The organism is Pseudaminobacter soli (ex Li et al. 2025) (assembly GCF_003012705.1).
GTDB classification, from domain to species: Bacteria; Pseudomonadota; Alphaproteobacteria; order Rhizobiales; family Rhizobiaceae; genus Pseudaminobacter; species Pseudaminobacter soli.
Window position 1 is genome coordinate 1 of the sequence record NZ_PXYL01000009.1, and the last position, 56,517, is coordinate 56,517.

53 protein-coding genes and 2 pseudogenes (1 of these 55 only partly in view) are annotated in these 56,517 nt (G+C 60.7%); 30 read left to right on the plus strand and 25 right to left on the minus strand.

Annotation, left to right across the window (positions count from 1 at the left end; all coding sequences use genetic code 11):
• Positions 1 to 151: 151 nt before the first annotated feature.
• Complete coding sequence (locus tag C7I85_RS17835; protein WP_106725369.1) at positions 152 to 1,276, minus strand: polysaccharide pyruvyl transferase family protein; 1,125 nt, start codon at positions 1,274 to 1,276, stop codon at positions 152 to 154.
• A gap of 263 nt (positions 1,277 to 1,539) precedes the next feature.
• Between C7I85_RS17835 and C7I85_RS17840 the strand changes: the two genes are divergently transcribed.
• Positions 1,540 to 2,667 (plus strand): GSCFA domain-containing protein, encoded by a 1,128-nt coding sequence (locus C7I85_RS17840; protein ID WP_106725370.1) that lies wholly within the window; start codon positions 1,540 to 1,542, stop codon positions 2,665 to 2,667.
• Here C7I85_RS17840 and C7I85_RS17845 read toward each other — a convergent pair.
• Together C7I85_RS17845 and C7I85_RS30585 are read right to left on the minus strand one after the other, a co-directional pair.
• Positions 2,664 to 3,050, minus strand: coding sequence for a hypothetical protein (locus C7I85_RS17845; RefSeq protein ID WP_106725371.1), 387 nt, complete (start codon positions 3,048 to 3,050; stop codon positions 2,664 to 2,666). The genes C7I85_RS17840 and C7I85_RS17845 overlap by 4 nt on opposite strands.
• Complete coding sequence (locus C7I85_RS30585) at positions 3,047 to 3,262, minus strand: hypothetical protein (RefSeq protein ID WP_146148896.1); 216 nt, start codon at positions 3,260 to 3,262, stop codon at positions 3,047 to 3,049. Before C7I85_RS30585 ends, C7I85_RS17845 begins: the two co-directional genes overlap by 4 nt.
• A 164-nt stretch (positions 3,263 to 3,426) precedes the next feature.
• Here C7I85_RS30585 and C7I85_RS17855 point away from each other — a divergent pair.
• The 3 genes and pseudogenes from C7I85_RS17855 to C7I85_RS17865 all read left to right on the plus strand — a co-directional run.
• Positions 3,427 to 3,645 (plus strand): annotated as a pseudogene (locus C7I85_RS17855) (DUF6088 family protein); the annotation flags it as partial.
• Between the two features lie 194 nt (positions 3,646 to 3,839).
• On the plus strand, positions 3,840 to 4,214 hold the full coding sequence (locus C7I85_RS17860; RefSeq protein ID WP_280954386.1) for a nucleotidyl transferase AbiEii/AbiGii toxin family protein: 375 nt from the start codon (positions 3,840 to 3,842) through the stop codon (positions 4,212 to 4,214).
• A gap of 28 nt (positions 4,215 to 4,242) precedes the next feature.
• Positions 4,243 to 4,482: a GSU2403 family nucleotidyltransferase fold protein gene (locus C7I85_RS17865; protein ID WP_245444986.1), complete on the plus strand. Its 240-nt coding sequence runs from the start codon at positions 4,243 to 4,245 to the stop codon at positions 4,480 to 4,482.
• A gap of 480 nt (positions 4,483 to 4,962) precedes the next feature.
• Here the strand turns inward: C7I85_RS17865 and C7I85_RS17870 are convergent, their stop codons facing one another.
• The 3 genes from C7I85_RS17870 to C7I85_RS17880 form a co-directional block, all read right to left on the minus strand.
• Positions 4,963 to 5,223 carry a DUF982 domain-containing protein gene (locus tag C7I85_RS17870; RefSeq protein WP_106725373.1) on the minus strand — a complete coding sequence of 87 codons (261 nt, stop codon included), beginning with the start codon at positions 5,221 to 5,223 and terminating at the stop codon, positions 4,963 to 4,965.
• A 233-nt stretch (positions 5,224 to 5,456) separates the two neighbouring features.
• A complete protein-coding gene (locus tag C7I85_RS17875) occupies positions 5,457 to 5,756 on the minus strand; it encodes a GYD domain-containing protein (protein ID WP_245444987.1) in 300 nt (99 codons plus the stop codon).
• Positions 5,757 to 5,782: 26 nt separating this feature from the next.
• Entirely contained in the window at positions 5,783 to 6,442 is a 660-nt protein-coding gene (locus C7I85_RS17880; protein ID WP_106725375.1) for a cysteine hydrolase family protein, read from the minus strand.
• Between the two features lie 108 nt (positions 6,443 to 6,550).
• Here C7I85_RS17880 and C7I85_RS17885 point away from each other — a divergent pair, with 108 nt between their 5' ends.
• Positions 6,551 to 7,450 (plus strand): LysR family transcriptional regulator, encoded by a 900-nt coding sequence (locus tag C7I85_RS17885; RefSeq protein WP_106725376.1) that lies wholly within the window; start codon positions 6,551 to 6,553, stop codon positions 7,448 to 7,450.
• A 54-nt stretch (positions 7,451 to 7,504) separates the two neighbouring features.
• Here C7I85_RS17885 and C7I85_RS17890 read toward each other — a convergent pair whose 3' ends face one another.
• The gene (locus C7I85_RS17890) at positions 7,505 to 8,425 is read right to left on the minus strand and encodes a LysR substrate-binding domain-containing protein (RefSeq protein ID WP_106725377.1); all 921 of its coding nucleotides are present in this window, start codon (positions 8,423 to 8,425) and stop codon (positions 7,505 to 7,507) included.
• A gap of 177 nt (positions 8,426 to 8,602) precedes the next feature.
• Between C7I85_RS17890 and C7I85_RS17895 the strand changes: the two genes are divergently transcribed.
• The 4 genes from C7I85_RS17895 (at position 8,603) to C7I85_RS17910 (ending at position 11,657) form a co-directional block, all read left to right on the plus strand.
• Positions 8,603 to 9,412, plus strand: a complete 810-nt coding sequence (locus tag C7I85_RS17895) for a transporter substrate-binding domain-containing protein (protein WP_245444988.1) — start codon at positions 8,603 to 8,605, stop codon at positions 9,410 to 9,412.
• A 14-nt stretch (positions 9,413 to 9,426) separates the two neighbouring features.
• Positions 9,427 to 10,104, plus strand: a complete 678-nt coding sequence (locus C7I85_RS17900; RefSeq protein WP_106725379.1) for an amino acid ABC transporter permease — start codon at positions 9,427 to 9,429, stop codon at positions 10,102 to 10,104.
• A gap of 78 nt (positions 10,105 to 10,182) precedes the next feature.
• Positions 10,183 to 10,923: an amino acid ABC transporter ATP-binding protein gene (locus tag C7I85_RS17905; protein WP_106725542.1), complete on the plus strand. Its 741-nt coding sequence runs from the start codon at positions 10,183 to 10,185 to the stop codon at positions 10,921 to 10,923.
• 11 nt (positions 10,924 to 10,934) lie between these two features.
• Complete coding sequence (locus C7I85_RS17910) at positions 10,935 to 11,657, plus strand: MBL fold metallo-hydrolase (RefSeq protein ID WP_106725380.1); 723 nt, start codon at positions 10,935 to 10,937, stop codon at positions 11,655 to 11,657.
• A 532-nt stretch (positions 11,658 to 12,189) separates the two neighbouring features.
• On the opposite strand, the gene C7I85_RS17915 is transcribed toward C7I85_RS17910, so the two are convergent.
• Positions 12,190 to 12,867, minus strand: a complete 678-nt coding sequence (locus C7I85_RS17915) for an ArsR/SmtB family transcription factor (protein ID WP_106725381.1) — start codon at positions 12,865 to 12,867, stop codon at positions 12,190 to 12,192.
• A gap of 74 nt (positions 12,868 to 12,941) precedes the next feature.
• On the opposite strand from C7I85_RS17915, the gene C7I85_RS31010 reads away from it, so the two are divergent.
• From C7I85_RS31010 to C7I85_RS17925, 3 genes are all read left to right on the plus strand, one after another.
• Positions 12,942 to 13,085, plus strand: a complete 144-nt coding sequence (locus C7I85_RS31010; RefSeq protein ID WP_181257216.1) for a hypothetical protein — start codon at positions 12,942 to 12,944, stop codon at positions 13,083 to 13,085.
• 3 nt (positions 13,086 to 13,088) lie between these two features.
• Entirely contained in the window at positions 13,089 to 14,324 is a 1,236-nt protein-coding gene (locus C7I85_RS17920; RefSeq protein ID WP_106725382.1) for an MFS transporter, read from the plus strand.
• A 337-nt stretch (positions 14,325 to 14,661) separates the two neighbouring features.
• Positions 14,662 to 15,876: a M24 family metallopeptidase gene (locus tag C7I85_RS17925; protein WP_106725543.1), complete on the plus strand. Its 1,215-nt coding sequence runs from the start codon at positions 14,662 to 14,664 to the stop codon at positions 15,874 to 15,876.
• Between the two features lie 315 nt (positions 15,877 to 16,191).
• Here C7I85_RS17925 and C7I85_RS17930 read toward each other — a convergent pair whose 3' ends face one another.
• On the minus strand, positions 16,192 to 16,971 hold the full coding sequence (locus C7I85_RS17930) for a creatininase (RefSeq protein WP_106725544.1): 780 nt from the start codon (positions 16,969 to 16,971) through the stop codon (positions 16,192 to 16,194).
• A 96-nt stretch (positions 16,972 to 17,067) separates the two neighbouring features.
• Here C7I85_RS17930 and C7I85_RS17935 point away from each other — a divergent pair, with 96 nt between their 5' ends.
• The 5 genes from C7I85_RS17935 (at position 17,068) to C7I85_RS17955 (ending at position 22,120) form a co-directional block, all read left to right on the plus strand.
• A complete protein-coding gene (locus C7I85_RS17935) occupies positions 17,068 to 17,982 on the plus strand; it encodes a LysR substrate-binding domain-containing protein (protein WP_106725383.1) in 915 nt (304 codons plus the stop codon).
• A 104-nt stretch (positions 17,983 to 18,086) separates the two neighbouring features.
• Positions 18,087 to 19,223, plus strand: coding sequence for a polyamine ABC transporter substrate-binding protein (locus C7I85_RS17940; protein ID WP_106725384.1), 1,137 nt, complete (start codon positions 18,087 to 18,089; stop codon positions 19,221 to 19,223).
• Between the two features lie 127 nt (positions 19,224 to 19,350).
• A complete protein-coding gene (locus tag C7I85_RS17945; protein ID WP_106725545.1) occupies positions 19,351 to 20,196 on the plus strand; it encodes an ABC transporter permease in 846 nt (281 codons plus the stop codon).
• On the plus strand, positions 20,193 to 21,029 hold the full coding sequence (locus C7I85_RS17950; RefSeq protein ID WP_106725385.1) for an ABC transporter permease: 837 nt from the start codon (positions 20,193 to 20,195) through the stop codon (positions 21,027 to 21,029). The genes C7I85_RS17945 and C7I85_RS17950 overlap by 4 nt, the downstream gene beginning before the upstream one ends.
• Positions 21,026 to 22,120, plus strand: a complete 1,095-nt coding sequence (locus C7I85_RS17955) for an ABC transporter ATP-binding protein (RefSeq protein ID WP_106725386.1) — start codon at positions 21,026 to 21,028, stop codon at positions 22,118 to 22,120. Before C7I85_RS17950 ends, C7I85_RS17955 begins: the two co-directional genes overlap by 4 nt.
• Before the next feature lie 29 nt (positions 22,121 to 22,149).
• On the opposite strand, the gene C7I85_RS17960 is transcribed toward C7I85_RS17955, so the two are convergent.
• A complete protein-coding gene (locus C7I85_RS17960; protein ID WP_106725387.1) occupies positions 22,150 to 23,154 on the minus strand; it encodes a GlxA family transcriptional regulator in 1,005 nt (334 codons plus the stop codon).
• 110 nt (positions 23,155 to 23,264) lie between these two features.
• Here C7I85_RS17960 and C7I85_RS17965 point away from each other — a divergent pair, with 110 nt between their 5' ends.
• Genes C7I85_RS17965 through glyA form a run of 5 tightly spaced genes read left to right on the plus strand, consistent with a single transcriptional unit; the run spans position 23,265 to position 29,690 of the window.
• The gene (locus C7I85_RS17965) at positions 23,265 to 24,518 is read left to right on the plus strand and encodes a sarcosine oxidase subunit beta family protein (protein WP_106725388.1); all 1,254 of its coding nucleotides are present in this window, start codon (positions 23,265 to 23,267) and stop codon (positions 24,516 to 24,518) included.
• 13 nt (positions 24,519 to 24,531) lie between these two features.
• On the plus strand, positions 24,532 to 24,834 hold the full coding sequence (locus C7I85_RS17970; protein ID WP_106725389.1) for a sarcosine oxidase subunit delta: 303 nt from the start codon (positions 24,532 to 24,534) through the stop codon (positions 24,832 to 24,834).
• Positions 24,831 to 27,830: a sarcosine oxidase subunit alpha gene (locus C7I85_RS17975; RefSeq protein WP_106725390.1), complete on the plus strand. Its 3,000-nt coding sequence runs from the start codon at positions 24,831 to 24,833 to the stop codon at positions 27,828 to 27,830. The genes C7I85_RS17970 and C7I85_RS17975 overlap by 4 nt, the downstream gene beginning before the upstream one ends.
• 9 nt (positions 27,831 to 27,839) lie before the next feature.
• Entirely contained in the window at positions 27,840 to 28,400 is a 561-nt protein-coding gene (locus C7I85_RS17980) for a sarcosine oxidase subunit gamma (protein ID WP_106725391.1), read from the plus strand.
• Between the two features lie 21 nt (positions 28,401 to 28,421).
• The gene (gene glyA, locus C7I85_RS17985; protein WP_106725392.1) at positions 28,422 to 29,690 is read left to right on the plus strand and encodes a serine hydroxymethyltransferase; all 1,269 of its coding nucleotides are present in this window, start codon (positions 28,422 to 28,424) and stop codon (positions 29,688 to 29,690) included.
• 141 nt (positions 29,691 to 29,831) lie between these two features.
• Here the strand turns inward: glyA and C7I85_RS17990 are convergent, their stop codons facing one another.
• The 8 genes from C7I85_RS17990 to C7I85_RS18030 all read right to left on the minus strand — a co-directional run bounded on the left by C7I85_RS17990 (position 29,832) and on the right by C7I85_RS18030 (position 40,883).
• Positions 29,832 to 30,497, minus strand: coding sequence for a trimeric intracellular cation channel family protein (locus C7I85_RS17990; protein WP_106725393.1), 666 nt, complete (start codon positions 30,495 to 30,497; stop codon positions 29,832 to 29,834).
• Between the two features lie 64 nt (positions 30,498 to 30,561).
• On the minus strand, positions 30,562 to 31,830 hold the full coding sequence (locus C7I85_RS17995; RefSeq protein ID WP_106725394.1) for a M20 family metallopeptidase: 1,269 nt from the start codon (positions 31,828 to 31,830) through the stop codon (positions 30,562 to 30,564).
• Between the two features lie 254 nt (positions 31,831 to 32,084).
• Positions 32,085 to 33,125, minus strand: a complete 1,041-nt coding sequence (locus tag C7I85_RS18005) for a heme-dependent oxidative N-demethylase family protein (protein ID WP_106725396.1) — start codon at positions 33,123 to 33,125, stop codon at positions 32,085 to 32,087.
• Positions 33,126 to 33,237: 112 nt separating this feature from the next.
• The gene (locus C7I85_RS18010) at positions 33,238 to 34,203 is read right to left on the minus strand and encodes a PDR/VanB family oxidoreductase (RefSeq protein ID WP_106725397.1); all 966 of its coding nucleotides are present in this window, start codon (positions 34,201 to 34,203) and stop codon (positions 33,238 to 33,240) included.
• Entirely contained in the window at positions 34,200 to 34,799 is a 600-nt protein-coding gene (locus C7I85_RS18015) for a dimethylamine monooxygenase subunit DmmA family protein (protein ID WP_106725398.1), read from the minus strand. Before C7I85_RS18015 ends, C7I85_RS18010 begins: the two co-directional genes overlap by 4 nt.
• A gap of 7 nt (positions 34,800 to 34,806) precedes the next feature.
• A complete protein-coding gene (locus C7I85_RS18020; RefSeq protein ID WP_106725399.1) occupies positions 34,807 to 35,940 on the minus strand; it encodes an aminomethyltransferase family protein in 1,134 nt (377 codons plus the stop codon).
• A 285-nt stretch (positions 35,941 to 36,225) separates the two neighbouring features.
• Complete coding sequence (locus C7I85_RS18025) at positions 36,226 to 37,941, minus strand: APC family permease (protein ID WP_106725400.1); 1,716 nt, start codon at positions 37,939 to 37,941, stop codon at positions 36,226 to 36,228.
• Positions 37,942 to 38,513: 572 nt separating this feature from the next.
• Positions 38,514 to 40,883: a DUF1989 domain-containing protein gene (locus C7I85_RS18030; protein WP_106725401.1), complete on the minus strand. Its 2,370-nt coding sequence runs from the start codon at positions 40,881 to 40,883 to the stop codon at positions 38,514 to 38,516.
• Between the two features lie 238 nt (positions 40,884 to 41,121).
• On the opposite strand from C7I85_RS18030, the gene C7I85_RS18035 reads away from it, so the two are divergent.
• The 7 genes and pseudogenes from C7I85_RS18035 to C7I85_RS18065 all read left to right on the plus strand — a co-directional run bounded on the left by C7I85_RS18035 (position 41,122) and on the right by C7I85_RS18065 (position 48,034).
• On the plus strand, positions 41,122 to 42,465 hold the full coding sequence (locus tag C7I85_RS18035; protein ID WP_106725402.1) for an NAD(P)-binding domain-containing protein: 1,344 nt from the start codon (positions 41,122 to 41,124) through the stop codon (positions 42,463 to 42,465).
• A gap of 80 nt (positions 42,466 to 42,545) precedes the next feature.
• Entirely contained in the window at positions 42,546 to 43,322 is a 777-nt protein-coding gene (locus C7I85_RS18040) for an ABC transporter ATP-binding protein (RefSeq protein WP_106725403.1), read from the plus strand.
• Positions 43,315 to 43,972, plus strand: a pseudogene (locus C7I85_RS18045) (ABC transporter ATP-binding protein). Before C7I85_RS18040 ends, C7I85_RS18045 begins: the two are co-directional and overlap by 8 nt.
• Positions 43,962 to 44,609 carry a hypothetical protein gene (locus C7I85_RS18050; protein ID WP_106725404.1) on the plus strand — a complete coding sequence of 216 codons (648 nt, stop codon included), beginning with the start codon at positions 43,962 to 43,964 and terminating at the stop codon, positions 44,607 to 44,609. The pseudogene C7I85_RS18045 and the gene C7I85_RS18050 overlap by 11 nt, the downstream one beginning before the upstream one ends.
• A gap of 169 nt (positions 44,610 to 44,778) precedes the next feature.
• Complete coding sequence (locus C7I85_RS18055) at positions 44,779 to 46,077, plus strand: ABC transporter substrate-binding protein (RefSeq protein WP_106725405.1); 1,299 nt, start codon at positions 44,779 to 44,781, stop codon at positions 46,075 to 46,077.
• A 78-nt stretch (positions 46,078 to 46,155) separates the two neighbouring features.
• Positions 46,156 to 47,022 (plus strand): branched-chain amino acid ABC transporter permease, encoded by an 867-nt coding sequence (locus tag C7I85_RS18060; protein WP_106725406.1) that lies wholly within the window; start codon positions 46,156 to 46,158, stop codon positions 47,020 to 47,022.
• Positions 47,015 to 48,034 (plus strand): branched-chain amino acid ABC transporter permease, encoded by a 1,020-nt coding sequence (locus C7I85_RS18065; RefSeq protein WP_210203054.1) that lies wholly within the window; start codon positions 47,015 to 47,017, stop codon positions 48,032 to 48,034. Before C7I85_RS18060 ends, C7I85_RS18065 begins: the two co-directional genes overlap by 8 nt.
• A 93-nt stretch (positions 48,035 to 48,127) precedes the next feature.
• On the opposite strand, the gene C7I85_RS18070 is transcribed toward C7I85_RS18065, so the two are convergent.
• From C7I85_RS18070 to C7I85_RS18095, 6 genes are all read right to left on the minus strand, one after another.
• Positions 48,128 to 48,832, minus strand: coding sequence for a TetR/AcrR family transcriptional regulator (locus C7I85_RS18070; protein ID WP_245444989.1), 705 nt, complete (start codon positions 48,830 to 48,832; stop codon positions 48,128 to 48,130).
• Positions 48,833 to 48,929: 97 nt separating this feature from the next.
• The gene (locus C7I85_RS18075) at positions 48,930 to 50,357 is read right to left on the minus strand and encodes an amidase (protein ID WP_106725407.1); all 1,428 of its coding nucleotides are present in this window, start codon (positions 50,355 to 50,357) and stop codon (positions 48,930 to 48,932) included.
• 106 nt (positions 50,358 to 50,463) lie between these two features.
• The gene (locus C7I85_RS18080) at positions 50,464 to 51,498 is read right to left on the minus strand and encodes an extracellular solute-binding protein (RefSeq protein ID WP_106725408.1); all 1,035 of its coding nucleotides are present in this window, start codon (positions 51,496 to 51,498) and stop codon (positions 50,464 to 50,466) included.
• Positions 51,499 to 51,524: 26 nt separating this feature from the next.
• Positions 51,525 to 52,325 carry an ABC transporter permease gene (locus C7I85_RS18085; protein ID WP_106725548.1) on the minus strand — a complete coding sequence of 267 codons (801 nt, stop codon included), beginning with the start codon at positions 52,323 to 52,325 and terminating at the stop codon, positions 51,525 to 51,527.
• Positions 52,318 to 53,244, minus strand: a complete 927-nt coding sequence (locus C7I85_RS18090; RefSeq protein WP_106725409.1) for an ABC transporter permease — start codon at positions 53,242 to 53,244, stop codon at positions 52,318 to 52,320. Before C7I85_RS18090 ends, C7I85_RS18085 begins: the two co-directional genes overlap by 8 nt.
• Before the next feature lie 2 nt (positions 53,245 to 53,246).
• Positions 53,247 to 54,332, minus strand: a complete 1,086-nt coding sequence (locus C7I85_RS18095; RefSeq protein ID WP_106725410.1) for an ABC transporter ATP-binding protein — start codon at positions 54,330 to 54,332, stop codon at positions 53,247 to 53,249.
• 516 nt (positions 54,333 to 54,848) lie between these two features.
• On the opposite strand from C7I85_RS18095, the gene C7I85_RS18105 reads away from it, so the two are divergent.
• Positions 54,849 to 55,724, plus strand: a complete 876-nt coding sequence (locus C7I85_RS18105; RefSeq protein ID WP_181257217.1) for a GntR family transcriptional regulator — start codon at positions 54,849 to 54,851, stop codon at positions 55,722 to 55,724.
• Here C7I85_RS18105 and C7I85_RS18110 read toward each other — a convergent pair.
• Positions 55,713 to 56,517 carry the 3' end of a dipeptide ABC transporter ATP-binding protein gene (locus C7I85_RS18110; protein ID WP_106725413.1) on the minus strand. The gene runs 881 nt beyond the window's last position, so 805 of the gene's 1,686 nt are visible here — the last part of the coding sequence; its start codon lies beyond the right edge, outside the window; its stop codon occupies positions 55,713 to 55,715. The two genes, C7I85_RS18105 and C7I85_RS18110, sit on opposite strands and share 12 nt — an antisense overlap.

Sequence of the window (56,517 nt, forward strand, 5' to 3'; positions counted from 1 at the left end):
GAGCTTCTCCAGAAAAGGCTGTAAAAATGCAGAAAGCTCCGTATCCCAATCTGTCATATGCACCCCCAACAAAGAGAGCACAAATCATCTCAAACCAGACTTGCCCGAATCTGCCAAAGTAGTGCTAAGGAAGCCAGATCAAGCATCGCTGCTACCCAAGGAGAAAATCAAACCCGAAGCAATCCTGCAGGTACAGAATTGGACCGGCAACGGTAGGCGCGATGGACAGGGACGAAACCTCCGCGAACATTGCCTTGGCTTTGTCTTTTGCCTTTTGAACATAGGCAGCTATAGAAAAGGAATCCTCGTCATTCCATTCCTCGACCTTGCGGTATGCTTCATGAGGGTCGTTGGTTATAAGATGCGCTAGGTCGGCATCCTCCAACAAGCCCTCCACTTTATAGGTATTTGAAGACATCGCGGCAAACGGCCTCGCGGCAAGCATCGCCATGCACATGGCATGGAATCGACCTGCGACAACACCTCTGGAAGAGGCGATTTTGGCGAGGATTTCAGAAGTCGACTGCGGCTTTCTCAGTTCACGTTCCATGCGCATGTGTCCAAGCATTTTCGGCTTGAAAAGTGATTTTCTGAGCGGCCTGAATAACGGGTTCTTTCTCAGTTCGGGCGGACCGGCGCGGTCGAGCCGACCTGCATCGGTGTATACGCATTCGGGCAACGACGAATTGTCTGCGAATGGATTGGCTGGTTCGGAGCCGTCGAGATGAAGGAAGCTGACGTCACTTCTCGCAACAGCAACCCTTTTGATCCGGGAAAAACTGTCGCCGTTTGCGTTGTCAGTTGTGATGATCGTCGAGCTTTTCGGCAGCTTGATTAGCTCGCTCATAGCCTCGCTGGACAATGTGAGGTCAGGGACCACCTCTGCTCTTAATCCGACATCACGCATTGCTTTCGCGCTTCGGGACTCTCGCGCGTATATTCTGTCAAAAGCCTGGCAGTCAGACGCGATCTTCGAATCGTTCCGCTGGTACACAGTGTTCATAAGAACGCTCGGGACGCCTGCACCCTGACAAAACGGTCCGACCTCAGCAAGTGCATGAGCGGAATGGGTGGAGTCGTGCAAGGTGCCTTCACCATTGACAATTACCAGGTCCGCGCTTCGCATCAGATCCAGTAGGCCGTCATGCTTTCTCCAATCGGTATGTACGGACGCCGTAGCCGCGATCCTGATACCGACCGATGCGGCGAGTGAAGTGATTTGGCTGACGACAATGCGACATCCCAAATGGGCTTTTGTCGAGGTGTCGTTTATCAAAACAGCGTTTTTCAGGTTCGTCTTCCCGCAATTGCAGCGCTCGACGCGATAAGTAACCTTATTGCCACCGGCCTACAACGTAGAAAGAGCCAGCCGCCTTCAGGTGAGGCGAAAGGTGCTGACTGGTTCCAAACTGGAACCGGTCCCGGCGCAGTGTCGACGTAGCCTTTCAGTCGAAGTCAATATTTCGGGTGATGAATGGTGCGAGAGGCGCTAAGAGTGCGCGCATAATCATGCGACCCTCAAACCGAAGCAGTGACCAGATGGCGGAGCTTACAGAATATCATCAGGATGGGAGGACGAAGAAGACGACCTACTCGTTCTTCCGTGGTGAAAATGCCAATTTTCACCCGACAGACGAAAGCTTAACGCGTTCTGGATTTGTCCGGGATTACGTCGTCAAGAATTTGGCGCCCAAAGAGCCGACGATCAGCAAGTCATCGCGCATTGTGGCTTTCGGCTCCTGCTTTGCCATCAACATCCAGCGATATCTTGCAGAGCGCGGCTACAACTTGCTGACCCATGGGAGAAAGGACACTTACGTCAGCTCCATGGGCGATGGCATCGTCAATACCTTCGCCATCAGACAGCAGTTCGAATGGGCTTGGCTCGGTCGCGTCCCGGAAGTGGAATTGTGGCATGGATACCGCGCAGAGGTCTTCGGTTACGATGAAAAGATCCGCCAGGCCACCCGAGATGTTTTCGACAACTGCGACGTATTCATAATTACTCTAGGCCTTTCAGAGGTTTGGTTCGACGAGCCCACCGGTTCCGTATTTTGGCGTGCTGTCCCGCAGGAATTCTACGATCCAGCACGACATAAATTCCGTGTCAGCAGTGTCGCCGAAAACCTGGAAAACCTCACTGAAATCCACAAACTGATCAGGGAGCACCGACCCGACGCCCAAATCGTTTTCACCCTCTCGCCAGTACCATTGACAGCAACTTTCCGCGATAAGAGCTGCATCATTGCCAACTCGGCCTCGAAGGCGATTCTGCGTGCTGCGCTTGATGAGTTCATGCGCGGACCGACGCTAAACGATGATAAGGTCTTCTACTTTCCTTCCTATGAGATCGTGAACAGCTGCTTCATTAATCCTATGATGGAAGACAGAAAACATCCGCATGATCATGTCATCGAACTCAATATGAAAGTGTTCGAACGCTACTTCTGCAAATCTGGACTGACGGACGCCGATGTCGACCGAGCTTTTGGGAGGGCAGCGCTTCTAGATTATACAGTTGCCCGAGACGGTCATCTCGCCGTGCCAAGAAAGAAGGCGCCCAAAGCCGGCGGCAATGTGCCGAGGCCGGTTATTCTGGGCGAAAGTAGATATTCAAGGTTACTTCGTGCACTTCGCAGGCCATGGTCAAGGCTGCGCCAGGCCTAGATCGGCTCCGGAACGATAAGGTTCGGACGTTGATCGGGAGACCGCCCGGTGCGGGTTGACTGTGGCGGTTGCGTCCTGAACCGGCGCGCCACCACTTCGAAGACGATGTCCGAGATCCACATCGCGCAGGTGCCGATCAGGAAGGCGGATGCAAGAACGGCCTGGGCATCCTCGCCTGGTAACGGCCAGCCCACCGCCTTCAGATAATGAACTGTTGGCAGCGTGAGATAAGCCGCCGCCAGCGCACCGCAGATCGGCGACAGGATCATCTCCCGCACCTTGAGCTTCTTGCGCGACAGCGCACGCAGGACGCCGCCGGAGAGGCCGGCGACGACAACCGAGCCGTTGATGCCCAGCGCCTCCATGATTTGCGTGAGCGTCATTTGCGGCACCCCGGCTGGCTGTTGCAGGTTCGATTGTGGGCGGCGACCTGACGCGCGAAAGGCTGGTCGTTCTGGATGATGAACTGCCGCGTTACCGGCGACGGCGTCAGCAGCTCGAAGCCAGCGCCGTCATTCGCAGGTGTCTGGCTGCACCCAGCGGCCATCAAGCTTGCGGCAAAGGCCAGCGGCATCAAGGCGTTTGATTTCCGCATTGGTCTTGCTCCTTTCGCGGATGAGGTCGATCGATCTGGTGAGGGTTGCGGAGCGCTCCGAAACTGCGCCCGCGCGATAGGCCTGCCAATGGCTGAATGTCAGAAAAAATATGCTATTTTTCTGACATATGAAAACGACCAATGCTTCTGTTCCGGATCGGATTATGTGGCGCGCCCGCTCCGGCGGGCGCGGCGGCGTCTTCACGCCCAGTGATTTCCTCGACGTGGCCGGTCGAGCCGCCGTCGATCAGGCCCTGTCCCGGTTGGCCAAGACCGGAAAGCTCCGCCGGCTCGCACGCGGGCTGTACGATTTCCCGAAGGTGCATCCGAAGCTCGGACTTCTTTCCCCGGCGCCGGATGACGTCGCGCAGGCGCTCGCGCGTGCGCAGACCGTGAACTTTCACTACCCGACGGCTCTGCCGGCGGGCGTGTATGCGGGCATGGCCTACATCACGCCGCGCGTAAAGCTCGAGCTCGGTGCGCGCGGAGATCCCTGGCCGACCGAAGCCAAGATCATCCGAGCTTACGCCGCGGACGAATCCCTGGCTATTTCGAAGAGCCCGACACCATCGTCACCGTGCTGGCGGCCCAGCGCACCTTCTGGGAGGCGCATCGCCCGGCGGCTTCGGCGACGCCGCAGTATTTCTCGCGGCACTATTACGATCTCGCCATGTTGCTCGACACCGACGAGGGGCAAGCGGCCGCTGTTGATTTCGAACTGCTTGAGACGGTGGCCAAACACAAGGCGGTCTTCTTCAGGTCGGGCTGGGCGAGCTACGACACGGCTCGTCAGGGAACGTTGCGGCTGATGCCCAACGAGGTCCGGATGAAGGATCTGCGCGCCGACCGTCGGGCGATGGCGCCTATGATGTTCGATGTAGCTCCGCCGCTGTTCGATGACATCCTTCGTCGTATCGACATTGATCCGGGAAGCCGGGCTCGCTGCACCTGATCGCTTCCACGGCGATGTGGTTGAGGCGATGGGCAAAGCTTTTCCGACTTCGTGGAGTCTTGGTCGGTACTGTAGCGTTCCAGACATACGCGAGGTACTCGGGGTAAGGCTGCCGAGTGCGCCACTTCAGACCGGAGATGCCGATTTTGCCCAGCACTGTTCGGTGGCATCGCTCGCTGATGGCAGTTTGCCTCCGATACTCTACATTCTCAGAGACGTGGATTCGACTTTCGGGAAATCCCTCATCGATCGAACCCGACGAAAGTAACCCATTGAGAATGCCTCGGCGTTGGTGCGTTGATCTGTTAACCGGCGGACAACATTTTGCACGCCGGAACACACTCGGCATCAATGAGCGCTTCGACCTTCTTCGCAAATACTGACGAGGTTCTCAGAGTTCCGGCATATCTCGCGGAGCCGTGGCAAGCAGCTCCACCGTCTCCACCAGCTCCGCCTTGCGCACCTCGAGCCGATCCATCTCCGCCTGCATGCTGGCCTAGAACGTGCCGCCTTGATCGCTTCGATCATCGCCAGGATCTGGTTATCGACCTTCGCCAACTCGGTGCGCCAGGCATTCACTTGACCGCATGCTCTGGAACAGTGTTCGCGGGCTCATCAACGCCGGCCCGCCAATGCTCTATTTCCGGTTCGGTGCCGATGGCATCGAGATCAAACCGGAGTTTCTCATCCCGCGGCAGAACGATAACCGGCAAGAAATGGGAGGTCACGTCGCATTGGCGGCATGAGATCAGGCACGCACTTCCTCGTCGAGAAGAACGCGGGCCTCCTGCGCGGCTGCTATGAATGCCTTTCTAGCGACGCTAGGAGGCTTCTTGCCCTTGATGACCTCAAGACAGGCTCTCATGGCTTCCTGTCTTTTTTTGTCGCAGGTAGATGGCCAGGCGCGCAGCAGAATTTTCGCGGCGTCTTCCGTGCCGAGCACGATGCGGTCCCGATCAATTCGACCGATCTGAACGCGCACTGGTTTGTGAAAAAGCTTCATCCCCATGAACGGTACTCCGTACCTAGCCATGCCCACGGTCAGAATGGGTCGCCCCCGAGTTGCGGACAAGTCTTCCCCGCACTTCAGTCCACAGGAATCACCTCTCATCTGGAGTAATTGCCACTGGCGACTATCGAGTGCTTGCAGAGGCCGAGGAAGCCGCAGGGTATATGCTGTGCGCTGCATATTCCCCCGATATCCTCTCGTCTTTTCGCATCTAGCTTGTCACGCAGGCCTAGTCATTGAAATTGGCCTACAATTTCGTTCCACCTGCTCGTGTCGAATGCTGGTAGAATTAGCGGCTCGACATGCCCATCGCGTCTCGCAGTTAAGACGTACTGCATCATGGCCTCGTTATTTGGCATCTCGAACACTTGTACGAAGTCGTAAGCTCCCATGACGGCGTAGAATGCGAGGGAACGGCCTCCCACCGCTGCGACGCGGGCCTCGCTGATCTCGCGCCGCTTCGGACTGTCGGCCAATTCCAGAAGCCCCTTCTCGGTGAGCTTCATGAGGGAGACGTACTTTTGATGGCCCATGGTGGCTGACTTTCCTGTCATGGCTTTTACAGTTCCGATAGCGCCTTGAGCACTGCTGAAGAATCGGAGAGCGTGCCGAAGATGCCGTTTTCGACGGTCACCATGTGCAAGGCAGCCTCATGAGCGTATTGGTCGCCGCTCGCACAAGCATCCGCGATCGTCAAACACTGGAAATTTCGGTCGCAAGCCTCACGCAGCGTCGTGTGGACGCAAACGTCTGTCGTGCATCCGGCAAACAGGAGATGCGTGACGTCCTGCGCATGAAGGATGTGTTCGAGGTCGGTATAGGTGAATGCGCCGTTGCACGTCTTGTCGACGATGATGTCCTCCGAGCGGACGTCGATCTCGGGAACGATCTCGAATCCAGGACTCCCACGCACCAGAACGTCGGTGCCATCCATACCGGATCGCTTGCGACGCCATCTTTCGTAGGGCGTCATGTCCGCCAAGTCGGCGCGATAACCCTGCCTGGTGTGGATCACTCGGATGCCAGCAGCGCGGCAGGCTGAGATCAACTTCGACACCGTCGGCAAGATCGCCCGCAGGGGTGACGGATCGTAGCCCTGCTTGGCGAAGTAGCCATCCACCGAGAGGAAATCGTGCTGCATGTCGATGACGATCAGTGCCGTCGCAGCGGGGTCAAGGTTTCCGTCGTAGGGAAAGTCAAATGGTTTGGCTTTAATCATCTTGTTCGTCCTTTCCGCTTGGTCGTAACATTCAACTTTGGGCGGAAAAATCGATTTGTTTTGCGCTCGATTGTTTCATAGATTTGAACGATCACAGACGGGACGCGCATGGCTCGCACATTGACGTTTCTTCACTACCTCCCGGCCTTCGAAGCGGTGGCGCGTTTGAAAAGCGTGCGAAGAGCGGCGGAAGAACTCAATCTAAGTCCGGGTGCCATCTCGTTCCAGATGAAGAAGCTAGCCGAAGCGACAGGCATCACCCTCTTCGAAAAAGTCGGCAGGAACGTCGCACTCACGGCGGCAGGATCGGACTTCGCGCAGGCGGTTCTGGCGTCACTAGGTCACCTTGAATCCGCGGCACATACCGCAAGGGCTTGGGATAGCTCTCGAAGGCCGATGTCGTTGACTGTGTCCGTTCCTACTGCCCTCGGCATTGCCTGGTTGAGCAGCACGATTGTTGAATTTGCGGAGGCTAACAACATCCCCAACCTTACGATCAAACAAGCCATCACCGCCGATCAGGTCACGTGGGAAGCCACTGACCTCGCGATCGTCTATGACAATCCTCCTTTCGCCGGGCTTCATTGGCGCTCGCTTAGCGAAGTCCGCCTGAACACGGTCTGTTCGCCCATGCTGTTTCCGCGGTTGGACCTGCAGCACCGCGAACGGAAACTAAACGGGATTACCTTGTTTCACGAGGATGAAGGCGAGGAATGGGCAAGATGGGCGATCGCCGCCCGTGTCAGCCTCGAGGGCAGCGGTCGTGTACGGGTCGATTCGGTGGCGCAAGCCGTCGCGTCCGCCGTACAAGGCAAAGGACTCGCCCTGGTTTCCGATGTGTTGACACGCAGCTACCTCGCCGAGGGGCGCTTGATCCAGCCGTTTTCGACGTCCATCAATGCGGGCCGAGGATATTACATCTTGTGCCAGGGGAGCCGCGCCAAGGAACCGCTCATAGAGGCTCTGAGCGACCGAATTATCGACTATCTCCGCCGCAACCCGACATGACTGACGGAATTCGCCCAGCCCAATCGAGATGCGAACAAGGCGGGCCTGGGAAACTCAACGTGCAACGTCGTCCCTATGCGGAGAGGACGCCACCGAGGCTTCGGCGATGAGCCAGTCTATGAAGTAACTTACGTCCGGACGTTCGCGTTTCGACTCTGCGCACAGGCAGTAATAATTATGAATGGCCGGGACGGCGAGCGGAAGCGGTTGGACGAGTCTGCCTTCATCGAGGTCCCGCGCAGAGATGATTTCGTCACTCAAGGCGACACCATATCCATCCCGAGCCGCCTGAAGGACGATACCGAAATCATCGAAATACACGTCCGAAAATCCCATATAGGCCCCTCCAGCGGCAGTGTAGTATCTGCGCCATTGGGACCCGTCGTCCTCATGCAGCAGCCGATGATTGGCCAAATCGCTCAACTGTCGGATCGCGTTCGGACCGCGCAGTAGCTGGGGGCTGCAGACAGGGGTCATTTGGACTCCGTGCAGCAAGCGCCACCAGAAGCCCGACCAGGGCGGAACACCGTAGACCACCGCGACATCAACCTTGCGCCAGTCCACGGCGCTGAACTGTCCCGCGGTCACGACATTCAGAGTGAAGTTCCTGTTGTCCCCCATGAACTGGAACAGACGGGTGGCAAGCCACGCCACGCCATGAACCTGGGGCATTGAGATCGTCAAAACACTCTTGCTGATGTCAGCGGATTTTTGGTTGGCGACCTCGCGGATGCCCACGGTGAGCGCGTCCATAGCCTTGCGAACTGAGCGTTGGAGAACCGAGCCGTATTCGGTCAAGACCAGCTGACGGCCGCGCTTTTCGAACAGTTCGACGCCCAACGCGAGTTGAAGGGAGCGAATCTGCTGGCTGACCGCGCCCGGCGTGACATGCAGTTCCGCCGCGGCCGCTCCCACGTGACCCAGCCTGGCCACGCTTTCGAAGACCCGGAGAGCATTGAGAGGTGGCAATTGCATGGTCTTCCCCCAGTCGCCTGTACCTAACGATCGCGAGGCCAAGATCGTTTAGTTTAATTGCGGATTTTTGCTTAAATCTTTTAGCTTGTTTGCACAGTTTCACCCTGTACCAATGACCCACACGTGACAAGGGCGACAAATAAAGGGAACACACGAATGAACAACCAACCACGCAAGTTGGCCGGGCTTCTTTGCGGAACCGTCATCGCATTGGCGCTAGGCAGCCAGGCTTCCGCAGCCGCGTCGGACAAGCCCGAGTTTGCCTCCGGCGGAACGCTGAAAGTTTGCACCGCGGGGGACTTTCCGCCGATGCAGTACTACAAGAACCCCGGAGACGCGGAACTCATTGGCTTCGAAGTCGATGTGGTCAATGCGATAGCCAAGCAGTGGGGAGCGAAAGCAGAATTCGTCGTTGGAGACTTCAAGGGGCTTCTGCCGTCACTCGACTCCCAGCGCTGCGACCTTGTCGCGAGCGGCATTATGATCACGCCGGCACGCCTCGAGAAGTACGACGGTGTTCCGTATTTCGGTTCCCATGTCGTGCTGCTCGTACCTTCGACAGACGAAGAGACCAAAACGCCCGAAGACATGAGCGGCAAGCTTATGGCGATCGAAGCCGGAACCACCTACGAAAAGACTGTGGCCGACCTCAATGCCACGCTCGCGTCTGCCGGAAAGGACCCAGTCGACATGCAGACATATCCGTCTGCATCCGGAGTAATCGAACAGATTCTCGTTGGCCGGGCGGCTTCCACCATAACGCAGGATACAACCGCCGCGTTTCGCATGATGCAAATGCCCGACAGGCTCAAGATCGCCTACACATATGATGAAAGCGAGACCTATGGCATCTACATGCGGAAGAATCCTGAAGACCGCAGAATGGCGAAGGAAGCCATTGAAGCCCTCCAGCAAAGCGGCGAGATGAAGGCCCTGCTCGCGAAGTGGAGCCTCCCGGCCACGTCCACTGACGTCGCGCACGACTGACGGAAGCGGGACGGATGTTCGACTTCAATCTGTTCACCACCGCAATTTTCGGCTGGCCCCTTGCGAAAGGGGCCTTGCTCACCTTGGTGCTTTCGGTGTCGGTGATGGCGGTCTCTCTGGTCGTCGCGACATTCTTTGGACTCGCGGCCGGGTCCGGGAAGAAGCCTATGCGCTGGCTGATCGGCTCCTATGTGTGGCTGTTTCGGGGCGCACCGGCACTGCTGATCCTGCTTTTCGTGTGGAACGGGCTTCCCCAACTCTCCCCCGTTTTTAGAGCGACGTGGTTTACGCCCTTTGTTGCTGCGTTCCTGGCGCTTATGCTCATCCAGGTTGCTTACTTGACGGAGATTCTGCGCAGCGCGTTCGCGGCGGTCGGCAAGGGCCAGCGCGAGGGGGCGGCCGCCTTGGGGCTTCACCGCTGGCACACATTCATATTGATCACGCTTCCCCAGGCTCTGAGAATCGCCGTGCCATCGCTGGTCAACGAATTCATCTCGCTGCTGAAGGCAACATCGCTCGCCACCGTCATTTCGCTAAAGGAACTGATGACTGTCACCCAGTTCGCCATCGCGACGAGCTTCCGGTTCCTCGAATGGTATGGAGCCGCGCTGGTCTACTACATGCTCATGGTTTCGGTTCTGACATTCGCGCAGTCCCGGATCGAGGCCGTGCTCTCACGCGGCCATCGCTGATCGTCAGCATCTCACTTCATCCTTGGAAAGAATATCAGGATGTTTCACGAACGGTCCTCGGCCGATGCTGCCGACATCATGCCTGAAATGCCGGCCATTCGGCTCGTCAACGTCAACAAATGGTACGGCACCTTTCAGGTGCTGCACGACGTATCCCTCACAGTCGAGCGAGGCTCGCGGGTCGTCATATGCGGCCCATCCGGATCGGGCAAGTCGACGCTGATCCGGTGCATCAACCGCCTTGAGACACACCAGCGAGGCGACATCATTGTCAACAGGGTTGAGCTTACCGACCAGCTCAGCAAGATCGACCGGGTCCGCAGCGAAGTTGGAATGGTATTTCAGCACTTCAACCTCTTTCCGCACCTCACCGTGCTCGATAACTGCACCCTGGCACAGCGTTGGGTGCGCAAGCGCTCCCGGAAGGAAGCCGACGAGATTGCGATGGCATTCCTGGAGCGGGTCCGGATTCCCGAAAAGGCCCAACGCTACCCCGGCGAGCTGTCCGGCGGGCAGCAGCAGCGGGTCGCCATCGCCCGGGCCCTATGCATGAACCCAAGCATCATGCTGTTCGACGAACCGACATCGGCGCTCGATCCGGAGATGGTGAAGGAAGTCCTGGACACGATGGTCAGCCTTGCCGAGGACGGAATGACGATGGTCTGCGTCACCCACGAGATGGGATTCGCGCGCCAGGTCGCAAACGAGGTGGTTTTCATGGATGGCGGAAAGGTCATCGAGAGAAACACGCCCGAGGCTATCTTCTCCGCACCGTCAAAGGAGCGGACGAAACGCTTTCTCAGCAATCTCCTTCATTGAACGGGCATCGCATGAGCGCGCAGCATAGTTGGTTCGAGACCGAGCCGTATCCTGGCGGGATCAACCGCATTTGGGAACCGCACGTGCATTCGTTTTTCCGGGCCAACCTCTATCACGTTGTCGGACGGGACGCCGATCTCGTCATCGATTTCGGCATGGGGCTGAGATCGTTGCGCCAGTTCCTGGGGCTGAAGGATGACCGACCCGTGATCGCGGTGGCGACGCACGTGCATGTTGATCATGTCGGCTCGTTTCATGAGTTCCATTGCCGGCTGGGGCATTCCGCGGAGGCGCCCGCGTTCTCGACAATGTCAGACACGAGCACATTGGCTGATCTCTTCCGAACGCAACCCGATGGCGTGTCACGGGCTCCAGATCCGGAATGGACACCCGACCGCTACCGGATCACGCCTGCGCCCCTTTCCGACATCTTGGACGAAGGTGCGCAGGTCGATCTCGGTGACAGAAGCTATCGTGTGCTGCATCTGCCGGGGCACTCGTCGGGCTCCATCGGGCTGCTGGATGAATTGAACGGCGTTCTGTTCAGCGGGGATGCCATTTACGACGGGACGCTGGTGGATGATCTACCGGGCTGCGACAAGAGCGAGTATCGCAAGACGATGGAGAGACTTTGCGATTTGGATGTCTCCGTCGCGTTTGGTGGACACGGGGTTCCGATGGCGCGCAAGCGCATGCAATCGATCGCGGAGAACTACTTGGATTTGTGCTCCTGAAAGAAGCCTGGCTTGGCGCTTGATGATGCCGCCGAATGGTTACGAGAGAGTCGGTGTTGTCATACCAGAACATTTGTCAGGGGTCGGCGCCGATTCTTGCCCTCGTCACTCAGGCTCGCACTCATGGAAACGATGCAGACCGCAGACAGATAGGCGGCAACAACGCTTACCTAGTTGTTGCGGCAGTCTGCTCAGTTCCAGTTTCCATTTCAGTTTCAGAATGTGAGAGCGCAGACCGCCGGCAAATGTCATCCATTTGAGCGGATGCTTTGTCATGCCTATTCAGAATCCACGGCCGTGGGCCTACAGCCTACCAGTGGCGTTCATGCTTCTGGAGCGCATCCGGCGCGGTGAACTGCCAACGGACTTGCAGGCGGGGGATGCCCCGATCCTCGACCGCTGGATCCTTGGCCATCGCCCGGTTCCATGCCTGGCTGGGCTTTCGACAGCCATCCCAGGCTCGCTGGCGTAAACCTGTCGATCGCAACGTCGGACCTGTGGCTGATGTCGGAAGACCGGACGTTCGATTGGGTCAGCGTGTGCTGGCAGGCTCTTCAACGGCGAGGCCGCTCGCCTTCCACTCCGGATAGCCGTCCTCGAGCCGCATGGCCTTGAAGCCCTTGGCGCGTAGGGCGGCGACAGCTTCGAAAGCGAATACGCAATACGGCCCGCGGCAGTAGGCTACGATTTCGGTGTCGGGCGACAGTTCGTTCAACCTGCTTTCCAGTTCGGCCAGCGGGATATTGAGCGCTCCCGGCAGATGGCCAAGCGCGAACTCATCTTCCGGACGAACGTCGAGCACAGTCACAAGCCCGTCGGCAATTCGGCTGACCAAATCTTCGCGGGAGACGGCCTCCAGCGAATCCCGCTTATGGAAGTAATCGCTCATGACGCGATTGACCTCGGCGACGTTTCGTTCGCCGACCCGGCCAAGTGATTTGACGAGCGTGACGACTTCTGTGCCGCCCGCAAGGCTGTAGAGCACATTCTTGCCGGCCCGCTCCGTTTCGACGAGCCGCGTGCGGCGCAGAATCTGAAGATGCCGCGAGGTGTTGGCGAAGGTCATGCCCGTCCGTGCGGTCAGGTCTTCCACCGATCGCCGTCCCTGCGCCAGATGCTCCAGTAGCTCCAGTCTCTTCGCATGACCGAGCGCCTGCGCAATCTCGGCTAGGCTCTCGAAAATCGCTTGTTTCGGTCTTGGGCTTGACAAGCTTGCCTCCAAATATGATCATTCAGCAGAACGATTGAATGAAGTTATCATCAACGACTACGGGGCGCAAGACAATGATCCTCAGACAGTTCCTGCATGCCGAGCATCAGGCGTTTCGCATCGACTGCGAGGCGGATTGCGTCGGCCTCCCGCCGGCGCTGGCGGAGGCCGGGAAACTGCGCGCCGACTATTCCGGTCGTGCCGACAGGGTGGGCTAACCGATGGCGATCGAAGCGGCTTCGAAGCCGGCATCCGTCGTCAAGCTCGGGTTGAAGGAGAACTGGCGGCAGTTCTCATTGCTCATGCTCATCAATGCCTTCGTGGGGGGCATGGTGGGCATCGAGCGCACCGTGGTTCCGCTGATTGGCTCGGAAGAGTTTCACATCGAGTCCACGACGCTGATCACCTCCTTCATCATCAGTTTCGGCGTGGTGAAGGCGTTCGCCAACCTGGTTTCAGGCCAGCTCGCCGATAGCTGGGGACGCAAGCGCGTGCTGGTGACCGGCTGGCTGATCGGCCTCCCGGTCCCGTTCATGATCATTGCCGCGCCCAATTGGGAATGGGTCATCGCGGCGAACGTTCTGCTGGGCCTGAGCCAAGGTTTTGCCTGGTCGATGACGGTCATCATGAAGGTCGATCTGGTCGGGCCCAAGGGTCGGGGGCTGGCCGTCGGCCTCAACGAATTTGCGGGCTACTTCGCGGTTGGCTTGACTGCCTTCCTGACTGGCTATCTCGCCAGCCGCTACGGCTTGCGCCCCGCGCCGATCTATCTCGGCGTCTTCTACGCCATCGCCGGCACGATCCTCTCCACTTTGATTGTGCGCGACACGCGCCATCACGTCCGGGTAGAGGCTAGTGGGGCCAAGGAGGCATCGCCGCTGACGTTCCGCGAGGTGTTCATGCTGACCTCGTTCAGGAACCGCAACCTCTTTGCGGCGTCGCAGGCTGGCCTTATCAACAATCTCAACGACGGTATGAGCTGGGGCATCTTTCCCCTGTTCTTCACCACATTCGGCCTTGGCGTCGAACGGATCGGCATTCTGAAGGCGGTCTATCCGATCGTGTGGGGCGTTGGCCAGGTCGTAACCGGCCCGCTGAGCGATCGGTGGGGACGCAAGGGCCTGATCGTCGCCGGCATGTGGGTCCAGGCGGCCGGCCTTCTCCTAACCGCGCTGACCGGTCGGTTCGAGTGGTGGATGTTCGCCAGCGTCCTGCTCGGCCTGGGAACCGCGATGGTCTATCCGAGCCTGATCGCGGCAGTCTCGGACGCTTCGCATCCGACATGGCGAGCCCGCTCCTTGAGCGTCTACCGGTTCTGGCGCGACCTCGGCTACGCCATTGGCGCGCTCTCCGCAGGCCTGATCGCCGACCGCTTCGGATTCAGCGCTGCGATCATCACGATCGCGGTCGTCACCTTCCTGTCCGGTACAATCGTCGCCTTCGTCATGCGTGAGTGAACGGCGAGGGTCGCCGGGTCGTGCGACGACGTTTGTCAGGTTCGGCCCAACCCAGTTTCCAAGCTCCACGTCGGAAGGTGGATCGGTATTTTCGGCGACATGCCGACGGTTTGCCTCGAGGCCGAGAACGCATCAGTAAAAGTGCCTGTTTGGGTTTGTAGCGCTCAGCTAATCGTTTGATGCTGCATCTAGTGCTTGACTCATTTGATTCATAAGGAAGCTTTATATCGTCATTTCTTGAATAAATTTTCGAAATGGCCTCGGCGATCTTAGTCTGAGCTGCATCAATCCCGGCTCAAGGAGGAGTAGCCCAATGGCGGATGATGTACTCAACGCAATGACCGATGACATGTTGCACGTCATGAAGTGGCACAACGGCGAGAAGGATTTTTCGCCGTTCTCGGATGCCGAGATGGCGCGTCGCCAGAACGATGTGCGCGGCTGGATGGCCAAGAACAATGTCGATGCAGCGCTGTTCACGTCCTATCACTGCATCAACTACTATTCCGGCTGGCTGTACTGCTATTTCGGCCGCAAGTACGGCATGGTCATCGATCACGACAAGGCGACCACCATCTCCGCCGGCATCGACGGCGGCCAGCCATGGCGCCGCAGCTTCGGCGACAACGTCACCTACACCGACTGGCGACGCGACAACTTCTACCGCGCCGTCCGCCAGTTCACAGCGGGCGCCAGGCGCATCGGCATTGAGTTCGACCATGTCTCGCTCGACTTCCGCCGCCAGCTTGAGGAAGCGCTGCCTGGCGTCGAGTTCGTAGACATCGGCCAACCCTCGATGTGGATGCGAACCATCAAGTCGGCCGAGGAACACAAGCTGATCAGGGAAGGCGCGCGCGTCTGCGACGTAGGTGGCGCGGCCTGCGCGGCGGCGGTCAAGGCCGGCGTTGCCGAGCACGAGGTTGCGATCGCCACCACCAATGCCATGATCCGCGAGATCGCCAAGTCGTTCCCCTTCGTGGAACTCATGGACACCTGGACCTGGTTCCAATCGGGCATCAACACCGACGGTGCGCACAACCCGGTCACCAACCGTATCGTGCAATCGGGCGATATCCTGTCGCTCAACACTTTCCCGATGATCTTCGGCTACTACACCGCGCTCGAACGCACCCTGTTCTGCGATCACGTCGACGATGCCAGCCTTGACATCTGGGAGAAGAACGTCGCCGTCCACCGTCGCGGTCTGGAACTGATCAAGCCGGGCGCGCGCTGCAAGGACATCGCGATGGAGCTCAACGAGATGTACCGCGAGTGGGACCTGCTGAAATATCGTTCGTTCGGCTACGGCCATTCCTTCGGGGTGCTATGCCACTATTACGGCCGCGAGGCCGGCGTGGAATTGCGCGAGGATATCGACACTGTGCTGGAGCCCGGTATGGTGGTGTCGATGGAGCCGATGGTCATGCTGCCCGAAGGCATGCCTGGCGCCGGCGGTTACCGTGAGCACGACATCCTGATCGTCAAGGAAGACGATGCCGAGAACATCACCGGCTTCCCCTTCGGTCCCGAGCACAACATCATCCGGAACTGACGGGATCGGGGGCTATTGTGGGTTTTCATATTCCCCATGACTGGCCAAGGAGAACGGCGGGTCGGCAAGGCCGGTCCGCAGGATACTTTCGGCATCTGGCCGCATGGCTCGTCCATCCGGTCATTGATTGGGCGCGACGCCTCGGCGATCGGCACCTCATCAGTGGTGCTTGGGATGGGCAGCAGCAGCCTGCGGAGGAGCCGGGGCGCAAATCCCGCGGACTGGTTCCGCCCCACCGCTCCTTTTGATCGCTACCGAAACAGAAAAGAGCCGCGGCGTCGCCGCGGCTTTCCGCGTTTCTGAGAGAAGGTTAGGTCAGCGCGGGAACTCTGCTTCCAGGGCGTTCACGATGCCATCGACGCATACTTGCAGCAGTAACTTACCTTTCTCGGCCGAAGCTTCCTTCGGCGAGGACAGGGTACCGCTTACGGGCGTCCATTCGGGCCTCGGCGGGTACACGTCGTAGGGTGGGAAACTCGCTGGCGCATGATCGATCGCGCGCTCGAGGCGCACCTGCTCGGGATGAAGCGCCAGCATCAGTGAGGTTTCGAGTACGCCGCCATGTTCGATATCCCAGCCAGGGAACCCGTTGGGATAGAGCCGGGCGATCGTCGCCTTGTCCACGAAGTCCCAGTAGGAAAGGACGACGATCTTCATATCCTCGATGCCGCTCCATCTAAGTTCGCGCAGGGCCAGGTCGATGCCCTCGATGATGAACCAGGAATTCTCGAAATGGCCGTTGACCAGGCTGATGCGGCGTACGCCGTGGCGGGCGAACTCCTTGATGACGTCGCGCAGCGTCGCGACCAGCGTTGCGCCGTCAAGGCTGGTAGTGCCGGGCAAATGGTTGCCGCCCCCCGATTTCTGGTGCGACTTGTAACCATAGGTGAAGGGCGGGGCGACCAGCGCGCCGATGCGGCTGGCGATGCGCCGCGCGAATTCGACTGGCAGAAGCACGTCGACATTCATCGGCATGTGGTGGCCGTGCTGCTCCATCGAGCCGATGGGCAGCAGGATCGGCGTGACGCCATCCCGCACCCTGGCGTCATAGTCGGGCCAGGAAAGCTCGGCGGCGAAAACGGATTGCTCAGGCATGGACTTCTCCCATTTTGTCTCGAAGTCCATGATTGGGACCATTGCCAAGATATGAGAAATTTATAATCGTCATCCTCGCATGAGGAATCGAAATCCATGCGTAACATAGTCAATTTCCAGACTGACCTGCTGCGCACCTTCGTGTCGGTGATCGACCTAGGTGCCTTTACCAAGGCCGGCGAATTGTTGGGGCGCACCCAGCCGGCAATTTCGCTGCAGATACGCCGGCTTGAGGAGCTGGTTGGGGCGCCCGTCATCAAGCAGGTCGGGCGCTCGCTGATGTTGACCGGCGAGGGTGAGATGCTTCTGAGTTATGCGCGTGAGATCCTGCGGCTCAACGACGAAGCAGCCTCCTATTTCAACCGGGCCAAGATTTCTGGGGTGCTGCGCGTTGGTCTACCCAACGACTATGCGGTGGCTTTCCTACAGGGCGTGATCACCGAATATACGCGCCAGCATTCTGAAATATCGCTGGAGATCTATTGCGGCTGGAGCGCGGAGATCCTCGACCGCCTGCGTGCCGACGAGCTCGATCTTGCGATTGCCATGGTCAACAGTGAGCGGGCGCAATATCTCTCCCGCTCATGGATCGAGCGTCCGATCTGGGCCGCCGCGGAAAGCGCGCGTTTCGATCCCTCGTCGAGCGTTCCGCTCGCCGCACACCCGGAAGGGTGTGCCTACCGCGCGCGCATGATCCAGGCCCTCGACGTCGCACAGATGCGCTGGCGTGTTGCCTATACCGGACCCGGCATTGCCGGACTGCAGAACGCGGTGGTCAACGGTCTTGGGGTCAGCGCACTGACCCGCTACACCATGCTGCCGGGCATGCGTGCGCTGGACGAGGCCGATGGTTTCCCGCCGCTGGCCGAAATCCGCGTCGGCCTGTTCTACAAGCATCCGCGCCTTTCGGACGCGGGGATACGCCTTGTGAACCACATCATCGCCCGGCTGGACGAGGCCGGCGTTTCCGGTGATCCAGTGCGCAGCCATGCGGAGCTCGACCGCCAGTAAGTATCGCCAATAAGCAATGTAAATGCGAAAATTATGATAATTAATTTTCCAAATGCATATGCCGTGCATACCCTTGCGGAAACAAAACCAAAAAGGGGAATGCGATGGCTATCAAGGGAGTATTGTCGGGGCCTCGTACCCGGCGTGAAATTCTAAAAGGCGCGAGCGTCATCGGCGGCGGAATGCTGGCGATGCCATATCTTGGCCGGCTAGCCTTCGCCGAGCGTGTTGAGCTCAACATGCTGGCCTGGTACGGGCATGCTGAGCCGGATGTGGTCGCTGAGTTCGAGGCCGAGAACAACGTCAAGTTCAAGCCGAAATACTATACCGGCGGTGACAACATGCTGGGCCTGATCGCCCAGTCGCCTCCCGGAACCTTCGATCTCATCCTGTCCGATGCCGAATATGTGCAGCAGCTTAACGCTGCTGGCTATATCGAGGAACTCGATCCCAGGGACTACAATTTCGACGATTATTTCCCCGAGTTCCAGCACTTTCCCGGCCACTGGAAGGACGGCAAACTCTACTCGGTGCTCACACGCTTCGGTTTCCTCGGGGTCGCATACAACACCGATGCGATCACTGAAAAGGAAGCCTCGACCTACAATGTTTATTGGGCAGACAAGCTGAAGGGCAAGGTCGGACATTTCGACTGGCACTTGCCTAACCTGGGTCAGATGAGCCTGCTGAACGGCAACGCCTCGCCCTACGACATTGACGACGCGGCCTGGAAGGCAGTGCAGGAAAAGACGAAGTCGCTGCGCCCGCAGATCGGCGGCTTCTTCGACTATGGTGGCACCTTCTCGTCGTTGCAAAACGGACAGATGCTGGCCATGGCCGGCATAGGCGATTGGATCACCGGTACGCTGGAACGCAACGGCGCCAAGGTGCGCAGCGTCATTCCAGAGGAGGGCGGATTGCAGTTCACCGAATCCTTCTCCATCGGCAAGGGCACGCAGAAGGGGGAACTGGCCAAGAAGTGGATCCAGTATATCACCTCGCCCAAGGGGCAGGTGAAGTCGGCCAACATGGTGGCTTATCCGTGTCTTATCCCGAACAAGAAGGGCTGGGACCTGCTGGCCAAGGAAACTCCCGAAGAGGCCAAGCGCCAGGGCATGCTGCTCAACCAGAGCAATGTAATGGACCTCATTCGCAACGGCCGCATCAAATATCGCCAGTTGCCGGTGCAGCAGAGCCTTGAGGACTGGAACGACTTCTGGTCCGAATACAAGGGCTCGTAATCGACGGACCTTCCGGGTTCGCTGTTGACGGCAGCCGGGGCAGGGGCGGGGGGGCGCCTGCCCCGTTCCGGCAATCTCTGCGCGGCGACTGGTCGAGCAGTCGAGCCTCCAGCCTGGAATGGAAGCGATGCGGAAATCGATCACACTCTATGGACTGACCTTTTCCCTGCCTATGCTGATCTGGCAGATGATGTTCTTTCTCGCACCGCTAGTGTTCCTGATCGCACTCAGCTTCTGGACGGTGAAGAATTTCCGCATGCAGCCGGATTTCGACACCATCAACTGGGTCAGAATGCTTGGCCGCAGCGTCTTCTGGGATGCTTACCTGCGCACCTTTGGGCTGGCGACCGTCGCCGCAATCATCACCAGCGCACTGGCATTTCCCTGCGCCTATGCCATCGCCTTCAAGCTTTCGGACACGGCGCGGCGCTGGGCCATCTTCCTGATGGTCATTCCCTTTTTCACCAGCTATCTCGTGCGGGTCTATTCCTGGCAAATCTTTCTCTCCGACCACGGTATCATAAATGCCCTATTCGCGCGGGTGGGGCTCGGGCCGTTTGGCATGCTCAATTCCGTCTTCGGCACGATGGTCGGCTATCTGACGCTGAGCTTGCCGCTAGTGGTGCTGTTGCAGCTCTTCAGCCTGATCTTCGTCGACAGGACTCTTATCGAAGCAGCGCACAATCTGCGCTGCGGCCGGCTTCGCACCGTCTTCGAGGTTGTCATTCCGGCTGCTCGGGTGGGGCTGGTGATCGCGGCGCTGTTCTGTTTCATCCTCACCTTCGGCGATTTCGTTAGCCCCCTCTACCTCGGGGGCGGCGATCCGCCCACGCTATCGATCCTGATCACCGATACAACCAAGTCCGGCCAGCAATGGCCGCGGGCGGCGGTGATCGCGCTCGCCATGATCGCAACGCTGCTCGCGGTTGCCTTCGCTGCGGTGAGTTACGCCTATAAGGAGCGCGGCAGATGAATGACTTCAATAGCAACCGGCTGATCGACTGGGCGCTGAAGCTCTATGTGCTGCTGGGCTTTGCCTTCATCTTCGCGCCGATCGCGGCAAGCTTCATCTTCTCGTTCAACGTAGACCGTTTTCCTTCGCTGCCACTCGGAGGCTTCTCCACGATGTGGTATGAGGCGGTGATCAACGATCCGCTGGTATGGGAGGGGCTGCGCAACACGCTGATCGTGGGCGTCGTCGTGTCGGTGCTGGCGACAGCCATTGGCTTCGGCGCGGCCTATACAGACCTTCGCTACAAGTTCTTCGGCAAGACCTTCTATCTGGCGCTGGCTCTGCTGTCACCGACCATCCCCGTGGTGATCCTCGGCTTGGCGATGCTCGCCTTCCTGTCGAACATCAACCTGTCGGGTGGCATCCATTCGATCATCATCGCCCATGTGGTGATGTGCGCACCCTTTGCCATGGCGATCGTGCGGCTGAGGCTCTCGCAGATGGACCCCGCGCTTGAGGCGGCGGCGTGGAACCTCGGCGCGTCGGAATGGAAGGCGATGCGCCATGTCATCTTCCCCTTCTGCAAGCCGGCTATCTTTGCGGCGCTTTTCATCACCATGGCCGTGTCCTTCGATGAGTTCGCCGTGGCGTGGTTCGTCTCGGGTCTCAACGAGACCTTGCCCGTCAAGGTGCTCGGTTTCTTGCAGGGCCAGGTCAGTCCTCGGATCAATGTCATCGGCACGTTCGTCTTCGTCACCTCGATGACGCTGGTGGTGCTTGCTCAGATCCTGCTCATGAAACGCAGTGCCGCGCCCAAGGCGGAGGCAATACCAGCCGGAGTAACACAGTCATGACCGACCAGCCCCTCGTCGTATTCGACGGCGTCGTCAAACGGTTCGGGAATTTTGTCGCCGTCGAAAAGATAGACTTTGAAATCCGCAAGGGCGAGTTCCTGGCCATCATGGGTTCGAGCGGCTGCGGCAAGACCACGACGCTGCGCATGCTGGCCGGGCTCGAGGCGCCGACCGAGGGCGACATCCTCCTTGCCGGCAAACGCATCAACGATCTGCCTACGTGGAAGCGCGACACGCCCATGGTATGGCAGAGCCTTGCGCTTTTTCCATTTCTCACCGTGCGAGAAAATGTCGAGTTCAGCCTGCGCATGCGCGGCGTGGCCAGAGCCGAGCGTCGCGAGCGCGTCGACAAGTGGCTGGAGCGCATGCAGATCACCGAGTTCGCCGATCGCAATGTCGCGCATCTTTCAGGTGGCCAGCGCCAGCGTGTGGCGCTCGCCCGTTCTTTGGTGACGGAGCCGGAGATACTGCTGCTCGACGAGCCGTTATCGGCGCTGGACGCGCATCTGAAGGTGCGCATGCAAACGGTGCTTTCAAATCTGCAGCGTGAACTCGGCATCACCTTCGTCTATGTCACGCACAGCCAATCCGAGGCGTTCTCGATGGCCGACCGCGTCGTCATCATGAGCCGCGGGCGCATCGAGCAGATCGGCAATCCGCAGGAGATCTACCGCGCGCCGCGCACCAAGTTCGTCGCCGAGTTCCTCGGCTCGTCCAACATCTTCGCTGGCAGCGTGTCCTACGCCAACGGCCAGTCGGTGAAGATCGCCACCCCGGCCGGCGAGTTCATTGTTGCGTCCAATGATGCAAGGCCCCTTGCTAAAGGCGACAAAGCGACCTTCGTGGTGTCGGGCGACCGCATGCATCTCAGCAAGCAGCCGCCGGCTGATGGTTACAACGCCATGCAGGCATCGGTGGTCGGTGAGGAGTTCGTCGGGGCGACCGCGGTGATCCATCTAGAAGGCGCGGAACGCATCGAGATCAAGGCACAGAAGAGCCACGAGGAGCTTGAGAGGCTGAATCTGGAGCCAGGCGCCAAGGTCTGGGTATCGTGGCGTCCCGAGGCGACGCACATCCTGCCCGGCGAATAGCAAGATCTTCCTGAATCGGCGCTAGCTGCTCAGGCCGCCTTGCGGAATACCGCCGGCGTGATGCCGCGCCGCTCGCGAAAGGCCAGGATGAAATGTGAGGAGTCGCAAAAGCCCGTCGATGTCGCGATCTCGGTCACCGACTGATCAGTGTGGCGCAGCAAGAACTCGGCATATTCCAGCCGCATGATCTTGTAGGCGAGCGTCGGCGCCATGCCGACATTCGCCTGGAAATGCCGCTCGAGCTGGCGCCGGCTTGCGCCCAGGCGGCGTGCTATCTCGGCCGCCGACAGCGGCGCATCTATGTTCTGTTGCATCAGCAGCAGCGCCTTTTTCACCAGCGCGTCGTCCGTCGTCAGGTCGAGCGGAATGCCCGGCTGAGGCTTCTCGGCTCTCAGTGCATCGTCGATAATCATGATGTGCAGGCTCTTGCGTGCCTGCGCCCGGCCGACATGTTTCTCCACCAGATGCGCGGCCAGATGCGCCGAGCTTGCGCCGCCCGAGCACGTCAGCCGGTCGCGGTCGACGACGAATATCTGATCGGAGACAGGCTTCAGTCCGTCAAACTGTTCCAGAAAGTCGGCATGGTGGAACCAGCTGACGCAGCAGCGATAGCCGTCCATCAGGCCCGCGCGGTGCAGTATGAATGCGCCGGTACAGACACCGACCAGCGGCACCTTCGCCGCTGCCGCGCGCTGCAAGTAGCGCGCATATTCGGGGCTTAGATTGGGGATCTCGTCGATCAGTCCGCCGACCACGACGATATAGTCGTATTTGCGGGGATCGCCGAGCCACTCGTTTGGCTGCACCAGCACGCCGCAGCTCGACGGCATCGGGTTCATCGTATCCGACAGCACCGTCCACTCGCACAGGATTGGCCGGCTGCGGTCGCCCTCGTCTGCGGCGAGCCGCAGCACGTCGACGAAATTGGCGAAGGCGCACAGCGTGAAACGGCGTGCGAGGATGAAGCCCACCGACAAGCGCGGGGCAAGGCTAGCGCGCCTCTGCTGCTGACCGGACCCGACACTGCGTTCCATGGAGCCTCCCGCGACCTTGTCGCAGGGATAACATTATGATGACGCAACTGTTCTGTCCAACATCGAGACGTTTCTCAATACTCGGACCAGGTTGAACTCCGAGGTGTGCCATGGCCCGTTTCTCGTTTTCGTCGCTGCTGACAAATGCCCTGACCGGCAACAAGAACTGGCAGCCGCAATGGCCTGATGCCGAGCCCAAGGCTGAATATGACGTCATTATCGTCGGGGCAGGCGGTCATGGGCTTGGCGCCGCATACTACCTTGCCAAGGAACATGGCATCACCAACGTGGCCGTCATCGAGAAGGGCTGGCTAGGCGGCGGCAACACCGGCCGCAACACCACCATCATTCGCTCCAATTATCTCTACAATGAAAGCGCGATGCTCTACGAGCACGCAGTGAAGCTGTGGGAGGGCTTGAGCCAGGAGCTGAACTACAACGTCATGTTCTCCCAGCGCGGCGTCATGATGCTGGCCCACAATGTACACGACGTGCAGGGTTTCAAGCGCCACATCCATTCCAATCGGCTGAACGGCATCGACAATGAGTGGCTGACGCCCGAGCAGGCCAAGGAGTATTGCCCGCCGCTAAACATCGCCGCCAATGCCCGCTATCCGGTCATGGGGGCTGCGCTGCAGCGGCGCGGCGGCGTTGCCCGTCACGACGCGGTGGCCTGGGGCTATGCGCGCGGTGCTGCCGCGCGCGGCGTTGACATCATCCAGAATTGCCCGGTAACGGCCATTCGCCGCGGCCCGAACGGCAGCGTGGTTGGCGTCGAGACGGCCAAGGGTTTTATCCGGGCCAAAAAAGTTGCCGTCTCAGCCGCCGGCAGCACATCGGTGGTGATGGACACGGCTGGCGTGCGTCTACCGCTGGAAAGCTTCCCGTTGCAGGCCCTGGTGTCGGAGCCGGTCAAGCCGATCTTCCCCTGCGTGGTCATGTCCAACACCGTGCATGCCTATATCTCGCAGTCCGACAAGGGCGAGCTGGTGATCGGCTCGGGCACCGACCAGTACGTTTCCTACAGCCAGCGCGGCGGGCTGCCGCTGATCGAGCACACGGTTTCGGCGATCTGCGAGGTGTTCCCGATCTTCACCCGCATGCGCATGCTGCGCAAATGGGGCGGCATCGTCGACGTCACGCCCGACCGCTCGCCCATTCTCGGCAAAACGCCGGTGCCGGGCCTCTATCTCAATTGCGGCTGGGGAACCGGCGGCTTCAAGGCGACGCCGGGCTCGGCCCACGTGTTCGCCCACACCATCGCGCGCGACGAGCCGCACTGGATCAATGCGCCGTTCACGCTCGAGCGCTTCACGACCGGCCGGCTGATCGATGAGGCCGCGGCCGCGGCCGTAGCGCACTGAGGGAGGTTCCGCAATGCTTGTGATCCGTTGCCCCTACTGCGAGGCCGAGCGGCCCGAGGTCGAGTTCGCCTATGGCGGCGAGGCCCATATCGCAAGGCCCGCCGACCCGTCCACTTTGACCGACGAACAGTGGAAGGACCATTTGTTCATCCGTACCAATGCGCGCGGCACGCATTTCGAGCGCTGGCGCCATGTGCACGGTTGCGGCCGCTTCTTCAACGCCGTCCGCGACACCGTGAGCGACAAGTTCGTGACCACATACAAGGCGGGCCTGCCGCGCCCGACCGAAGCCGAGCTCGAGGGAATGCGCAAATGAACGCCTATCGCATCAAGGGGAAGGGCAGGGTAGATCAGCGCAAGCCCGTGCGCTTCAGCTTCAACGGCACGGCCTATACCGGCTACGAGGGCGACACGCTCGCCTCCGCACTGCTGGCTAATGGCGTCCACCTGGTGGGGCGCTCGTTCAAGTACCACCGCCCGCGCGGCATCCTCTCGGCTGGATCCGAGGAGCCGAACGCGCTCGTCGGCACCGACCGCGGCAACGGCCGCTTCGAGCCGAACACGCGAGCCACGGTGCTGGAGGTCTTCGAGGGGCTCAACACCACCAGCCAGAACCACTGGCCTTCGCTGAAGCGCGACGTGGGCGCGATCAACGACGCGCTCTACATGCTGTTTTCGGCCGGCTTCTACTACAAGACCTTCATGTGGCCGAAGTCGTTCTGGAACAAAGTCTACGAGCCGTTCATCCGTGGTGCTGCCGGCCTCGGCAAGTCGCCGACGGTGCCTGATCCGGACACCTATGCCAGCCGTTTCGCGCATTGCGACGTGCTCGTCGTCGGCGCGGGGCCTGCCGGTCTTGCGGCCGCGCTCGAAGCCGGCCGCAGCGGTGCCAAGGTCATGCTCTGTGACGAGCAGGCCGAACTCGGCGGCTCGCTGCTGTCGGAAACGAATGCCCGTATCGATGGCGCGTCCGGCTGGGACTGGCTGAAGGCTGCCGCAGCCGAGCTCGCGGCGCTGCCGAACGTCACCGTGCTGACCCGCGCCACGGCGATCGGCTACTATCACCAGAACCTTCTCGGCCTCTGCCAGCGTCTCACCGATCATCTTGCCAGCCCGCCTGAGGGCGCGCCGCGCGAGCGCCTGTGGAAGGTGCGTGCAAAGCAGGTGGTGCTGGCCCAGGGCGCAATCGAAAAGCCGCTGGTGTTCGACGGCAATGATCGCCCGGGCGTCATGCTCGCCGGTGCCGCGCGCAGCTATCTTAACCGCTACGGCGTCAAGGTAGGCAACCGTCCGGTCGTGGTGACTTCGCACGACAGTGCCTGGCTCGCTGCATACGATCTTGCCGAGGCAGGCGCCAAGGTGGCGGCCATCGTGGATGTCAGGCCCGAAGTGGCCGGCCATCTGAAGCAGCGCGCCGCAGCTCTCGGCATCGAGATGCTGACGGGCTGGACGGCTACTGGCACCAGCGGCCGCCTGCGCGTCGCTTCGGTGCGCGTCAATCCGATCAGCCGCAACGGCGTGTTCGGCCCGGCCCGCACGATTGCCTGCGATGCTCTCCTGATGAGCGGCGGCTGGACGCCGAGCGTGCATCTGTTCTCGCACACCAAGGGCAAGCTCGACTGGAACGAGGAAGGTCAGATGTTCCTGCCCGGCGAGCGCACGGAGGAAAGCCGCTGCGCCGGCGCCGGCAATGGCAGCTTCGGCCTTGCAGCGGCTCTCGCGGAAGGTGCCGAGGCGGGCGCGGACGCAGCTGTTGATGCCGGCTTCAAGGCGAAGGCCGCGACCTACAAAGTCGATGGCGAGGTGCCCCTGATGGGCGTCAGTAGCCGCGAGCTAACGACCGACCGCAATGCGTCCAAGGCCAAGGCTTTCGTCGATTTCCAGAACGATGTCACCGCCAAGGACATCCGCCTTGCCGTGCGCGAGGGCTTCAAGTCCATTGAACACATCAAGCGCTACACCACCAATGGCATGGCGACCGACCAGGGTAAGACCTCGAACATCAATGGTCTCGTAATAGCTTCCGACGCGGTAAGGCGACCCGCACCCGCTGTGGGCCTCACCACCTTCCGCCCGCCTTATACGCCGACCACCTTTGGTGCCTTTGCCGGCTACAATCGCAGCGAGCTGTTCGAGGTGACGCGCAAGACGCCGATCGATGTTTGGGCTGAGGAAAACGGCGCCGTGTTTGAGCCAGTGTCGCTGTGGCGGCGCGCCTGGTATTTCCCCAAACCCGGCGAGGACATGCATGCCGCCGTGACGCGCGAATGCAAGACGGTGCGCGAGACGCTCGGCATGTTCGACGCCTCGACGTTGGGCAAGATCGAGATCGTCGGGCCGGATGCTGCCGAGTTCCTCAACCGCATGTACACAAACGCGTGGTCGAAGCTTGGCGTGGGCCGCTGCCGCTACGGCGTACTGCTCGGCGAGGACGGCTTCATCCGCGACGACGGCGTGATCGGTCGCATCACCAGTGACCGCTTCCACGTAACCACCACCACCGGTGGGGCCGCGCGCGTGCTGGCGATGATGGAAGACTATCTCCAGACCGAGTGGCCGGACCTGAAGGTGTGGCTCACCTCCATCACTGAGCAGTGGGCGGTGATTGCCCTGCAGGGGCCGAATGCGCGCAAGCTGTTCGAGCCGCTGGTCGAGGGCATCGACCTGTCGGAAGAAGGCTTCCCGCATATGTCGGTGGCCGAAGGGCGCATTTACGGCGTGCCGACCCGGCTGTTCCGCATGAGCTTCACCGGCGAGCGCGGCTATGAGATCAACGTGCCGGCGCGCTATGGCCGCGCGGTCTGGGAAAAGCTCTTCGAGGCTGGCCAGCAGTTCGGCATCACGCCCTACGGCACCGAAACCATGCATGTGCTGCGCGCCGAGAAGGGCTACATCATCGTCGGCCAGGACACCGACGGCACGCTGACGCCGGAAGATGCCGGCCTTGGCTGGGCCATCGGCAAGTCCAAGCCCGACTTCGTCGGCAAGCGTTCGCTGAGCCGGCCGGACATGCTGAAAGCCGACCGCAAGCAGCTTGTGGGCCTGCTGACGTCCGATCCCAACACGGTGCTGGAGGCGGGCGCACAGATCGTGCTCGATCCCAACCAGACGCTGCCGATGAAGATGGTGGGGCACGTCACGTCTTCCTACTGGAGCGGAACGCTCGGCCGCTCGATCGCGCTTGCCGTCGTCGAGGGGGGCAGAGCACGCGAAGGCGCGACCATCCATGTGCCCATGCCGGGCCGCACGCATACCGCAAGGATCGTCGGCACGGTGTTCTACGATCCCGAAAATAAGCGTCTCAGCGCATAGGAGGCCGCCATGCTGCACGAATTTCATTCGCCGGTGGGCCGCGAGATCGCCGTCGGCAAGGCGATCCCGCTTCGCATCCGTACCGTCGACGACTGCGCCCGCTTCAGCTTGAGGTTCGATCCGGCCCGGCTCGCCGAGGCCTCGAAAGCCTTCGGCCTGGCCTTGCCGGCAAAAATCGGGGATGTCGCTGCTTCCAGCGGTCGGCTCGCCGTGCAACTCGGGCCCGACGAGTGGCACCTGCTCGCGCCGTTGGCCGAGCAGGGGGGCGTGGAGCGCGCTTTCGCCGAACTCTATTCGGCAACCCCGCATAGCCTCGTTGATGTCTCCCACCGCGAGGTGGGCATCGAAGTAGAGGGCACGGCGGCGCTGCTTGCGCTGCGCTCGGCGATTGCCTTCGACATCGAGGCGATGCCCGCCGGCATGGGCTGTCGCACCATTTTCGACAAGGCGCAAATCGTGCTGGTGCGCGAGACCGAAGAGCGCTTCCGGATCGAGGTCTGGCGCTCGTTCGCCGATCACGTCTGGGGCATTCTGCAGGCCACCAGCCGCGAAATCGAACTCGACATCTGATCGCATTCCCGGGAGGTAACCATGCCGCACATCAGCCCGATCGCGTCGTTGGGTGACGCGGCGATCGCCGCCGCCATCAGCCGCGAGCTTGATCGCCAGAAGAACCAGATCGAACTGATCGCCTCGGAAAATATCGCCTCTGCCGACGTGCTCGCGGCCCAGGGCTCGGTGCTCACCAACAAATATGCCGAGGGTTATCCCGGCAGGCGCTATTATGGCGGTTGCGAGTTCGTCGACGAGGTCGAGACCATCGCCATCGAGCGTGCCAAGCTGGTGTTCGGTGCGGCTTACGCCAATGTCCAGCCGCATTCGGGCGCGCAGGCCAACCAGGCCGTGTTTCTGGCGCTGCTCCAGCCCGGCGACCGGGTGATGGGCATGTCGCTCGCCCATGGCGGCCACCTCACCCACGGCTCGCCGGTCACCATGTCGGGCAAGTGGTTCGACATTGTTAGCTACGAGGTTCGCCAGTCCGACCAGCAGATCGACTATGACGTGCTGCGCACCCGGGCGCTGGAGACGCGGCCCAAGCTGATCGTTGCCGGTGCCTCTGCCTATCCGCGCGCGATCGACTTTGCCGCCTTCCGCCGCATCGCCGATGAGGTAGGGGCATATCTGATGATTGACATGGCCCACTATGCGGGCCTGGTCGCGGCCGGGCTTTATCCCGATCCGCTACCGCATGCCCATGTGGTGACCACCACCACGCACAAGACCCTGCGCGGTCCGCGCGGCGGCATGATCCTGACCAATGACGAGGCGCTGGCCAAGAAGATCAATTCGGCGGTGTTCCCGGGCAATCAGGGCGGGCCGCTGATGCATGTCATCGCCGCCAAGGGGATTGCCTTCGGCGAGGCGCTGCGGCCGGAGTTCCGCGACTATGCCACAAGGGTGGTCAACAACGCCAAGGCGCTGTGCGACACGCTGGTCGCCGGCGGGCTCGACATCGTGTCGGGCGGCACCGACTGCCACATGGTGCTGGTCGATCTGCGCCCCAAGGGCGTGAAGGGCCGCGACGCCGAGCAGGCGCTGGAGCGCGCCGGGCTGACCTGTAACAAGAACGCCATTCCCTTCGACCCGGAAAAGCCGGCGGTCACGTCGGGCGTTCGGCTCGGTACCTCGGCCGGCACGACACGCGGCTTCGGCGAGGACGAGTTCAGGCGCGTCGGCGAGCTGATCCTCAAGGTGATCGATGCGCTCGCCGCCGCCGGGCCGGAAGGCGATGCCGCGGTCGAGCAGGATGTGCTGGCCGAGGTCAGGGACCTCTGCAATCGCTTCCCTATCTACCGCTAGCCGTTTCCTGAGAAGCCCATGCCTCAATCCGGCGCGCGTGCGCGCGCTGGATGTTCCCTTGCGAATTCATGAGGCGGGCTTTTGCCATTCTAGCCTCCTGGGCAGCTCTCGTATCGATGCATCACCGGATGAATCCGAGGCTCAGGACTGCTCGGGACCAGTACCGCTTCCTCGTTTGGTCTTCGACTTACGTGGATCCGTGACTTTGGCAACCGGAAGGCGCCAGCCATACTTGATCGCCATGACGCGCAGCGAGAAGCACAGGATTAGTGCCACGGCCGCTACTGGAACAACCGGCAAGCGTAGCGTGTGCCCGAAGACCACGACCGCGGCGGCGGCCAGTGCGGCAACCGCGTAAAGTTCTGCGCGCAACACGATCGGAATCTCAGCCAGCAGCACATCGCGGGCCATGCCGCCGCCAATGCCGGTAACCATACCCAGCATTACTGCCATAACCGGATTCAGGCCGTAGGCGAGCGCCTTGGATGCGCCTGCGACAGCGAACAGCGCGAGGCCTGCCGCGTCGAACAGCAGGACCGAGTGTGACATTCGCTCGATCAAGGGCGAACAGTAGAAAGTGATGACGCCGGCAAAGAGCGACACGCCGAGATAACGCCAATCGCTGACCGAAGCAGGTGGGATTGCACCAATCAGCACGTCGCGCGCGATGCCGCCTGCGGTTGCCGCCGCAAAAGACAGCACCAGGACGCCGAACAAGTCCAGCTTGCGCTTGGTTCCGGCCAACGCACCGCTCAGCGCAAAGACGAAGGTTCCGGACAGGTCAAGCACAAGCGGAAGCTTCTCCATGATGCGTCTCTCCAGTCTCGGACACAGAGACAAACGCGCCTTGGAGTGAGCCTCGCCGAAAGGCCTACGCAGCCAGCCAGGCGCGGGTCGCGACGACCAGCGTCTCGACGCCAGTTTGCAACGTGGGATGGAGGACGGGCGCGAATTTGGGACTGTGGTTCACCGGAAGCTCGTTGAGCCGGTTTTCCGCTTTCGCCTTGGCGTAGACCTTCGGATCGGTGCCGCCCACAAACCAGAACACCGAAGGAACATGCCATTCGGACCCGAACGATCCGAAATCCTCGCTGGCCGGCGCGGGTCCGGTTTCACGGACGCGGTCGGCTCCGAAATGAACGCGGAACGCATCCGCCACCCGCTTGCTTGCGGCTTGATCGTTGACGTTGAGGGGATAGCTGTCGAGTCGCGTGATCTCGGGTGGACGGGGCGCGCCGGAGGCTTGCGCTTCGGCGTTGACGATCCGTTCAATTGCGGCCAGGACGCGGGCGCGGACGCCGGCGTCGAATGTCCGGACATTGAGCTTGATGATGGCCTCGTCGGGGATGACATTCTCCTTGGTGCCTGCCTGCAAGACGCCGACCGTCACGACGGCGGCTTCGGCCGCGGCCACCTCTCGCGACACCACGGTTTGAAGGCGCATGACCGTGGCCGCCGCCATCACCACGGGATCGATGCTCGCCTGCGGCATCGAGCCATGCGCGCCGCGCCCGAAGAGCCGGATCTGCAGGCTGTCCGCTGCCGAAGTGATCGGGCCAGCGCGCCCGGCAACTGTGCCTGATGGTCCCACCATGACGTGCTGGCCGAGGATCACGTCGGGCTTTGGAAAGCGGGTAAACAGACCATCACCTATCATGGCCTGTGAGCCTTCCGCTGTTTCTTCCGCGGGCTGGAAGACCGCCATCACTGTGCCGTGCCAGGACGAGCGCGCGTCAGCGAGCAGCTTGGTTGCACCGGCGAGCCAGGTCACGTGCATATCGTGACCGCACATGTGTCCGACGGGAACCTTCTGGCCGTCTCGATCGGTGGCCATCGCCTTGCTGGCGTAGTCAAGGCCGGTCGCTTCCTGGATCGGTAATGCATCCATGTCGGCGCGCAGCATGACGGTAGGGCCGTCGCCGTTGCGAAGCAGGCCGACGACGCCGGTGTTGCCGATGCCCGTCGTGACTTCGTAACCGGCCGCACGAAGGCGGTCAGCCGCAAGACCTGCCGTGCGAGTCTCCTGCATCGACAGTTCCGGATGCGAATGAATATCTTTGTAGAGCGCGGCCAGATCGGGAAGCAGCCCGTCAAGATTGCGCAATGCCGGCTCGGAAGCGTTTGCTTCGTTCGTAACCATGGATGGCTCCATCGCACGCCAGGCAAAGGAGCGTCGTACCGTTCTTCTATGAAGACAAGTCACGTTGACTTGAAATCAAATCTGGCTCCGCGAGCGCCGCTATCGGCTGAATTTTGGTTCTTTTGCTATTTTCCCCTGAATAGCGACGAAGGTGTCCATATCGGCGACAACATGGCCGCCACCAATGCGGCCTTACGCAGCTTGGAGGAAAAGGTCGAAGGCATTCCGGCAATAAAGCTCAAGGACTGGACTGCTCAGTCGGGGCCGAACCCAGACGAGGTCGGCGCGCCGTCGTCGTATTGGGAGAGCCATTCGACGACGGTTTGGCGATAGCGAGTGAGGCCCTTGTATTCGGCCAGCTCGTTCGGCAGGTCGCGCAACACGCGGTGGAAGCGGCGCGCCCATTTCGGTGAAGTCACGAGCTCGTCCATTTTGATCAGGTAGCAACGGATCGGGAAAACGAGCGCGTTGGAGCGCGGCAGCCGCCAGAACGTTTGCAACTCGACGCGAAGATGCACCTTCTGGCCGACGTTTTCCGGCGTCACCGTTGTCCGGTCAACACCCCATTTATGGTAGTTCTCTGGGCTGGTGTCGAGGCGCGGGTTGATCGTCATGGTCCAGTTGAAGCGTCGCGCAGGCTGGCCCTGCTGGATGTTGGTGAGGAACTTGAGCGCACGGTTGAAGATGCCCATGTCGTGCGCCAATGGCACCGGCGCGTGCCACTCGAAGAAATTCATGCCGATGTCGAAGTCGAGCGACCAGTCGGCCTGGGTGGTCACGATGCCGGCGTCCATCCACAGGTTGCCATCGCGCTGGTCGAGGACACAGAAATCGCCCTGGCTTTGGCGCGTGATGTACGCCATCGGCCCGTAGGGCAAAGTGGAGACGTCGCCGAAGGTGAAGCGGTCGTCGATGCCGAGTGGACGGTTGATCCAATGCCAGTTGTCGCCGTCGCGGGTAAGCGAGAAATGCTCCGGATAGCTCTCGGCCTTCTGGGTCATGAGCAGTTCGAGCAGGTCCCAGCCCGCCAGGGTCATATGAGGGAGCGACTGGCAGCGTAGTGGGTCTTCGGCAAGAACCAAGGCCCTGTCCTCCATCTCAGAGATATAGTGCTCGTCGACGTCGATCAGGTGCTCGAAGACCGTGTTTTTGGGGCCGGGCGTATGCGGCTCGATATTGACCGCATACATGTAGCTGTCCTCATGAAAGGGGAAGGGAAACCGCCTGATCTGTTCCGGACTGTTCCTAAAGCTGAAATCGTCCCGAAACGTTTCCTTTCTGAAATTGATTCCCATGATCTCCTCCCTACCGTGGACCGGGGTCATTCCGATGGAACGGCAATGTGGGCGCGATCTTCGGTCTGACGCGAACCGTGCAGAAGAACGCACTCACCTGCCAAGCTGATGCCTATCGCTCCAGAACGAGCGATTTGCCCTCGAAGCGCGAAACACAGGGCATTATCTTGCGGCCGGACTGATGCTCTTCCTCCGAGAGCCAGTGGTCGTTGTGCAGGAAATTGCCGTCATAGGAAATGACTTTGGTCTCGCATTGTCCGCAGACGCCGCCGCGGCACAGATAGGGCGGATCGATGCCGGCGGCCTCTATCGCCTCGAGCAGACTCTGCTGTTCGCTGACACGGATCTGCTTGCCGCTGATAGCGAGCGTGACATCGAAGGGCTTTCCGGGCTGTGGGGCCGCGAAATGCTCGAAATGCACCGTGTCGTCGGGCCAGCCAGCCTCGGCGGCCGTGCGACGCACCCACTCAATCATGCCGGCAGGACCGCAGATATAGAGATGTGTGCCGAGCGGCTGCGAGGCGAGTAGTTGTTCAAGCGGCAGTCTCTCGCCCTGATCGTCGCGGTAGAGGTGGATACGCCGGCCATAGCGGCCCTTTAGCACGTCGGCATAGGTGGCCAGCGTTTCTGTGCGGCACGTGTAGTGGAGCTCGAAGTTGCCAGCGTCGCCGGCCAGCTGCGAGGTCTGCGCCATGAAGGGCGTGATGCCGATGCCGCCGGCGATCATCAAATGTTTCCTGGCCCGGAGGTCCAATGAAAACAAGTTGACCGGACTGCTGATGACCATGCGCATGCCAGGATTGACCCGCTGGTGCATGAACAGCGAGCCGCCGCGGCCGGTGTCATCGCGGCGGACGCTGATGGTGTAGTCGCGCGTATCCAACGGCGAACTCATCAGCGAATAGGGGTTCAGGCGGGTGCGGTCGTCGTCGCGCATTTCGACGACGACATGGGCCCCGCCGGAAAAAGTCGGCAGAAGCTGGCCGTCCGTGCGCTGGAAATGGAAACGCTTGACCAGTTCGTTGACCGGGACGACGTCGGTGACAATTACGTCGATCTTCCTTGTTCCGGCGCTCAACGGAAAATCTCCTCTGCCTGAGGGCTTTCGGTCGGGTCTTCCGCGTTGATGCAGACGCCCTGGAAGGCGGCCAGCCGGCGCGAATAGTGGTCCCGTACCAGCAGAAGAAGACCGCAATGCGAGCAGGTTACCGGCTGCGTGGTCACGTTTTCGGTGATGCCTTTGCAGTGGACGCACTGGACCCGACGCGCCAGAGAGCCGCGATGCTCGGTCTGGATCGATGAGGGGTCGAAGCCAGCTTCCATTGCAGCCTGCATTGCCTGGCCGATCAGCCCTTCGCTGCCGGCCAGATAGATGCGAAGGCCCATATGCGCCGTCGCAAGGGTCTGCCGCAGCCTTGGTAGGGCGGCGGCGATCGTGGGGCCTTGATAGAAACGTGCCGGCTGCAGCGATTTCACCGCTTCGACATAGTTCGTTCCAGTGTCATCCGGAACGAACATGATGTGGGCATCGGCGAAGAACCCTTCAGGTGTGGCCTTCGCCATGTCGAGGATTGCCGCCGCGCCTTCGGCGTCGGCGACGAAGAGGTGGTTGCGACCGGGCTGCGGCGACAGGGTTCCGTAGACCGGCCGGCTGAGGATGGTCTTGGCCGTCATGCCCGCTTCAACCCTTCGCGGTGCGCTTCAGCTTCTTCGGATCGTCGAAGGGCAATGTGTGGGCGATAGCCTTGATCTTGCCGTTCTGGTTGTGGATTTCGAGCGGCGTGCCCTGCACCGCGCAATCGACATCAAGTCGGGCAATGCCCATCGATTTCTTGACCAGCGGCGAATACATCGCACAAGTGACCACGCCCACCTTCTTGCCGTCGCGATAGACCGGCGCGCCTTCGTCGGCCGGCTGCACGCCTTCCAACAGCACCCCGAAGATCTTGAAGCGCTCTTTGCCTCTCAGTCGGTAGTGTTCCTCGGCACCGCGGAAGCCGGTCTTGCCGGGGCTGACAGTGAAGTCGAGGCCGAGTTCCCACAGCGTGTCGCCGGGGCCTTCGTTCTCAAACGGGTATTTCTGCGAGTTATCGTAGGGGTAGAACAGCAGGTAGCTTTCCACGCGCAGCATATCGAGCGTTGTGAAGCGCGTGGGGATGATGCCGATGTTCGCGCCATCCTCAAGGATCGCGTCCCAGACGGCGGGCGCATCCTGGCCGCGGCAGAATATCTCGTAACCGCGCTCGCCGGTGTAGCCGGTGCGCGAGATCATCACCGGGAAGCCGAACAGACGCGTCTGCATGTGATGGAAGTAGTTGAGGTCGCGGATGCCCGGCACATGCTTGGCCAGGAAGTCGACGGCCACCGGTCCCTGCAACGACAAGTCGTGCAGATTGTCGTCGAAGCGGATCGAGACATCGCGGCCCATGGCGGCGCGGGTCAGTTCCTCGTGGCCGGTGCCCGAACCGTGCACCACCATCCAGGAGTTCGGGCCCATCCGATAAAGGATGCAGTCGTCGGTGAACTTGCCGGCATCGTTGAGCATGCAGGCATAGGCCGATTTGCCCGGATAGATTTTCTCGACGTCGCGCGTGGTGGCTAGGTCGATGATGTGGGAGGCATGGGGGCCGTTGATGTGGACCTTCTTCAGTCCGGAAACGTCCATCAGGCCGGCCTTTGTGCGGATTGCGACGTATTCTTCGTTCGCGTCCTTGTCATAGGTCCAAGCGGTGCCCATGCCGCTCCAATCTTCCAGCTTGGAACCGAGGGCGCGATGGCGATCCGCCAAAGTCGAGAATCTCCAGGATACCGTCATCTACTCCATCCTCCCATTTCAAAAATGTTCTTTCTCGTTTCACCTGGAGGGCAAAACGCCGCGAAGTGGATCGGTAGTGATACTGACGCAAAATTCCAAACGCGCAATACTGTAATGCAAAAAATATTATTGTTAGGCAAAATCAATGCGGCCTAAGGATTTCAAAAGGATAGGGTCGGCAGAGGGAACACGGATAAAGCGCGGGACACGAGCGAGGGCTCCAAGTGCCATAGACGAATGAAGGCCGACGTGAGCCGGCCTTCATCTTGTAGCGACCTACAAATGTCAGATCACGAAGAACCAGTTGGCGACAAGGACGACAGTTAGGCCTGCTGCTAGTGTCAGGTAAGGCAGCATGCCGGCTTTGCGGTTCTTAAGGTCTTCCTGCCTGATACCAAGGTCGTCCAGCATGTTCTCCGGGAATTTGCCACGGTCCTGGATGTAGTGGCGATAGCAGAACACCGGGATGATCAGCGAAGCGGCGATGAGGCCGGCCCAAAGCGCCCATGGGTTCCACACCTTGGCGCCGGCTCCCATGAACATGGCGTTGACGTAGGAAAGCATGCCGCCGATAGCGATCAAAAAAGTCGGCGCCTTCCACGGTCGGTGGATATGGCCGTTGTCGATTCGGTGGATCCAACCCGAATTGAGGTTCAGGAAGTTGAAGATGATGTAGCCGCAGTTCGACACCGCCAGGATGAAGAAATAGCTGGTGGCATCGGCGGCGGCGATCGCCAGCAGGAACAGGTTAAAGACTAAATCGGTCCACATCGCAGAAGTCGGTGCGCCATGACCGTTCACATGGGCGAGATAACGCGGCAACCAGCCGTCGACGCCGCCCTGGTAGAGGGTGCGCGACGAACCGGCCATTGCGGTCATGATCGCCAGCATCAGCGCGCAGATCATCAGCATCATCATGATGGCGGTGATGAAGCCGGAGCCACCCACCATGCGTGCCATCGCCTCGCCCACGCCGGAGCCGTCAACAATCGGGTCGGCAAGCATGCCGTTGATGCCGAGCACACCCTGGAAGGTGAATGGTACCAGCGTATAGAGGAGCAGGCACAACAGGCCCGAATAGAGGATCGCCCGCACCGTGTCGCGGCCGGGGTTGCGGAATTCGCTGGTGAAGCAGATCGACGTCTCGAAAGCGTAGGCCGACCAGGCGGCGATGAACAGGCCGCCGAACACCAGAGTCCAGCCGGAGATGTTCCAGCTGCCCGGCTCTGCCGCATAGGCCTCGGCCAGAGGCACGAAGGGCGTGTAGTTGTCCCAGTTGATCTGGCCGGTGATGATAGGCACGATGCCCACGATGAGCATCGGCACAATGACTATCAGGCCGACATACTTCTGCACATTGGCGGTGCCGAGAATGCCGCGATGCTGGATCGAGAAGGTTACCAGCATCAGGACGACGCCGATCCAGAACACTGAGTTGAGCGAGAAGCTGACCGGTCCGAGCGTGCCGCTGTAGAGTGTCCATTCACGGATGGCTGGCGTGGCCGCCGCAGTAAGCGCCGCGACGGCATCGGCTGCCGTCTTGCCTGCATGGGCCGGGTCTGCCAGCCAGGCGACGACTTCAGGCGAAGCGTCGGAGAAGCCGGGGATCGGTACAAGGGCGTTGAGAATGTAGGCCGCCGCGATGGAGCAGCCGAGCGACAGAACCGGTGTCCAGGCTAGCCAGTTGCACCAGACCGACAGCGGCGCGATGAACTTCGAGTAGCGCAGCCAAGCGGTGGCACCATAGACCGAGGCACCGCCCGACTTGCTGGGGAAGAGACCGGCGATCTCTGCATAGGTAAAGGACTGGATCAGGCCGAGCGTGACGGAGGTCATCCAGATCACGAAGGCTAGCGTGCCGGTGGTTCCGGCGATGCCGCCGATCGAAAATAGAACAAGAGCGGGCACGCCGCTGGCAACCCAAAAGGCGCCGCGCCAGTCGATGGTGCGGTGCAATTGTCCTTCGGATGCGGGCGCTATCCCGCTGACTGTAGAACTCATCTCGGAAGTTCCCCCATTTTTCGATTAATGTGTCCCCTGTGACCGTGCCGTTGCTGTCGGTTGCCCGCTTTGCGAAGGTCGAAGCCGTCTTTTCCACACAGTCTTATTTTATTCCCGGCAGTAAAGAATGGCACAGAGTGCCGTTGCGTCAAGCTCTTTATTGATTGCGAGTTGCGGACTCGTTCTCTGGAGAAGACGGCGGCTATGTTGCCGCCGAAGAGACCAAGCTGCGCTAGTAGGCTCTGCGGTCTCAAAGGTTGGACACTGCAGACCGCTAGTTTAGCCGATCAGGAGCGTCGAAGCGCAAGCGCTTCGGCAATCATCTCGAGGAGGAAGATGCTAACGGGCGCGGCACCAGACGCGTCGCTTCAATCCGCTGGCGAGTGGCATAGCCAAGCAGCGTTTTCACCCGGCGCATAAAGTCAGGCAGGACCGAGCGATTCGGGGTTGCGGGGGAGGAACCAAGTTGTCCTAAACCACTAGGAGCCGCCTTGCCCAAACAACCGAGGACGACTTGCCGATCACGAGCGTTATTCGAGGGCAAAGCCGGCCCTGCCATTTATACCAGCACGTCAGGAACGTGGTCGTGTCTTCTGTGGATCGTAATGGGCGAAGGGCACAACGCGGGCGGGCAGCCGCTTCTGTTGCCCATCGAGCTTGCCGATCTCCACTTCGGTGCCAATGTCGGCATGGGTGACGTCGAGTCGCGCAAGTGCGATGTTCTTGCCGAGCACCGGCGAGCGCATCGATGAGGTGATCTCGCCGATCTGGGCGCGGCCGACATGCACGCAGTCGCCATGGCCGACGGCGACGTTGGCATCGATATCGAGCCCGACCAGCTTGCACGATGGATGCTCCTTCCGCCGGATCAGGGCGTCGCGGCCGATGAAGTCGTCGGTCTTTGTCTTCAGTGGCACGGTGAAACCGATGCCGGCCTCGAATGGGTCGGTCTGGTCGGAGAAATCATAGCCGGCAAAAATAAGTCCCGCCTCGATGCGCACCATGTCCAGCGCCTGCAGGCCCATCGGTTTCAGGCCATGCGGCTGGCCAGCTGCCCAAACGGCATCGAACACCTTCTCGGCATCGCGCGGATGACACCAGATCTCGTAGCCGAGCTCGCCAGTGTAGCCGGTGCGCGATATTACGACCGGCGCGCCCTGCGCGTCACCAATGCGCGCGACCGCAAAACGGAACCATTCAAGCTCTGCGATGGAGGGTTGGGCCGGCGAGGTCCAGATGACTTCCTTGAGGATGTCGCGGCTCCTTGGCCCCTGCACTGCGATGTTGTGCATCTGGTCGGTCGACGAGCGCACCAGTACCTTCAGGTCGAGCTTTTCGGCGACCTCGCGCAGCCAGATGCCGCTGTAGTCATCCCCCCCAACCCAGCGGAAATTGTCCTTGCCCAGGCGCAGCAGCGTGCCGTCGTCGATCATGCCGCCGTGCTCGTAGCACATCGCGGTGTAGACGACCTGGCCGACGCCGAGCTTCTTGATGTCGCGGGTCAGTGTGTATTGCAGCAGCGCCTCTGAATCCGGACCGGTGATTTCGAACTTGCGAAGCGGCGACAGGTCCATGACCACCGCTTTCTCGCGGCAGGCCCAGTATTCTTCGAGCAGGCCGTCCTTGGCGAAGGAGTTGGCCAGCCAGTAGCCGCGATATTCGACGAAGTCGCGGGTGTGCTTGGCGAAGCTGGAATGAAAGGCGGTTTCGCGGGTCATCTTGGGCTCGGCATCCGGGGTCGTTCGTGTGGCAATGGCGCGGGAGAATTTCTGCTCGCCTGAATAGGTCCTTACGTGGATGTCGGTAGGGTTCCAGCCATTGGCCGGCGAAGTGTCGTCGGGGCAGGCTGACGAGACACAGACAATGTCGGTCAGGGCGCGTAGCAGCACGTAATCGCCGGGCCGCGTCCATGGTTCGTCGGAAAACATCACGCCATGGGCGTCAATGCCGGTGTTGAAGAAGAAGTTGATCGCCATCCAACCGGCTCGCGGGTTGACGCCCGTGTCGGCAAGCGCGTTGTTGAAATTCTCCGAGCAGTTGATGTGACCGGGATATCCGATGTCGTCGTAGTATTTGGCCGCGCAGGCAAGCGCGAATGCGTCGTGGCGGCCGCAAGTGTCCTGCACCACCTCGACAAGTGGCTCGAAATCCTGGTCGTAGTACTTCGAGTGCAGGCCAGGCATTGGATAGCTCGTACCCATCAACGTGCGGGTTGTGGTCACGTCGAGCGGGTGGTCCTTGCCCTTGTCGAGCTTGCGCGCCGAAAAGCACTGGAAGTCGGTGCATTGGCGGCCGTCGACGTCGATGATCTGGATAAAGTCGCCGGCCTTGACGAAATAGGAGCGGGCGGTCGCCGATTTCACGCGCAGGTCCAGCACCGGATCGGCAAGCGGTTCCGGCAGCTCGGACTTGCTTGTCGGCCGAATGCGAGCGCGCTGCACGAGCACTAGCAGCGGCGTGGCGGTATCGTGGCTGTCGACCGCCATCGGCCCGCCGGGCGCGGCCACTACCAGGCTGCCCTCGCGGCCGACGGTGAAGGTTTCCTCCGTCCCCGGTATGTTGGAGCTGCCGAATAGGCGCACGGCCTCGACCTTGGCCAGGTCGATCTTGCGTCGCTCCAGCCCCTTGCGAAAGGCACAGAGGCTTTCATTATCCTGTAAAAGCAATGCCTTGAGGCCGGCGGCATCGGCATTGGCCTTGGTGCCGAGGATGCTGGCGTCGGACTTGCCGGCGGTATCGATCGCAACAAGCTCGCAGGCCTGGCCGCCTTCAATATCACGGATGGTTACAGTGTCACCCGCTTCGATATTGATGAAGATGGCGCCGGCGCCAGGCACCTGATAGCGTTCCATCCCCTCCGGCAAAACCAACAGTCCGGGAGTCCGAATGACGCTCGGACGAGGAGGGCCCCCGACGACGGTAGGGTAGGCGGCATCCAGCATCACGACCTCCCGATCGGATTTTCTTGCCTGTAAAGAAAGTTCAATTTCAAGAATACCTACCAATCACGTGGAGGCAAGCCCTGCAATTTCGAACCTACCAAGCGACCAGCACAGGCGCGACGGTGGGCGAAAGTCGGAATGACGTTTTGTCGCATAGGTTGTTGACAGCATCGCTGAACCAAATAATCTCCTGCGAGTGAAATTTATTTCGCAAAAGAAAAGTTCTAGAGGGGATTGGATGAAGATGCGGGTAGCAGTCATCGGCGCCGGACCATCGGGCCTCGCCCAACTTAGGGCTTTCCAGTCAGCCGCAAGCAAAGGAGCCCAAATTCCCGAGGTCGTCTGTTTCGAAAAGCAGGCCGACTGGGGAGGCCTCTGGAACTATACTTGGCGTACAGGCACTGACGAGCATGGTGATCCCGTCCACGGCAGCATGTATCGCTACCTCTGGTCCAACGGGCCAAAGGAATGCCTTGAATTCGCCGACTACACCTTTGAAGAGCATTTCGGCCGGCCGATCGCTTCTTATCCGCCGCGCGCGGTGCTGTGGGATTACATCAAGGGCCGTGTCGAAAAAGCCGACGTGCGCAAATGGGTGCGCTTCAACACCCCCGTCCGCATGGTGACCTATTCCGACGCCACCGGCAAATTCACGGTCACCGTTCACGACCGGACAGAGGACGTCGTCTATTCCGAAGAATTCGATTATGTCGTCGTCGCCTCGGGTCATTTCTCGACGCCGAATGTGCCGCATTTCGAGGGCATCGATAGATTCGCCGGCCGCGTGCTGCATTCGCACGACTTCAGGGATGCGCTGGAGTTCAAGGACAAGGACATCCTGCTCATCGGGCGCAGCTACTCGGCCGAAGACATCGGCTCCCAGTGCTACAAGTACGGCGCCAAATCGATCACCAACAGCTATCGCAGCCGGCCGATGGGCTTCAACTGGCCCGACAATTGGGAAGAGGTGCCGCTGCTGATGCGGGTCGAGCACAAGACCTGCCACTTCAAGGACGGCACCTCCAAGGAGGTCGATGCCATCATCATGTGCACCGGCTACCTGCACCATTTCCCGTTCCTGAGCGAGGATCTGCGGCTCAAGACAGACAATCGGCTTTGGCCGCTCAGCCTCTACAAGGGCGTCGTCTGGGAGAACAATCCGAAGCTGTTCTACATCGGCATGCAGGACCAGTTCTACACCTTCAACATGTTCGACGCGCAGGCCTGGTTCGCCCGCGACGTCATGCTTGGCCGCGTCACGCTGCCGTCGAAGGACGAGATGATGGCCGACAGCCAGAGATGGCGCGATCGCGAGGAACAGTTGCAGGATGCCGGGCAGATGATCTGGTTCCAGGGCGACTACACCCAGGAGTTGATCGACGCGACCGACTATCCCGACTTCGACATCGAGGCGGTGAACCAGACCTTCATGGAATGGGAGCACCACAAGGCCGAAGACATCATGGGCTTCCGCAACAACGGCTACAAGTCGCTTATGACCGGAACCATGGCGCCGAAACATCATACGCCCTGGCTGGAGGCACTGGACGACTCGCTGGAAGCCTATCTGGCCGAGCAGTGAGCATCCGCCGGCGGCGTCGTGAGCCGTCGCCGGCATCATCCTCGACGCAAGGATGACAGGCGCCATGGGAGGGCCGATCGTTGTCTGATGCACCCATACTGGAAGTCCGTAACCTAACCAGGAAATTCGGCGGCCTGACCGCCGTCAATAACCTGTCCTTTGCGGTTCGCCGCAACAGCATCCACGGTCTGATCGGCCCGAACGGCGCCGGCAAGACCACGACCTTCAGCCTGATTAGCGGCTATTACAGTCCCACCAGCGGCCAGATCCTCTATGACGGCAAGGACGTGTCGGGCTTGAAGACCAGCCGCCTTGCGCAGCGCGGGCTCATCCGCACATTCCAGGGCACGACGCTGTTCCAAGAGTTCAGCGTCATGGACAATGTTCGCGTCGGCTGTCACCGCAGCGCGCGGGCTGGCTTCGTCTCGCGCATCATCGGCTCGGACGCGCCCGTCGAACGCGCTGCAGACCGCAAGGCCCGCGAAATCCTGGACCTGTTCGATCTCGGCGCTCTGGCGGACGAGCCGACTTCGAGCCTTCCGCACGGCCATCAGCGCGCGCTGGGCATGGCCGTTGCGCTCGCCGCCGACCCGGTGGTGATCCTGCTCGACGAGCCATTCACCGGCATGAACCCGGAGGAGACGCGCCGTATGATGGAGCACGTGCGCCGCGTTCGCGACGAACGTGACATCACCATCATGCTGGTCGAGCACGACATGCAGGCGGTAATGGGCCTGTGCGACCGCATTACGGTGATGAATTTCGGCCAGTTACTGACCGAAGGCGCGCCGGAGGAAGTGCGCACCGATCCGCGCGTCATCGAGGCTTATCTGGGGCGTGCAGAAGATGCTGCTTGAAGTCCGCGATCTCCACGTCCACTACCAGAAGGTCGCTGCCCTGAAGGGCATCAGCCTGCAGGTTCCGTCAGGGGGCATCGTCACCATTATCGGCGCCAACGGCGCGGGCAAGAGCACCACGCTGCGCGCCATCTCCGGGCTGGTCCGTCCCTCGAAGGGCGAGATCCATTTCGACGGCCAGCGCATCGACAATCTGCCGCCCGAGCAGATCGTGGGGCGTGGCATCGCCCACGTGCCTGAAGGTCGGCGCGTCTTTCCAGACCTCAGCGTCGAGGAGAACCTGCGCATCGGCGCCTTCCTGCGCGCGGACAAGGACGGGATCGAGAGTGACCTCGAAGATGTGTTCCGTCGTTTCCCGCGTCTGAAGGAGCGCCGTACCCAAAGGGCGCGCACGCTGTCGGGCGGCGAGCAGCAGATGGTGGCGATCGGGCGGGCGCTGATGTCAGGGCCGAAGTTGCTGCTTCTCGATGAGCCGTCAATGGGCCTTTCGCCGGTGGTGGTGCAAGAGATTGCCCGCATCGTTGCTGATATCGCCGACACTGGTGTGCCGGTGATACTGGTGGAAGGAAATCGGCACCGTCGCCTTGGAGGGCAGGGCCGCCGACCTGCGCACCAATGACCATGTCAGGAGGGCCTATCTTGGCGCCTGAGACGTGGAGCTTCCGGGACCTCATTGCAGCGGGATGGAGTGAGGCGGACCTCGAATGGGAAAGCCTGACCTCGACGGCGGTTTCCGACCTTGCGGCCGGGCGCACGGGCGAGGCATTCGATGGTTTTGCTAGGGCGTTGCGGCTGGCCCGGACCGAGCTCGCCAACGATGATCCGAGGCTCGCCACCAGCCTCTGCAATCACGCGGCTGCGCTGGACGCGGCGGGCGAGGGCGCCATGACGAGGCAGATCCGTGCTTCGGCCGCCCGGGCGTGGGCGGGATGTGAGCGCTGGATCGCAACGATGACGGCGCCGCGCACTGCACGGTCGTCGCTTTTTCATTTGCGCATGGAGCGCCTGCATCGGCCGGCCTACGAGGAGCGCTGGCGGGTCAAGGGACGCGAGTTGCTTGCGGCGGTGCAGACCGAGATTGGCGGGCTGGGAAGGCTCGTCCTGGTCGGCCCGGCCAAAGCAGAGGAGCGGGCGCAGCGCTGGAAACGGGAACGGCCGGCTGGCCTCGGTGATCCGAGGAAGCTGCTCGGCGCGGTGATATTGCTGGCGGCAAGGGAAGGAGTGCACGCAGTCGCCGTCGGAGATGATGCTGTAGATGCAGCGGCGACGCCGCAGCCACAGGAATAATGGGAAGTCTTTTTCTGCCGGCATTTCTGGTCGGCTATAGATGACCAAAAGGAGCGCGCAGCAGTCGATCTGTGCTTCTCCATCACGAAGAAAAGTATCGGCACCGGGAACAGGCTGCGGAGCAGTATCCCTCCGACAGCACAACGAAAATTCGAGCGGAGGAACCTCGATGACTTCTGCATCCAAGATTTCGCTTAACAGAAGAACCCTTCTTTGCGGCGCGGCAAGCGCTGCACTCATGCCGGTTGTCGGCTTTCCGCGCGCCAGCTTCGCGCAGGAGGACGTGGTCAAGATCGGCTTCCTGGCGCCCCTGACCGGGCCTGTGGCCGCCTGGGGTAAGCCCGGTCTTGATGGCTGCAAGATCTGGGCCGACTGGATGAACGAGGCGGGCGGGATCGAGATCGGTGGCAAGCCGCACAGGATCGAATTCGCCTCCTATGACGACGAAGACGATGCCGGCAAGGCGCGCGCCGGCGCCACCCAGCTGATCCGCGAAAGCGACGTCAAGTTCATCATGATGCTGGGCGGCAATTCCTGGCCGGGCGTCGAAGAGATCGCAGCGCGGCAGGGCATGCTGGTCTCGACGCTGCTGCCGAGCGACCTGACCCCCAACACCGAGACGCTGATCGCGCCTTGCGAGGTGCATCCGATCTACAACGTCACCGGCGTCGACTGGCTGGCGGCCAATCGGCCGGAGCTGAAGACCGCCGTGATCTGCGCGCAGGACGACGCCCTCGGCAAGCCTTCTGTAGCTACCTACCTGGCCGCCTTCGAGGCTGCCGGCATCGAGGTGCTCGGCGACCCGTTGTTCTTCGACCCCGCCACCACCGACTTCGCGCCGGTGATGACCCAGCTTCTGGCCAAGAACCCGGATATTCTGTGCCTCGACACCTGCTACGCCGACTATGTGCATCCGCTGTGTGAACAGGCGTTCCAGCAGGGTTACAAAGGGCAGATCATTTCCTGCACGCTGGATTTCTACCAGCGCATCGTCGAGCGTACCTCGAAGGAGTTCATGGAAGGCGTGATCTTCCAGTTTCCGGACTTCGATGACAAAGCGCTCAACGATCCGCGCATCAACTTCAGGAAGCCGAACGATTTCTACGCCGAATATGTCAAGCGCTACGGCGCGACGGAATGGTCGGCGGTGTCGTGGGAATATTCCTCGATCATGGACCTTTGGGCGGATGCCGCGCAGCGCGCCGGCAGCGTCGAGCCGGCCGATGTGTTGAAGGCCATGAAGGAGGGCGGCAAGGGCAAGCATGCATTTGGCGAGGCGCGCTGGTGGGGCAAGGACCTGTTCGGCCTCGACAACGCGCTTGTGGGCGACTGGCCGGTGGTGGTGATCCGCGATGGCAAGGCCACCATCGCCGAATTCCGCTCCATTCCCGACTGGTGGGACAAGCATGGACCGCTGCTGATCAAGCACATGACCGATCTTGGCCAGATGTGGAGCCAGCGCACCTGACACGGCCAGGCGGCCCCCGGGCCGCCTCTTTCCTCGCTGGGGCGAGGTGTTCATGACGCGACCAACCGGGAACTGCCGATGTCGGACTTTCTTCTGCAAACAGCCTTCAATGCCTCCTATGCCGCTAGCTACATGGCCCTCATTGCCGTGGGGCTGGTGCTGATCTTCGGTGTCATGGGGGTGATCAACTTTGCCCATGGCGAGCTCTATATGGCCGGCGCCTATGCGGTGGTTTTCTTCTACGCCGGGCTGGGCCTGCCCTTCATCGTGGCAGTGGCAATCGGCCTCGTCTTCGTCGGCTGTCTCGGCATGCTGATGGAACTGGCGCTATTCCGGCCCTTGCGAACCAATCCGCTCGGCGGCCTCATTGCGTCCATCGGATTCCTTCTGATGCTGCAGACCGTGGCCGTGCTGGGCTTCGGCCTGCGCAACCAGAATGTTCCGCCGGTCTCGCAAGGGCGCATCACCGTTGGCGGAGCCTTCCTGACCTATGAGCGCCTCTATGTCATCCTGGCGACGGTGGGGCTGCTGCTGGCGCTATGGTTGTTCCTGCGCAAGAGCAAGTTCGGCTGGGCGCTGCGCGCCTGCGCGCAGGACCGCGAAGCGGCCTCCCTGCAGGGCATCTCGATCAACCAGACGGCGCGCTATGCTATGTTTATCGGAGCCGGCCTTGCAGGCGTCGCCGGTGCGCTGACCGCACCGCTGGTCGCGCCGACGCCCTACATGGGGCACACGGTGATCGTGACCGCCTTCATCATTATCATCGTGGGCGGCATCGGCAGCCTGGAGGGGGCAGTACTAGCCGCGATCATCTACGCCTTCGTCCATACCTTCGTGACGACCTTCTTCGACGGCGTCATCGCAAACATCGTCGGCCTGCTGCTGATGCTGGCTGTCCTCGTCGTCAAGCCGCAAGGCCTGTTTGGAGTGCGCGAACGTGCATGAACGAAACACGATCAGCGGGGCCGGTTGGATCGGCATCCTCGCTCTGGCGGTGGTGCTGCTTGCGGTGCCGCATCTTGTCAGCTTTTCCCAGCAGGAACTGCTGGTCTTCCTCACCATCAACGTGTTGCTGGTTGTCAGCTATCGCCTGCTGACGCTCACCGGCGAGTGGTCGCTCGCCCATGTGGTGATGATGGGCGTCGGCGCCTATGGCAGTGCGCTCTACAGCAAGCTGTTCGGCTTCCCGGTGCCGCTGGCCATGCTCGCTGGCGCGGTTACGGCAGGGTTGATCGCCACCGTGCTCAGTTTTCCGCTGTTTCGCATGAAGGGCTTCTACTTCCTCATAGGCTCGTTCGCCGCCGGCGAGGTGATCCGCCTGATCTGGAAGCGCTTTACCGATCCTTTCGGCGGGCCCAAGGGGATCCAGCGCATTCCCGGCTTTCCCGAGATCGATCTCGGCTTCCTGCGCGTCGATTTCTACCAGCCTGAGAACTATTACTACTTCGTCCTGGCGGTGGTGCTGGTGTCTCTGTGGGTACTCTACCGCATCGAGAGATCGCGTATCGGCCTCACCTTCCACGCCATCCACTGGCAGGACAAGCTGTCGGAATCGGTTGGCATCGACACGTTCGGCCATCGCATGCTGGCCTTCGTCGTTGCCTCGTTCTTTGCCGGCGTTGCCGGCGCGCTCTATGCGCACTATCTCAGCACGGTCAATCCGAACCAGTTCAACGTCGATACGATGGTCTATGTGCTCATCTGGACCATCGTTGGGGGCACCAGTCGCTGGTACGGTCCCATACTTGGCGTCATCGCGCTGACCATCATCGACGAGGTTATCCTGCGCGGCATCGGCGCGGACCAGTGGCGGCCGCTGCTCTACGGGGCGATCCTCATCTGTGCCATCCTATTCCTGCCCAACGGGCTGGAAAGCTTGGTCATCAGGGCGGGCGAAGCCCTGCGCGGCCGCTCCGCTTCGGCCGTTACCGGGGCGGCGGGGGCTGAGCAAGAGTGATACCAAACCCGCTGCTCATAGTCCTTAAGCACTTGGTCAGTGAGCCTTGGCTAGATGCGCAGGTGAGTGGCCGTTTGAAGCGCAAGCCGCCTATCAGCCGTCGGCGGCAGGGAAGCTGCGTGGAAATACCTGACGCAAGAGGGCCATGGCCGTCTTGTGCAACGCGTCGGAACGGATGGCGTCGGGGTTGAAAGTATCCCAATACCAGGCACCCTGCACCAGGTAGTTGAGACCCTCGGCCAATGTTTCTATGTCGACACCCTCATAACCGCCTTCTCGGGCTACTTCTGCAAGGAAATCGCGCGTCTGCGCCAGGTATTCGCGATCGCTGGGCAGACTGATCATTCGATCCAGTTGCACTGTTTGACGGTCGCTGCTGAATAGCACCCAGACAGCAACCCAGTCGGGGTGCTGTCGCCTGAAATGCCGCGCGCAATCAATGGCAGCAACGATACGCTCCGGCGCCGTCAACCCGGGCAGAAGCACTGTCTCCTGCCAGAGCCGCGCAAATTGATCGTTGAGATACTCAAGCACTGCACGAAAGAGCTTTTCCTTAGTGCCGAAGTGGAACACGACGAGGGCGTTGGACGATCCGATGTGGTCGGCGATACGCTGCATGGTGACGCTAGCTATCCCTTCCTCGGCGATCAGTCGAATGGTCGTGTCGATAATTCGTTGCGCGCTGGCCTGACCGCGCAGGTGGCGACGATCCGTCTTGCCGGCTTTGGTCATAGGCACGGAAGCGGCGACCGACTTCTCCTGTTTCGGTTTGGTGATCGAGGTTTTCGCCGTTTTCAATGCGCTGCTCCCAGGCTGCCGGCGGTCCGGCAGCCTTTGGCTCTTATTGACCGATGGGCGGCGACGGTCAACGGCCTGCTGCCGTTGACCGTTTCGACTACAGGCTTGGGCGGTTCGCCGCGTCCTGGTACCAGGAGCCCTGCGCGGTCTCGAAGGCAAGTCCTGCGCGGAATACATCCGCGTCGCAATAGGTGCGCCCGACGATTTGGATGCCGGTCGGGACGCCGTTGCTAGCGCGCCCCGAGGGTACCGAAAGCACGGGGCAGCGGCTCATCATGTTGAAGGGTGTCGTCATCGCCCAGCCGAGCATGGGGTTGACCTGTTTGCCGTTGATTTCGACCGAACCGACGGAATGGTCGAAGTCGGCCGGCACGGCAGGCAGGGCATTGGTCGGGCAGACCAAGATGTCATAGCGCTCAAGGATAGGGCCTAGCGTCAGATACATGTCGTCAACGACCTCAAGGCTTGCGACAAAATCCGATGCCTTCGACTTGCGGCCCCGCTCAGCCATCTGCCGGGCGTAAGTGGTCATCTTGTCGCCGTGCTCCTTCAAGAGACCTGACAGATACCCGCCGAAAATGTGGTCCAGATAAGCCAGGCCCGCCTCAAGGACGTGAGGCTTCCACCCCAGATCGACCTCTTCCACGGTGGCGCCGAGCGAACGGAAAACGTCCAGCGCCGCAAGCGTGTTCTTCTGTACTTCAGGATCAACCTCGAAGAATCCGAGATCCATGGAAAAGGCGATCTTCCAGCCTTTGATCGGCTTGTATTCGAGTGGCAGGCGCAACTTGGGCCGGAGGGTCGCAATATCGTGTGGGCTCGGGCCGGACATCACGTTCTGGAGCAAGATCGCGTCCGTGACTGTGCGCGCCATCGGGCCCGTGTGGCAGAAAAAGTCCAGGTTGAACGGCGCATCGTCGGGATTGCGGCCATAGGGCGGCTTATAGCCGACCACGCCGCAGGCCGCCGCCGGAATGCGGATCGACCCGCCAATGTCGGATCCGGTCGCGAGGGACGATGTTCCCGATCCCAGCGAGGCTCCTGCTCCGCCCGATGACCCGCCGGGCGTGAATTCAGGGTTCCATGGGTTGCGCGTTATGCCCCAAAGACGAGACCAGGTGGTTCCAGCGCAGCAAAACTCCGGAGTGGCGGTCCGAGCATGAATGATGCCCCCGGCTGCCATGATGCGTGCGTTCATCGTCGAGGTCCTCTCGGCGATATGGTCCTTATAGATTAGTGAACCCACCGAGGTCGGCTTGCCCTTGATCTCGCTTTCGTCCTTGATACCCACGGGCAGTCCTTCAAGGGCGCCGGTCCTGGCGCCCCTGGCATACTTTGCTTCGGCCCGTCGCGCCCGCTCCATGGCTTCGTCAAAATGGGTATAGGTCAGCGCGTTGACCGGCACCTTCACCGTCTCAGCACGACTGATTGTCGCTTCCATAAGCTCCACCGGCGAAAGCTGACGATTTCGGAAACGGCGCAGCGCCTCGTGTGCGGGCATATAACAGAGTTCAAGATCACTCATTGATTGCTCCGAACTGGAAAAAGGGAGATCGGTCCGACTTATCCGCCTCCGACGTCTCTGGGGGCTGACGCCGGAGACGTGCGGAAAGGCGACCGGATAGCCAGGGCTACTTGAGGACTTCGGTCCAGATTTTCGTATACATTTCATTCACTTCCGGCGGACAAGCCGGCGTGAACCTGCCCTTGTCGAGGAACTCGGCCGGGACAACGATTTCCGGTGCGTTCTTCATCTCTTCGGGCATGAACTTCTCGGAGCCGGCTATGCCGTTGGCATAGCGCGCATAGGCCGAGATAAGCGCCGCGTTCTCCGGGTCCATGACGAAGTTTTGAAAGAGCTTCGCGTTCTCGACGTTTGGAGCCGTCTTCAGCACCGCGACATTGTCCATCCAGATCGGATAGCCCTCTTTCGGATAGCCATAGACGAAATGCGGATTCTCCAAGCGCACGCGCATCGATGCACCGCCCCAGTTGACGCCTGCGTCAAAGTCGCCGGCGGTGTATTTTTCGAGGCTGGGGTAATCCAGGGATAGCCACTTGGGTCTGGCTGCAACCAGCCGGTCACGGACCTTGCGTAGAATATTCTTGTCGCTGGTGCAGGCGTCGGTACCGCCTTCGTAGTAGATGGCCAGCGTCAGGATATCGCCCATCTCGGGCAACACACTTAACTTGCCCTGAAGCTCAGCAGGCGGGTCGAGGAATATCGCCGAGGTGTTGGGATCGCCGGAATAGACCGACGTGTTCACCAGCATGCCGGTTGTTCCCCATTGCCACGGCACTGTGTAGTGGCGACCGGGATCGAAATCGACATTGACCCAACGCGGGTCAACATTCTTGAAGTTCTCCATCTGATCGGGGCGGGTTTCCAACAGAAGCCCCTCATCAATCCAGATCTTCACGAAGGTCGAAGTCGGCACGACGATATCGAAATCGTTGCCACCCTGGCGGGTCTTGGCGAGCGCGGTATCGTTGGAATCGAAGTCCGTGATCGTTACCTTGACGTTGTATTTCTCCTCGAATTTCTTGATCAGTTCGGGGCTCGTGTAGTTCCCCCAGTTGAAGATGTTGAGAACACCTTCGGCGTTGGCAGTCCCAATATGCAAGAGCGCGAAGATCGATGCAGCAGCAGTAACAAGCGATCGCATGGGAAACTCCGGTTGGTTGAGGCGGGTCAGTCTTTCTTGCGGCTGAGGAAGAAGAAGAGGGTGACGACGGCGATGGAGAGCGCCAGAAACATCGTCGAAATGGCGTTCATCTCGGGCGTTACGGTCCGCCGCAATTGGCCGAGCATGTAGGTGGGCAACGTTTCCTGCCCAGCTGATTTGATGAATTCGGTGATCACCACATCGTCGAGCGAGACGACGAAAGCCAGCATGAAACCGGCGAGGATCGCGGGCCACAGAAGTGGGAAGGTCACGCGACGGAACACCATCCATGGAGTGGCGTAGAGGTCGGCGGCGGCGCGTTCGAGGGAAAGATCCATCGTCTCCAACCGCGCGCGGATCGGCAGGAAGGCAAAGGGAATGCAGAAAGCAATGTGAGCGGCGATCAGGTAGCCAATCCCAGTGTAACCGGTCCAGACCTTGATCCGCGAAAAGACCACAAGCAGCGCCACAGCGGTGACGATCTCGGGCACCATGAGCGGCTGGTTGATGAAGGCGACCTTGAAGGCCAGCCCGCGGTAGGACGCGGTGCGGGTAGTAGCGAGTGCCGCCATGGTGGCGGCAACAGTGGCGACGAGCGCTGCGATCGGGGCGACCGTCAGCGACCTGATCGTCGCTTCGATGACACGATCATTGTTCCAGGCCGTCGCGAACCATCGCAGCGATACCCCCTCGAGCGCACCGACTGTCGTTCCAGCGTTGAAGGCGAAAACAACCATCGTCGCGATCGGAAGATAGAGCAGGGCAAAGCAGAGGAGCGCAATTGACGTAAATCCGCGTTGCCGCCTGACCGAATAGCGCCTAGCCATGATGCCCACTCCCGGATTTCGACGCCGCGCGCACATAGACAAGGAGGGCCAGCATGACGCCGCCGGTCAGGGTTATGGAAAGTGCCGACCCTAGCGGCCAGTTGCGGCCTTGACCGAACTGGAGCTCGATCAGGTTGCCGAGCATCAGGCTCCTTCCTCCGCCCAGCAGCCGTGGCGTCACATAGGCTCCAAGTGACGGTATGAAGACCAGGATCGACCCGGCGATGATGCCCGGCCGCACCATCGGGATGATGATACGCCGCAACACCTTGAAGTTGCTGGCGTAAAGATCTGCCGCCGCCTCGGCGAACCGGAAATCGAATCTCTCGAGGCTCGCGTAGAGCGGCAGGACCATCAGCGGCAGATAGACATAGGCCATGCCCAGGAGGATGCCGAGGTCCGTGAACATGATCTGAAGCGGCCGCTTTATCGCGCCCAGCCAGAGCAGCGCGCTGTTCAGCACGCCTTCATTGCGGAACACTTCCTGTATCGCGAAGGTGCGGATCAAGAGGTTAGTCCAGAATGGGAGGGTGATCATGAACAACCAGAAATCCCGCCACCGCCGGTCGCACGTGGCGATGAAATAGGCGACGGGAAAGCCCAGGAGCAGTGTCACGAGCGTGGTGATCACCGACAGTTTTACTGAACGCCACAGGATGGTCAGATGCGCGTCGGCGAGTTTTAAGGTGTCATCGAAGACGTCGCGCTCGAAGATGACACTGAACCAGCCATCAAGCGAGAATTGCCAGTATTTCACGTCACCGTAGTCGCCCTTGACCATGAAGGAGTAGAGCACGACCACGACAAGCGGCCCGATCGCTGCAAGCAGCACGATCGCCAGGGCTGGAGCGGCAAGCCACCAGCGGTTTCGGACATCCGCGCGCGCGGCGGCAGTGGCGATCTCGGCAGCGTTCGCCATGGTCAGTTCCTCAGAATCTGGGCTGCGGCCAGATCGAAAGCCACGCCGACCGTCGCGCCGGCCACAAGGGCCGCGTCCTGCAGCGGACTGTTCTGGCGGCGCACCACGAACCGGTCGCCATGGGCAAGTCGTACGTGCAGATGGGTGTCTGTGCCGAAGTAGACGATGCTTTCGAGCGTTCCACTCAGAGGCGATGGCCGTCCGTCGGCGTGGACCTCTGCATGCTCGGGACGGACAATGATCGTCACCTTGCCCTGCTGCGGCGCGGTGTCCGGTAGCCGCGCCAAAATATCAGCGCCCGACGCCAGCCTGACCTGTGCCCGATCCTTGGTGGCAACTATGATCTCGCCGCTCAGAAAATTTGCTTCGCCTATGAAGTCGGCGACGAACCGGTCGCCGGGGCAATCGTAGATCTCGCGTGGGTTACCCACTTGCAGGACACGACCGCCAGAAAGAACCGCGATGCGGTCCGACATGGTCAGCGCCTCTTCTTGGTCGTGGGTGACGAAAATGAAGGTAATGCCGGTTTCGAGTTGAAGGCGCTTCAGCTCGATCTGCATTTCCTTTCGCAACTTATAGTCCAGAGCGCTAAGCGGTTCGTCCAGAAGCAGCACCTTGGGCGTTGGAGCAAGGGCGCGGGCCAGTGCCACGCGCTGCTGCTGGCCGCCGGAAAGCTCAGTAGTCCTCCGGTGCCTGAGGCCCTCCATCCGCACAAGGCGCAGCATCTCGTCCACACGTGCCGCGATCTCCGCCTTCGGCCTGCCTAGCATCTCCAGACCGAAACCGATGTTCTGGCTGGCGGTCATGTGCGGGAACAGCGCATAGTTCTGGAACACGGTGTTGATAGGCCGCTGATAGGGCGGCAGCGTCGCAATATCCTTGCCGTGCAGTTGGATCGTGCCGGCCGTTGGATATTCGAAGCCGGCGATCAGCCGCAGAAGCGTGGTCTTGCCACAGCCCGACGGACCGAGAAGCGTGAAGAACTCATTTTTGCGGATCGATAAGGAGACGCCGTCCAGGGCCTTGAAAGCGTCCCCGAATAGCTTGGTGACATCACAGATTTCGATTGCGGACTTTTCTTCTGGCAAAGCGCATGTCCCCCTGCTGAGCCACTGCCACCGGATGATCGGGGCTGATGTCCTGTTAGGGTCAACATAAAAATAGACTGACTGTTTAGTCAATTAGTTTTTGGATCTTTGATGCAACCATTTTGCCAAAGCATTTCAGTCTATGACGGGTCGGAACATCTTACGTGGTGCAGCGCAAACCGGTTTGTCGCAATCTCGCACAGTATGCACTTGAAGCCCCCTGGGTTTGGCGTCAGGTGGCCACCGCTGCGTTGACGCCCTGGAAGTATTGAGCTGGCGTTGAATGAGTCGTGCCTGTCGCCCCGTGATCAGCACGAAGCGACAGACCCAGCGCTACCAGCTTTATTGGAACATGTCGGACATTGAACGGCCAACGATGCGGCTGGAGGCAATGAATGTAGTAGCATCAGCTTATAGTTCTCAGTATGACAGGGATACTCCGTTGACTAAACCGGCCACCGAGCCGGCGAGGAAGCGGATAGGTGACCTGTCGATCAACATGCCGAGGGAGTGACTTTGGCTCAGAGGCAAAAACAGATCGCATCCCGGGAGAGCGAGGAGCGGAAACTCCGCTATCAGCTTGTCTACGACTGGATCCTCGATTTCATCGCCACGAATGGTCTAACCGGCGGCGACAAGCTACCCAGTACGACGGAACTGGCCCAGTTGACGGGCGTCAGCCTGATCTCTGTGCGCCACGCGTTGGATAAGCTGGAACATGCCGGAAAGATCCATCGCCATCAGGGAATTGGCACCTTCGTCGCCCGAGACCGAATCGTCAGCGAGCCCAGTCGGGCCGGCCGTCTCCTCGAGACGCTATCGCCCTCGGGCGGCGGACCCGACCTTGCGACAGAGGTGCTCCAGATCAACATCGGATTGCCGAGCCCGGAGATCGCCAAGGCGCTGTCGATAGAGCTGGGTCAGCCAGTCTGGGAGATCATTCGGCGCCGCAGCTTGCGGACGGCACCTGCGATCCTTGAGCAGGCAGTACTGCCACTCAGCCTGGTGCCCGCAATCGACGAGAAGGAGTTGGAAGCGGGCGACTCGCTGTATGGGTTGCTTGCTGACCGCTACGGGCTTCGAGACGACTATGTAGAGCAGTCATTGGAAGTCGACAGGCCGACGACAACGGAGCGCGAAGCACTCGATCTCGGTTCGCGCGACCAGGTTGTGCGTATAAGAGGCGTTTCCTTCACTGGCGATGGCAAGGCTTTCGATTGCTATCAGCAAACCTACAAGGCCTCGGATTTCGTGTTCTACATGTCTGGCTCGGGAAGCCGGCGCTTGCTGCAACCCACCGACATGAAACAGTGGGTGGTGCTGCCATTGCACGGCGGCAAACGGCCCACACCGCCGGCCGGGAAGAAAGCGGCCGGTCGCTCAGGCCGCTGAATCGCCGAAGCCAGACCGGTCAGGGTCCGGATGGGGAATGCTGGCAAGCAGCGCCCGCGTATAGGGGGCTCGCGGAGAACGGACGACCGTGGCGGCATCCCCTTCTTCCACGATCCGGCCCTGATGCATGACCGCAACGCGGTCGGCATAGTTCGCCGCTGTCGAAAGATCGTGTGTGATCATCAAGATACCCATTCTGGAATCGGCGCGCAGTTCGTTCAGGAGTTCGAGCACTCCGGCACGCACCGATACATCCAGCATGGAAACCGGCTCGTCGGCCAGAAGCAGCTCCGGCTTGAGCACGATGGCAGCGGCAATCGCCACACGCTGCCGCTGGCCCCCGGAAAGCTCATGCGGAAACCGGCCGAGATAGCGCTGCACCGGCGTCAATCCGACCCGGTCGAGCGCGGCGCTGACCAGGGTCTCGCGTTCTTTCGCCGTGGCGCCGATGCCGTGGACGCGTAGCGGTTCCTCGACTGTGGAGCGCACACGATAGCGCAGGTCGAGAGACTCGTAAGGGTCTTGGTAGATCATCTGGACTTGGCGACGCAGTGGTCGCCATTGCCGGCTGGTAAGAGACGTGACGTCACGGCCGTTGATCTGGATGGAGCCGCCACGTGGCCTTATCATACCAAGAACGGCCTGCAGGGTAGTTGTCTTGCCGCTACCGGACTGACCGACGAGTGCGACCATCTCGCCACGCTTGACGCGTAGCGAAACGTCATCGACAGCGACGGGGGCCTCTGCAGGACGCCCGCGTACCATGTCGCCGAAGGTGCGGCTGCGCAGGTAA

What these genes read in the sequence shown, in the direction of transcription:
- C7I85_RS17980 (WP_106725391.1), top strand. Translation starts at nt 27,840, where the DNA reads ATGCTGCACGAATTTCATTCGCCGGTGGGCCGCGAGATCGCCGTCGGC.
- C7I85_RS18030 (WP_106725401.1), bottom strand. Translation starts at nt 40,883, where the DNA reads ATGCTGGATGCCGCCTACCCTACCGTCGTCGGGGGCCCTCCTCGTCCG.
- C7I85_RS18015 (WP_106725398.1), bottom strand. Translation starts at nt 34,799, where the DNA reads ATGACGGCCAAGACCATCCTCAGCCGGCCGGTCTACGGAACCCTGTCG.
- C7I85_RS30585 (WP_146148896.1), bottom strand. Translation starts at nt 3,262, where the DNA reads ATGCGGAAATCAAACGCCTTGATGCCGCTGGCCTTTGCCGCAAGCTTG.
- C7I85_RS18035 (WP_106725402.1), top strand. Translation starts at nt 41,122, where the DNA reads ATGAAGATGCGGGTAGCAGTCATCGGCGCCGGACCATCGGGCCTCGCC.
- glyA (WP_106725392.1), top strand. Translation starts at nt 28,422, where the DNA reads ATGCCGCACATCAGCCCGATCGCGTCGTTGGGTGACGCGGCGATCGCC.
- C7I85_RS17910 (WP_106725380.1), top strand. Translation starts at nt 10,935, where the DNA reads ATGAGCGCGCAGCATAGTTGGTTCGAGACCGAGCCGTATCCTGGCGGG.
- C7I85_RS18085 (WP_106725548.1), bottom strand. Translation starts at nt 52,325, where the DNA reads ATGGCTAGGCGCTATTCGGTCAGGCGGCAACGCGGATTTACGTCAATT.
- C7I85_RS18020 (WP_106725399.1), bottom strand. Translation starts at nt 35,940, where the DNA reads ATGACGGTATCCTGGAGATTCTCGACTTTGGCGGATCGCCATCGCGCC.
- C7I85_RS17880 (WP_106725375.1), bottom strand. Translation starts at nt 6,442, where the DNA reads ATGATTAAAGCCAAACCATTTGACTTTCCCTACGACGGAAACCTTGAC.
- C7I85_RS17945 (WP_106725545.1), top strand. Translation starts at nt 19,351, where the DNA reads ATGCGGAAATCGATCACACTCTATGGACTGACCTTTTCCCTGCCTATG.
- C7I85_RS18080 (WP_106725408.1), bottom strand. Translation starts at nt 51,498, where the DNA reads ATGCGATCGCTTGTTACTGCTGCTGCATCGATCTTCGCGCTCTTGCAT.
- C7I85_RS17840 (WP_106725370.1), top strand. Translation starts at nt 1,540, where the DNA reads ATGGCGGAGCTTACAGAATATCATCAGGATGGGAGGACGAAGAAGACG.
- C7I85_RS17935 (WP_106725383.1), top strand. Translation starts at nt 17,068, where the DNA reads ATGCGTAACATAGTCAATTTCCAGACTGACCTGCTGCGCACCTTCGTG.
- C7I85_RS17960 (WP_106725387.1), bottom strand. Translation starts at nt 23,154, where the DNA reads ATGGAACGCAGTGTCGGGTCCGGTCAGCAGCAGAGGCGCGCTAGCCTT.
- C7I85_RS17990 (WP_106725393.1), bottom strand. Translation starts at nt 30,497, where the DNA reads ATGGAGAAGCTTCCGCTTGTGCTTGACCTGTCCGGAACCTTCGTCTTT.
- C7I85_RS17970 (WP_106725389.1), top strand. Translation starts at nt 24,532, where the DNA reads ATGCTTGTGATCCGTTGCCCCTACTGCGAGGCCGAGCGGCCCGAGGTC.
- C7I85_RS17875 (WP_245444987.1), bottom strand. Translation starts at nt 5,756, where the DNA reads ATGGGCCATCAAAAGTACGTCTCCCTCATGAAGCTCACCGAGAAGGGG.
- C7I85_RS18060 (WP_106725406.1), top strand. Translation starts at nt 46,156, where the DNA reads ATGTCGGACTTTCTTCTGCAAACAGCCTTCAATGCCTCCTATGCCGCT.
- C7I85_RS17930 (WP_106725544.1), bottom strand. Translation starts at nt 16,971, where the DNA reads ATGCCTGAGCAATCCGTTTTCGCCGCCGAGCTTTCCTGGCCCGACTAT.
- C7I85_RS17870 (WP_106725373.1), bottom strand. Translation starts at nt 5,223, where the DNA reads ATGGGGATGAAGCTTTTTCACAAACCAGTGCGCGTTCAGATCGGTCGA.
- C7I85_RS17905 (WP_106725542.1), top strand. Translation starts at nt 10,183, where the DNA reads ATGCCTGAAATGCCGGCCATTCGGCTCGTCAACGTCAACAAATGGTAC.
- C7I85_RS18025 (WP_106725400.1), bottom strand. Translation starts at nt 37,941, where the DNA reads ATGAGTTCTACAGTCAGCGGGATAGCGCCCGCATCCGAAGGACAATTG.
- C7I85_RS31010 (WP_181257216.1), top strand. Translation starts at nt 12,942, where the DNA reads ATGATCCTCAGACAGTTCCTGCATGCCGAGCATCAGGCGTTTCGCATC.
- C7I85_RS17950 (WP_106725385.1), top strand. Translation starts at nt 20,193, where the DNA reads ATGAATGACTTCAATAGCAACCGGCTGATCGACTGGGCGCTGAAGCTC.
- C7I85_RS18055 (WP_106725405.1), top strand. Translation starts at nt 44,779, where the DNA reads ATGACTTCTGCATCCAAGATTTCGCTTAACAGAAGAACCCTTCTTTGC.
- C7I85_RS17920 (WP_106725382.1), top strand. Translation starts at nt 13,089, where the DNA reads ATGGCGATCGAAGCGGCTTCGAAGCCGGCATCCGTCGTCAAGCTCGGG.
- C7I85_RS17900 (WP_106725379.1), top strand. Translation starts at nt 9,427, where the DNA reads ATGTTCGACTTCAATCTGTTCACCACCGCAATTTTCGGCTGGCCCCTT.
- C7I85_RS17975 (WP_106725390.1), top strand. Translation starts at nt 24,831, where the DNA reads ATGAACGCCTATCGCATCAAGGGGAAGGGCAGGGTAGATCAGCGCAAG.
- C7I85_RS17865 (WP_245444986.1), top strand. Translation starts at nt 4,243, where the DNA reads ATGGGCAAAGCTTTTCCGACTTCGTGGAGTCTTGGTCGGTACTGTAGC.
- C7I85_RS17890 (WP_106725377.1), bottom strand. Translation starts at nt 8,425, where the DNA reads ATGCAATTGCCACCTCTCAATGCTCTCCGGGTCTTCGAAAGCGTGGCC.
- C7I85_RS17885 (WP_106725376.1), top strand. Translation starts at nt 6,551, where the DNA reads ATGGCTCGCACATTGACGTTTCTTCACTACCTCCCGGCCTTCGAAGCG.
- C7I85_RS17940 (WP_106725384.1), top strand. Translation starts at nt 18,087, where the DNA reads ATGGCTATCAAGGGAGTATTGTCGGGGCCTCGTACCCGGCGTGAAATT.
- C7I85_RS17955 (WP_106725386.1), top strand. Translation starts at nt 21,026, where the DNA reads ATGACCGACCAGCCCCTCGTCGTATTCGACGGCGTCGTCAAACGGTTC.
- C7I85_RS17925 (WP_106725543.1), top strand. Translation starts at nt 14,662, where the DNA reads ATGACCGATGACATGTTGCACGTCATGAAGTGGCACAACGGCGAGAAG.
- C7I85_RS18005 (WP_106725396.1), bottom strand. Translation starts at nt 33,125, where the DNA reads ATGGGAATCAATTTCAGAAAGGAAACGTTTCGGGACGATTTCAGCTTT.
- C7I85_RS18090 (WP_106725409.1), bottom strand. Translation starts at nt 53,244, where the DNA reads ATGGCGAACGCTGCCGAGATCGCCACTGCCGCCGCGCGCGCGGATGTC.
- C7I85_RS18075 (WP_106725407.1), bottom strand. Translation starts at nt 50,357, where the DNA reads ATGAGTGATCTTGAACTCTGTTATATGCCCGCACACGAGGCGCTGCGC.
- C7I85_RS17965 (WP_106725388.1), top strand. Translation starts at nt 23,265, where the DNA reads ATGGCCCGTTTCTCGTTTTCGTCGCTGCTGACAAATGCCCTGACCGGC.
- C7I85_RS17995 (WP_106725394.1), bottom strand. Translation starts at nt 31,830, where the DNA reads ATGGTTACGAACGAAGCAAACGCTTCCGAGCCGGCATTGCGCAATCTT.
- C7I85_RS17845 (WP_106725371.1), bottom strand. Translation starts at nt 3,050, where the DNA reads ATGACGCTCACGCAAATCATGGAGGCGCTGGGCATCAACGGCTCGGTT.